The sequence below is a fragment of the Nonomuraea solani genome (genome assembly GCF_900108335.1).
In the GTDB taxonomy this organism is placed as follows: domain Bacteria; phylum Actinomycetota; class Actinomycetes; order Streptosporangiales; family Streptosporangiaceae; genus Nonomuraea; species Nonomuraea solani.
Genome location: NZ_FNVT01000032.1, coordinates 42073 through 97082 on the forward strand (window position 1 = coordinate 42073; position 55010 = coordinate 97082).

Consider the following 55010-nt stretch of genomic DNA (forward strand, 5'->3'; position numbering starts at 1 on the left):
GGGATCGGTGGTTATGACCTGAAGGACGCCGGGGATCAGGTGGTGGCGTTCGATTATGAGCATTCGGGGAAGCTGGATCACCTGCTGCTCTACCGCCCGGGCGGGCATACTGCCTGGGTTCTCGCGCACGGCACGGGCAACACGTTCAGAGCCGTGTTCAGCAGCGCGGCCGGCATCGGTGGCTATGACCTGAGGAGCGCGGCCGACCGCGTCATCACCTTCGATTACACGAGCTCGGGCGGGCAGAACCATCTGCTTCTCTACCGGCCGGGCGACCAGATCGCGTGGATCGTGGGCCGGGCCTATTCGCCTGGGCAGCAGCCGCCCGCCGTCACCGTGACGCCCGCCATCGGCCCGGATTCCATCGTGGAGAACTTCGTCTATCCCCTGGACTTCCGCCACGAGTTCGCGGGGACGTCCGGTCAGGTCGATTGGGGTACGGACGAGGCCCAGGCGAAGAACTTCGAACTGATCTCTGGGAACGGCGGGATCATCTGGGTCTCGTGCACGGCGGCCGTGCAGAACGGGATTGGCGTGATCAAGGTGTTCCCGGGCTTGCTGAATGGCGAACCCGTGGTCGGTGAGCCGCACCTGGGAGTGATGACGGTGTGCTTCAAGGTGCTCGCACCAAAGGGATACGTGAAGCTTCGGATCCCGAACGTGTTCGAGGTGCAGGGTGACAGCCGCTCGCCGGGGGCCGGTCATGACGTGGACGCGACGGTGGTGGACGTGACGTCCGGCACGGAGCGGACCAAGCTCGTCGAGCGGGACGAGAGCGAGCAGTTCGGGCGTACGGACGTCACGTGCGACGTGAGCCATCCGGATTATCCGGACAACTGCAGTGAGACCCTGCTGGAACTGCGGGTCGTCAACTGAGGACGGGGCGGCCGGCCTATGACGGCCGGCCGCCCAGCCCATTCCTTTTCAAGCGTCGACCGAAATGGCGGAGTGACGGCGATGAAGGTGTTGCGCGATAGGGCTTTATGGCGGACGGCGAGTGTCATCGGTGTGGTGCTCTCGTTGGTTGCCGTGGGCAGTCCGATGGGGGAGACGCGGGCCGCGGCGGCTCCGTCCGGCACCCCGGTATGTGAGCGCCAGGTGGTTCTGGACGCATGGGTGACGGGCGGGGTGAACGTGCGTCCGGCCGCGGAGAAGGCGCTGCTCGGCGACAGGGCGGCGGTCTGTGCCTTCCTGGACGCGCTCCCCCGGCTGGTGGCGCAGGATGATCGTGAACAGGTCGGCCGCGTCAAGGCCCACGGAGGACCCGAGGTGGCGGCCGCCGCCAACGCCGCCCTGGTCTCGGACAACGCCGGTGCCGTGACGGCGTTCCTCGACGGCGGTTGGGAGCGGGCTCGGGAGATCGACCTGCGGGCCAGCGTGAACGAGATGAAGGCGGCCGGCGGGCCGGAGGTCAAGGCCGCCGCCAACCTGGTGCTGCGGAACGGGTCGCGGGAGGAGTTGGGGCGGTTCATCGAGTCGGGGTGGCGGGTGCCGTACCGGATGGACCTGCGGGCGGTGGTCAATCGGGCGATGGCCGAGGGCGGGCCGGAGGTGAAGGCCACGGCGAACCGGGCGCTGCAGGACGGCAGCCTGGAGATGCAGGAGCGCTTCGTCCAGATCGACTGGGGGGTGGCCCAGGCGCGGGACAACGAGAACCAGACCTTGAGCGATCTGCGGGCGAGTGCCGCGGAGGCGACGCGCCTCGCGGCCTTGGAGACGGTCGCCGCCATCGCGCAGGCCGATCGCGCCGAGGCCGAGTCGCTGGCGGCCAAGAACGACGCGCTGGAGGCCGAACGCCTCGCCGCGGCGGCCGGGCGGGAGTCGGCGGAGGCCAAGCGCCAGGCGTTACGTGCTGCTGAGGCCGCGGATCGCGCCGCGTCGGCGTCTCGCGTCGCCGTACAAGCCGCTCGGGCGGCGGCCGGCGCCGCGCGCGCCGCCGCCGGGGCCGCCGGACGTGCGGCGACCGCGGCCGCGCGGGCGCACACGATGTCGGACGAGGCGTGGGCGGCAGCGGCGGCGGCGGAGCTGGACGCGGACGCCGCCGCCGCGGCGGAGGAGCACAACCGCATCATGCTGAAGGTCGGGCCGAAGATCTCCGCCTGGATCACGCCCATTGATCAGATCAACGCGGTGACCCAGGAGGCGTACGTCGCGGTCGCCGCCGCCGATTCGGCCAGGGCGAACACCGAGGCGGCCGGGCGCGCGGCCGAGGCGGCCGGCCATTACGCGGGGGACGCCAGCGCCGAGGCGCAGGCCGCGTTCGCCGCTGCCGCGCGGGCGGGAGCGAGCGCGGAACGGGCCAAGCAGGCCACCGCGGAGACGGTACGCCATGCCGACATCGCGCAGGACGCGGCCGGTAAGGCGCGTGACGCCGCGACGCGTGCGGTCTCGTACGCGGAGGCGTCCGCGGCCGCGGCGGCCAGCGCGGCCGAGCACGCGGGCAATGCCGTCAACGCGGCCCAGTTGGCGACGGAGCACGCCAACAACGCATTCCGCGCGGCGGAGGACGCGTTGCGGGCGGCTGAGATGGCTCAGGCCGTCTACAAGGCGGCACGGGAGGCGGACGCCGAACGCCTGCAGGATGAGCTCAAGCTGGAGTTGTCTTTCGCCCGGCATGCCAGTGCGCAAGCCGCCCAGGCCAAGTTGGGGGACGCGCGCGGTTTCGCAGTGCCGATGCGTGACTACCACACTCCACAGGTCGACGCGCTGATCGCCGAGTCTGCCAACGCGAGCACCGATCCGGCACTGGCGGTCGGCAAGGCGCGGCAGGTGGCTCGCTACTTCGCGACCGTGCCCGGTACGTGGACCAGTTCGGCGGCCGTGGCCGCGCTCGGCCGGGATGAAGATCATCTGGTGCTCGAATTCGTCAAGAGCGGGCTGGCGGCCGCCGAGGAACAGGACGACCGCACCACGCTGACCGGTCTGATGGTCACCAGCAGCCCGGCCATGAGAGCCGCCGCCCAGAACGCCCTAGACGGCGGCCGGGCGCGGGTCATCGCGTTCCTCGACGACCCGGACTACCCCGAGCGAGCCGCCGAACAACGCGCGCAGATCGGCCGCATCCTCGCCGAAGCCCGCAGCGCCGGTAAGACAGAGACCGAGCAAGCGGCCAACGCCGCCCTGCGCTCCGACGATCCGGACGCCCTGGAGAAGTTCCTGGACTCCACCTACAACACCGCGCACACGATCGACATCCGGACGAAGGTCGGCGCGATCGCCGGCGATGACTCCAACGGTGTCGAGGTGCGCAACGGCGCCCAGGTCGCGCTGGCCGGCACCACGGCGATGCAGGTCGAGTTTCTGGAGGTGGATCGCCACCGGGCGGCCGAACGCGATTACGCGACCGCGACGCACAACTACATCGCCTCCTCCTTGATGATCGAGACCTCGCAGATCGCGCAGCGCGCAGTGGAGTATGCGCGCACCGCGCAGGCCGCGGCGGCCCGCGCCCGCGGCGCGGCCGAGGCGGCCATCGACTACGCCAACGATGCCGGCAAAGCGGCCGGCCAGGCGGCGAAGTTCGCCGGTGAGGCCGTCGACGCCGCCCGTGACGCCGCCGCCTCCGCCGAACGCGCCGCGGCGGCCGTCCGCACCGCCGCCGCCGCGACCCAGCAGGCCCAGCAGTCCGCCCGCAAGGCGTCGCTGTCGGCGCGTTGGGCCCGCGTCTCGGCGGTCGAGGCGGCCCAGGACGCCGCCAGCGCGTTCGCCGCCTATGACACCGCGTACGCGGCGCAGATCCGGGCCGGCGAGGACGCCTCCGACGCGGCGCTGATCGCCGCCCAGGTGTTCGAAAGCTATCGGATCGAGGCCAAGGCACGCCTGGCCACGCTCAAGGGCGTCTGGTACGGACACTGCAAGTGGGGCCCCGAGGACGGCCTGCCGGGATACAACGACTGCAACGCCTACGCGGAAAAGATGCTCAACGACCCCAACGGCCCGCTGTACGACCCGGACGGCTACGCCCAGGAACGCATCGAGCACTGCCGGAACCAGTTCGTCGGCAAGGCCCAGGACGCCTGTATGTCCGTCGTCATGAGCCCGCTGTTCTACTTCGCGGCGAGAGGGATCGCCGACCGGGAGACCGAAACCCACCGGCTCGCCGAAGAGTACATGACCCGGTTCGGGCTGGACCTGATCAACGCCGCCTCCGAGTACTCGCTGGTAAAAGATTGCAAGAACGCCCCCAGGAAGGTTTTCGCCAAGGCAGGAGCGGCGTTCTCCGAATGCATCGCCGGTGCCCTGGGCCTGAGCGAAGATCCCGACTGGAACGAACACTCGCGCGAGTGGAGCGGCACCTTCGTCGAGTCGCTCATCCCCGAGGAACTCCGGTTCGCCGAGTACAACTCGCTCTGGGGACCGATGTACCTGTCCAAACACCTGTCCGATCGCACCATCATCTCGGCCGTCTACGAGACCGATCTGGCGACCTCCCTCCTGCGCATGCTTCCGATCGAGTGTGTTCGGGGCAACGGGCCGTGCCCCTACGCGGATACCGCACAACAGCTCAGGAACGTGAGCGAGTCGATCAAGCCGGAGAACAACCAGGCCTATCTCGTCGACGAGTCCGGCCGGGCGCTCAACGCGAACGGCCTGCCGATCGCGAACCTTCCCCCGATCGACGATCTCCAGAACTGGGCGAAGTACACGGTCGAAAGCGGCCTGCACGACGACCTGGCGGCCCTCGAAAACCGCCTCGCCCAGCTCTACCGGCAGGAGTTCGGTGTGCCCATGGCACCCCCGGCATGGCACCTGGAGACCCAGCTCGCCTACCGCGTCGCCACCCGGGAAGTGGCGCTGCGCGAGAACACGCTCCGGCTGGTCATGAACAACAGCGGCGGCGTCTGTGACGCGGTGCCGATCAAGGGCACCGGACCTGATCAGCAGCGACAGGCCGTGGCAGGGTGCATCCAAGCCATCAAAATGCTGCTCCCGGCCGGCACCACCATGATCATCTACTACCCCGACCCGGACGATTCGGCAGAACTGCTCGAAGTCACCGTACGTGGCGTCGGCCGCTGGCTGGACTGAGCACGCTCACACCGGTGTCCCCGCGAAGCGGGGGCACCACTCTCGATGCCGGAGGGCGTTCAGTCGGGCCCAATCGATCACGTGAGGACGAATTCAGGCCGCGTGGCAGGCGGGGCGGCGGCCACCCGGCACACCGCGATGTCACGGGGTCCCCACGGGGCCCCGTGACAAGCTGCGCACCTCGCCCCCCTGTCATGCGGCGTCGAGGGCCTCGGTGATCTTGCGGGCCATGTCGGTGACGGTGGGGCTGGGCTGGGTGTGGGCGGCTGCGTCGATGGCGACGATGACGGTGCTGCGGAAGTTGTCCGCCTCTGCCCGGTCCTGCTGCTTGAGCAGGCCCATGGAGGCGGTCAGGGCCGGTAGCACCTGGTCGGCGAGTTCGGCGACGGTCTTGCCGTACTTGATGCCTTTGGGCGCCTTGGCGAGGACGTGTCCGATGGCGCCGGTGGCGGAGGTGAGGGCGATGGAGCCGTGGGTGGCGACCTTGTGGGCCGAGCCGGCGGCGCCGGCGGCGGACATCAGGGAGACGGCGCCCCAGGCGGCGACGCGGAGGGTGAGCTGGTCCTGGTCGTTGAGGGTGATCGACATGGTTTGTGTGCTCCTTCAGAGTCGTTGATGGGTCTACGATCGCCGACCCCTCTGATACCGGGCTGTTGCCGTCCTGACGCGGCCGCTGACACGGGCACCGCATGGTCAGCGCGAGGAGGGTCGGCTGAGCCGGGGCGCAGGCGACCTTGCGGTCCATCTCAAGGTGTACGGGATCGCCATCGCTGTCAGTCACGAGAAACCCTGCGAGGTCGAGCCCCTGACACAGCGCCCGCCCGGCACCCGTGCCCCGTTTCACCCCCGCCGATCCCGCTTCGCGCCCACGTTCCCGCAGGCAGAGCACCTCCCAGGGAGGAAACACATCGCGGGCCGGGAGAAAGAACCACACCCGGCCACACTTCGTGCCCGGACGCTCACTCACCCATGTGCCACTGTGCTCATCGTCAGCTCCCGCGCCACCGCATCCGGCACGGGAATCCCCCTTTCAGCTTGAAAGGCAGGAGCGCGTGAACCTAGAGGCACAGATCCTCGACCTGATGCTGCGCATCCGGATGCTCGAGATGACCACCCGGATGGGTGCCGACATCACCAGGATCGGCATCGCCCTGATGCTGAGTGAGCTCGCCGACAGCCGCACCGAGATGAGACAAGACCTCGCGGCCCTCGGCGATGAACTCGCCGGCCTCCGGCGGCACATGAACGATCACGTCGCCGCCCTCCGCGCCGAGATCCTGCACCGGCTCGGCACAATCCAACAACACGAGAATCAACCAACGACACAGCACCCGGTCCATCGCTAGAGCCTGGTCTGAGCCCTCCACCATGCACGAGGTCCAGCACCAGGCGCCGGCCGGCGTCCAGATAACTACGGAACAGCACGGTTCTTCTGGGGCGACGAGCCGGGCCTCGTCGTGGGCGACGCGGCCCTGATGGACGGCTGGCGGCTGGCGTCGATCGAGCGGGACAACGACATGGGGTCAAGCGCGCGGATCAAGCAGCTGGTCGTCAACGACGTGCCCGGTATGCGCGGCGGACGGGCACACGCTGCCACGGGTCAGGGCAGGTTGAGCGGCGTGGTCACGACCAGGTCCCAGTCGTGCCTGTCCCCGACGTCCATCCAGGCGATCATCGGCCGGCCGTCGCCGTCCAGCGCCATGGCCAGGCCGTCACCACCACCGCGCCGGATCGTCGTCACCGGCGTATGCGTGCAGAATGTTCCCGTGCAGGTGGCGATGACGATCCGTTCGCGATCGAGGTCCTGGTAGGCCACCAGTGCCCGCCCGTCCCGGTCCATCACCATCACCGGCGCCGTGTGGCGACCGGGTTCGGCCAGCGTGGCGGTGGCGGCCTTTGAGCACTCGCGGGTGTGGTGACTCTCTGCCGACATGAGGCGATAAGCGAGTCACCGCATGCGGATCCCCCATCGTTGGCCGGCGCAGAGCCCGCACAGGCATCTCTTCGCCTGGGCCGCCGGGAACTCCTCTGACGGGGGAGACGGTGACCCTGGAGGGATGGGAGGCTTGGACGGTGCGTACCTGGTTCGAGCCCGAAGAGGCCGAGGAGTTCGAGGCCGCCAAGGATTTGTTGATCCGGCGGTGTGTGACCTGGGCGGAGGAGCACGGGCATCCGGTCGATGACCTGCTGCTCTCCGCCGCCGTCGACGCGCGGCACGAGAGCCGTGACGGCCGGCTGGCGTACTGGGACGGTGCGCGCATCAGGTTCTTCCTGCTGCGGTACGTGCCGTACAAGGTGACGGCGCCGCGGGAGGAGCTCGACCTCGCCCCGGAGGTGCTGCGCACGTACCTGCGCTATCTCGACGTCACGGGCCTTCGCGACCCGCGCGGTGCCACGCTCGCGGAGGCGGAGGAGGTCATCGCCGGCGCGCGGGCGGAGTTCGCGGCCGCGCTCGACGATCCCACGCTGCGGGGGGTGGCGACGTTCTGGGCGCACACGGCTCTCGGCCAGGGCGTCGATCTCACCGTGCCGGGGGCGTTCGAGCGGTTCAAGCGCGATCTCGACGCCGGTCGCGTTCCGTACGACGAGCAGGTGCTCGACAAGATCATGCAGAACCGCTTCGTGAACGGCGGCATCGGCGAGGAACGCGCCTTCCCTCAGCCGCCTGTCTCCCTGCCCCCTGCGTCCGAGCTGACGGAGGCCGCCGCGCGCAGCCAGACCGTCCAACGTCTCATCACCCTTGCCGATTGGGTGGGCAAGGACGGCCGCGCCCTCACCGACGCGGGCAACCTCCGCGTCGCCGACGCCCTCGAGGTGTCGGCCCTGCTGGGCACCGGCGAGGACCGGCTGCGCGTTCGCAGCGCCACCGATCTGCCGCAGCTCAACCTGCTGCTCGCCTGGGCCAAGAAGCTGCGCCTGACCCGCACCAGCAAGGGCCGGCTCTTCCGCGTGGCCAAGGCCGCACCCCTGCTGCGTGACCCGCAGGCGCTGTGGCGGCGCGCGTTCGAGGCGCTGCCGGAGCTGGGCCGTGTGGTCACCGTGCCCGTCGCGACGTGGCGGCCCGAGCCCATCCTGGCCGAGATCTTCGACGAGATCCTGCCGGACGTGCTCAACTCCATGTACGGGCTCGACGAGATGCCGGTGGTCCGACTCGAAGAGACGGTTTGGCTGGCCTGTCAGGAATACTTCGTTCTTGACCAGGAGGAAGAGCGCCTGCGTGATCTCTGGCGCCGAGAGGCCGCCCGGGACCTGGGGCGCATGTTCGAGGTCCTGTCAGACCTCGGGGCCGTGGAGCTCACCCGCGGCCCCGCCGACCCTCTCTACGCGAGCGACCTCGACCACGACGACCAGCCCTTGCCACCGGACGCGGTCGAACGCCTGCGCACCGCTCTCGCCGAGCCCGACCTTCCGCTGGTCCGCCTCACCCCGCTCGGTGTGCGCGGCGTCCGTGACCGCCTTCTTGCCGAGGGCCGCGACGCTCCCCTCATCGGCGAACTGGCCACCGCCCCGCCGGCCGAGCTGCTCGGGGTGCTCGCCCAGCACTATCCGCCGGAGGACGCCGTAACGGAGCTCCAGGGGTGGCTGGCCCGGCCCGGGCAGGACATCGAGATGTTGCTGCAGGCCGCGCGGGTTTGCCCGTTCCGTACGCGGGTGGGGGCGATGCTGGGCGTTCTGGCCGACGCCCTGCCCGAAAGGCGGCTTCTGCACGAACTACGTCACGACCCGGTCCTCGGGCCCGCCGCGTGGACGCAGCTCATCGATGCCGGGGAGATGGAGCCCGGGTCGTTGAGTGAGCGGGAGAACCTGCTGATGGGGGCGGAGAACTTCCTGTCGGTGCTGGAGCTCGCTGGGCCCGAGGGGCTTGTCGAGCAGCTCAAGAGGATGGGGGGCGGGGACGCGTACGAGTTCGTGGCGGCGATCCTGGCGTCGGGGCACCCCGATGTCGTGGGATTGCGGGAGCTGCGCGAGCTGGTGGCCGAGCCGCTCCGCAAGACCTCCCGCCACCCCCTCCGCCTCGTCCCCACCCGCCCGCCGGGAGCCCGAGGCCGCCGGAAGAAGCGCAAGCACTGATCTTGGTCTTACGGCCGCATGCGGGAATCGTCGGCGCCTACCAAGGTCGCGAAACAAAAGACCTGCGGCTGAGAAGCTGCAGGTCAAAGGCCGAAAACGCCTATCTGGGCGAGTGCCCCCGGGCGGGGCACGCGCCGGAGGTGGACAGGTCGGCATCGACCGCGTCTACCGCCAGGGCGGACGCTTTGAGGTCGACACGACAAAGGCGCTGGCAGTAGGCGGTCGACGCTCAGCAGCGGGTTGGCTTTCTTGCGCGGGGCGCGGCGGGTCTTCACGCGGTCTCCTTGACGTTGAGGATGGGGGCGAACGGGTCTTCGTATCGGGCCCAGGTGTCCGGACCCGCTGCTTCCTCCTCCGGGGTGAGCAGGCAGGAGTCGAGCAGGGCGTGGAAGCGGGCGGTGTCCAGGTCGGGGCCGGTGAAGACGAGGTGCTGGACGCGGTCGCCCTGCGCGTCGTCCCAGTCCAGAGCAGCGCTCAGGCGGCGGGCCGGGGAGACCAGGTCCCAGGCCGCTTCGGGCAGCGCGGCCAGCCACGGGCCGGCGTCCTCGGCCGAGACGACGCCGGCGACGGCGTCCCAGGCGAGGAGCCGGGTGGGACGGGTGGCCAGCCAGAAACGGCCTCGTGAGCGTACGGACTCGGTGACCAACTCGTCGACGGCCTCGAAGAGGCGAGCGGGGTGCAAGGGGCGGCGGCTGCGCCAGACGGTGGTGGCGATCTCGTCGGTCGTGGCGTCGCAGGGGAGCTGAGCGGTGGCCGGGTCCACGCGTTCGGCCAGCTCCCCGGTGCACACGGCGGCGCCGGTGACGTGGGGGAGGGTGCCCACGGTGTGCACCGGAGTGACGGGAGCCAGATGGGCCAGGATCGCGCGGGACAGCTCCCGATCCTCTTCGTCGCCGCCGTGCAGCACCAGGCCGGTGGGATATTCGAGCTGCCGGGCCAGGACCTCCGCCAGGTAGCGCTGGTCGCCCGCGGCGGCGGGTTTGCCGACCTCGTGGAGACGTTCACCGCGGGTGATGTCGTCCGGCATCGCTGCGGCGTCCAGCGCGGTGAACACGGCGGTGAGCCGCAAGTCCTCGTGTGCCTCGTCACAGTCGATGGCCTCGGCCACCGATCGCGGCTCCACCGAGTCCCACAGGTCCACGATCAGCAGTGCCGACCTCGGCGCCAGCAGAACGAGCTGGGGGATGAGGTCTTCTCGCACCGTGCAGGTGATGCATCCGTGGGCGAGCCGCACGACCGCCGTGTCCAGCATGCGTGAGCCGTCGCGGATGGTGCGCCGGACACGTCCTTGGGCCACGTTGCTCAGATCGTGATGGATGGCGAGCGATCCGGGATGTTCGGCGAGGAGCCGTTCGACGGTGGCGGTACGGGCCGAGCCGTGCAGGCCTGCGACGAGGGCGACGGGGGTGGGCACTCAGCCTCCAAGTGTTGTGATGATAATCGTTTTCGTTATCATGACACAGCTCCCCCAGTGGAAAGGAACCGCTTTGGCCAGAAATGAGGTGCGACCCGTGATCAAGCTCAAGTCCACGGCCGGCACCGGCTACACCTACGTGACCAGGAAGAATCGCCGCAACGATCCCGACCGGCTCACTCTCCGCAAGTACGACCCCACCATTCGCCGGCACGTGCTGTTCAGGGAGGAGCGATGAAGAAGGGCATCCATCCCGGCTACCGCCCGGTCGTCTTCCGCGACCCGGGCGCGGACTTCGCCTTCCTGACCCGCTCGACGATCGCGAGCGACAAGACGATCGAGTGGACCGACGGCAAGACGTACCCGGTGGTGGACGTCGACGTGTCGTCGGCGAGCCACCCCTTCTACACCGGCCGCAACCGCGTCCTGGACACCGCGGGCCGCGTCGAGCGGTTCAACCAGCGTTACGGAAGGACCTGATGTCCGCGTACTGCCAGCTCACCGGCGTCAAGCCGGTCTTCGGCAACAACGTCTCCCACTCCCATCGCCGCACCCGGCGCCGCTGGGACCCCAACATCCAGCAGCGCCGCTACTGGCTGCCGGGCGAGGACCGCTTCGTCCGGCTCACCGTCAGCGCCCGCGCGATCAAGACGATAGACAAGATCGGCGTCGAGGCGGCCGTCGCGCGGATCCGCGCCCGGGGAGAGAAGATCTGATGGCCAAGAAGAGCAAGATCGCCGCCAACGAGCGGCGCAAGGCCGTCGTCGCGCGCCACGCAGGGCGCCGCGCCGAGCTGAAGGAGATCATCCGCACCGGCGGCCCGCAGGAGCGAGCGGATGCCGTACGGGAACTGGCGCGCCAGCCGCGCGACGCCAGCGCCACCCGCGTCCGCAACCGCGACTCCGTGGACGGCCGGCCTCGCGGCCACCTGACCAAGTTCGGGCTCTCCCGGGTGCGCTTTCGCGAGATGGCGCACCGCGGCGAACTGCCCGGCATCACGAAAGCGAGCTGGTAGCCATGGCCGTACCCAAGCGCAAGATCTCACGGAGCAACACCCGGCACCGCCGCAGCCAGTGGAAAGCCGCCGCCCCTGACCTCGTCCCCATCACCGTCAACGGACGCGAGTTGCTCGTACCTCGCCGTCTCATCCGCGCCTACCAGCGCGGACTGATCACGACCTGAGAAGATTTCTCCGGTCACCGGGCCGCTCGCCGCGCGAGAGACAATGCCGGGCGCCCTATGGGCGGGTCGCGCGGACGTAGTACATCAGGTGCGGCAGCCGGTCTTCGATCTCCACCTGGAACCCGGCGTCCGGGATCTTGGCGCCCGGCAGTTCATGGGGTCGTGCCGCATGGCTGGGCCGGAGAGCAGGCCGACGAGGCGCCGGGCGAGGCGGCCGATGGGCGGGCGGAACGCGGCGATGAGTAGCCGCCCACCCGGCCGCAGCACCCGGAACATCTGCCGCAGCGCCTCGGGCCGCGCCTCGCGCGGCATGTGGTGGACGGCCAGGCTGGAGACCACCAGGTCGAAAGAAGCGTCGGGGAAGGGCAGGCTCTGGCCTTCCCCGACGACGTAGGTGCAGTTTGCGGGGGCCACCGCCCCCACCACCGCGACCATGCCGGGCACCGTCGGCTGCGCGATACCCCAGGAAGATCCCTGGACGGCGAACCAGCGCGGCCGCTCGGACTCGGGGGCGGCGTCGGCGACCAACGCCTGCCAGCGGCCCAGCAGAATGCCGCCAACCGCGGTCCAGGCGAGACGGACACCGATGGTGGCCGCGACGTTGTCCAGCCCGGCCATCGCCAGGGCGAACAGGCCGAGCAGCACCGAGCCACCGGCCAGCGCGACCCCCGGCAACCACGCGGGTGCGCCACGCTGCAACAGCACCAGGGGCATGAACATGATCATCGCTAGCTAGCCCACGGCGAACGCGGTGCTCGCGGCGGTCAGGCGGATCAGCCGAGCCGGCGGCCGCCAGCGCCGCCCGTCCCTCCCGAACGCCTCACGCCTGCTCCGCGGCAGGAACGCGAGCGCCACCACCGAGGCCGTCAGGCAGGTGGCGGCGTCGACCACCATCAGCCACCGCACCCCGATCGGCAGCAGCACCGAGGCCATTACCCCGGCGATCGCGCCGGCCGCCACCAGCGCCGCGCCGAGCATGGCGTACAGCCGTCCGCGCTGCTCACCTTCGGCCACCTGCGCCACCAGCTCCTGCGACGCGGGTTCATAGATCTCGAACGCCAGACCCACCAGGGCGACGGTGACCAGGATCTGTTCCGGCGTGCGCGCGGCCGACAAGGCGAGCAGGCACACCCCAGTCGCGCCCAGCCCGGTCGCGACCACCACCCGCGGGGCCGAGCGGATTCTCGCCGCGGTGCCCGGCGTCCGGCGCGTGGGATCCGTACGGCTGCGCTGGATCGGCCACGCTATGTGCGCCGAAGTTGACATCCGCGTGGACCACGGGCTGTCGCTGATCGAGGCGCACGCGGTGGCGGTAGCGGCCGAGCATCGGCTGATCCATGACCTGCCACGGCTGAAGGCCGCCACCGTGCACGCCGACCCCGACGGCCCTGAGGGGATCGACCACCACGCACCCTTGCTGGCGCATCGCTGACATCGTGTCCTGGAGGCGGCACGACCTTTACCTGCCGTATGAGCGCTGTGTTCATACAGTCGAATGAACCCAGGAAAGCGATCGCCGTGGGGGCGGGCATCGCCGGTCCGGCCACGGCACTGCGACTGCGCCAGGCCGGCTGGGAGCCGGTGGTCGTCGAACGTGCTCCCGCCCGCCGTACCGGCGGCTCCGTCCTCCACCTGTCAGGGCGCGGCTATGAGGCCGCCGAGCGCCTGAACGTCTTGGCCGTCCTGAGACGGCAAGGTTGCGCGATGGTAGCGCAGTCCAGACGGAAGCTCCCAGGACTCCCGCTCAGGCGAGAATGGGAGAAGATGACGGAAGGGCCATGCCAGGTCAGCTCACGCCGATGTCCTGGAAAACTAGTGTGATTTGCCGCTCTTCGGCGGATTCGTCCCAGTAAACCGGGAAGGCTCCGGCGAGGTCGATCCGGCCGAGGGTGAGATTCAACGGGCTGGTGACCACCAGTGCGACGTCCCTGGCATCGGTGCCCCAGGGGGCGTTTGCGCTGTTGCCGAGCCAGGAGGCGACCTCGGCGCTCTGTTCCGTGCCGCCGCTGACGATGGTCAGAGAGCCGCCGACCTTCACTCCGGGCAGCTTGCCGATGATCAGCTCGCCGCCGGCGCCCTCCTCGGCGACTCCTTTCTCGGGGTCGAGTACGACGCCGCCGAACTCCTTCAGGGATTCGACGTGTACGCCGTTCAGTTCCAGGCTGAGCCTGTTGTCCATCAGGTCCATGTCAGTCCCCTGTCACGAAACGCGGCGCAGGTCGATCGTGTAGAGCAGGCCACTCAGCGTGCGTTGCTGGTAGAGCCGCTGAGGAACGCCGCTGTCGCCCTGGCAGTCGAGGGCCTGGAGGGCGAAGTTGAGGCGGGGCTGGTAAGAGGTGCCGCCGTACTTGAACTGGAAGGCGTTGCTGGGATTGACGTCGAGCATCCTGATGCCGGAGCCCCCCGTCTTCGCCGCTCCTGTCCACACGGTGAAGCGGATCTCTCGTGGCTCGACCCTCGTCTCCAGGGCGTAGCCGCTGAAGTTCTTGTACACCGGGATGTTCGGCGTAGCGGTCGGCCGTACCTCGGTTTCCACCCAGTAGCCATCGATTCCGCTGGACTTCTTGCCGTACCAGAAGCGCAGGCTGACGTCGAGGTTCAACTGCTCCATCATCTTGGTGGCCATCGCCTGCCCGAAAGCCAAGAGTTGCCGCTGGCCGGATGGCGGCAGCGCGATGTCTCCGCCGGATTTCTCGATCTTGTGTGTGCCCTTGTACGTTCCGAAGTACAGGTCCAGTCCACCACCGCATGTGGTCATGGTGATCCCCTTTCCTAGATCGGGGAGTGCACGGGACGCCACGGGAGAGCTCCCTCATTCGACTCCCGGCCCAAACGCCTGTCAATGCGGCTGCTACAAGACAACTGAGTGAGCTCCGTGAGGATGTTCTTGACGTCTCGGGAGGAGCGATGGAATAGGTCATGGGCCTCTTTCGCGCTCTCCCGAAGCCTCAGGTTCTCGCCGTCGATCGGATACGGAATGGTGATATGCGCCTTCGGGTACGGCGAGGGCATCTCCAGAACATCCTCAGGAAGCGGCAAGTAGGCACGGCTTCTGTTCGTCGTTGACGTTTTCGTAAGGGCAGTGCTCTACTCCCTGCCATGACGACTCTGACGAACCTTCAGCCCACCCCTGTCATTGACGAGACGGTCCGGCTGCTGACCGAGCACTACGTTTTCCCTGAGATAGCCAAGCAGCTCGCCGACCTGCTCCAACAACGCCTCGCCGAGGGCGCCTATGACGTTGACAGTGCCGAGGAACTCGCCCGTTCGGTCACCGCGGACCTGCAGTCCGTCAATGACGACAAACACCTGAGATTGAGGTACCACGCCGACCCGGTGTCCTCCGAAGAGGGCGCGGCAACCCTGGAGTCCATCCGCCGGGACTTCGACACCTCGCTGGGCGGTGCGCCCCGGGTGGAGTTGCTCGACGGAGGGGTCGCCGTGGTGGAGCTGGCGCCGATGCTGTTTCCGCTGGATTGGGCCGCCGAACCGCTGAGTGCCGCGCTCACTTTGGCCTCCCGCGCCCGGGCGCTGATCGTGGACCTTCGCAACAACCGGGGCGGCGACCCGGACACCGTCGCCTTCGTCTGCAGTTACCTCCTGGACGAGCGCACCCACCTCAACACCATGTACTGGCGTAGCGGCGAGCGCAGCGAGCAGTCCTGGAGCCTGCCGCACGTTCCCGGCGCGCGCTTCGGCGGCAGCAAACCGTTGTACGTGTTGTCCAGTGACAGTACCTTCTCCGCTGCTGAGGAACTGGCCTACGACCTGCAGCAGCTCGGTCGCGCCGTTGTCGTCGGCGAGCCCACCCGCGGCGGCGCGCACCCGTGCAAGGGCTGGACCGTGCACCCTCACCTGGAAGCCACCGTCCCCACCGGCCGCGCCATCAACCCCGTCTCAGGTACGAATTGGGAGGGCACCGGTGTGCAGCCGGACGTCCCTTGCGCTGCCGCGAAATCCCTCGACCGGGCACTCGCACTGGCCCTCGTCCGGCTGGCAGGCTGACGCACGCTCTCTCACGACCAGGCTCCGGTGGCGGCCACGCGCGTCACGTAGTCCTCGAACGCGATCGGCTCGCGCCCCAGCACCTGCTGTACCCCATCGGCGGGAACGGACACACGCCCGGATCGACGCAGGGCGAACATGGTGTTCAGCGCGTCCGCGACGGCCTCCGGCCAGCCCTCGGCGAGCAGTTCGTCCTTGTACTGTTCCGGGCTCAGCTCCACGTACTCGATGGAACGGCCGGCTGACCGCGCGATGATCGCGACGGCTTCGGCGAAGGTCAGGGCGCGGGCCCCTGACACGTTGTAGACGCGGCCCGCGTGCCCGTCCTGCGTCAGCGCGCCGACCGACGCCCCCAGCCAGAAACCTTCTGAAGATGTTGCTTGTGTGACGGACAGCAGGAAGGAGAGGGCGGCAGGCGACCGGGGACGGTGAAACCGGGGCTGTGCGGTCGGTCCCCTGCGCCACCCGGGACCAGATAGCTCGAAGGGCGGGAAGGTCTCAGGGCCGGCCGGAACCCACCAGCGTGTCGAGAGCCCGGTGCAGCGTGGTGGTGTCGGTGCCCGCCCAGCCCACATACCCGTCGGGGCGGACGAGCGTCGCGGGACCGCCGGGGGCGGCGGGCGTCACGACCTTGATCCGATCCTCCCGGCCGGTAATGCCGGCGTCGCCGAGAAGGACGAAGCGCCGCTCGCGGAGCGCCTCGTACAGGCGGCCCCCACCGGCGAGCGGGACGTCGGCGGCACGGGAACCGGTGAGCTCGTGCGCGCCGTGGGGCGCCGGGTAGTGGTAACCGATGCCGCTGAGCTGCCCCGTGACCTTCTCGCGCACCTTGGGGATGGACAGCGCCCGGCTGGCGGCGAAGCCGCGGAGGGCTTGCCCGGCGGCCGACTCGATCATGGCGGCCCGGATGATGGCGCCACTGCTGCGCAGCACCGAGCGGCCGACCGGGTGACGCTCGGCATGGTAGGTGTCGAGCAGGGCGTCGGGAGCGCCGCCCAGCACGGCGGCGAGTTTCCAGCCGAGGTTGGCGGCGTCCTGGAGCCCGGTGTTCATGCCCTGGCCGCCCGCGGGCGAGTGCACGTGGGCGGCGTCCCCGGCCAGGAAGACCCGGCCGATCCGGTAGTGCGGCACCTGCCGCTCGTCGCTGTGGAAGCGCGACAGCCAGCGGGCGTCGTGCATGCCGAAGTCGGTGCCCAGGGCACGCCTGGCGACGTCACGGACCTCCTCCAGGTCGAGGGGCGCGCCGTCGGGTACGGAATGACGGCGGTCCCAGGCGAAGATCCGGTAGTAGCCGTCGCCGAAGGGCGCGACGAAGGCGAAGGCGTCACCGACCCCGTTGACGGTCAGCAGTTCGGCGGGCTGCTCGGCGACCTTCACATCGGCCAGCATGATGGACTTCAGCACCGACTTGCCGGGGAAGGGCTGGCCGAGCGCGCTGCGTACCGCGCTGTGGTAGCCGTCGGCGCCCACCACGTAGGCGGCGCGATGGACGCCCTGCGCGGTCGTGACCGTGACCCCGCCGGCGTCCTGGCCCACCTCCAGCACCTCGGCGTCGTACACGATCTCGGCGCCCGCCTTGAGCGCCCGCTCCAGCAGCAGGTGCTCCACGTTGTACTGCGGGGTGATCAACAGGTACGGGAAACGGCTGGGCAGGGTGCTCAGATCGATCTTCACCCGCTCGAACAGCCGCACGTGGCTCAGCACGGCGCCCATGGGCACGAGCTGGTCGGCCAGGCCACGCGCGTCCAGTTGCTCCAGGGTGCGGGCGTGCACGCCGAAGGCCCTGGAGAGGTTGGAGATCGTGCCGTCCCGGCGCTCCAGCACGGTCACCGCGATCCCGGCCTCGGCCAGGTCACCCGCGAGCAGCAAGCCGGTCGGCCCCGCTCCCACGACGATCACTTCGGACATGTCCTGTGCTCCTTAGTAGTAGGCACGCATGAGTTCGGTCGCCCACGCCGGCTGCACCGTCTCGCCCTGCGGGCCGAATTCCGCCATGTACGGCTTGACGTCCAGGACGGGGCTGCCGTCGATGGCGTCCAGCCCGCGTACGTGCAGATCGAGCCCGTCCACGGCGAGCAGCCGGCAGCGGGAGACGCCCAGCCGGTTCGGGCGGTTCTTGCCGCGCTGGGCGAAGATGCCGACCTCCGGCCAGTCCGGGTTCCCCCTGGGGCGGCGGGCGGAGGTGTGCACCGACGCGGGGTCCACGCGGTGGAACTGGAACACCACTTCCACGTGCGAGAACGTGTCCAGCCCGGCGACGCTGCCGGGCTCATAGCGGGTGGCGTCGAGACGGATCACCGCCTGCTCGGTGTTCCAGTCGTCGTCGAACGCCTCGGTCCGCCCGCCGATGACCGTTCCTACGGCCTCGACGATGATCGGCTCCATGATGATCCTCCCGGGTGTGCTGGGCTGCGGTTCCCGACAGTACGGTGCGGCGGTCCCGGCCGGATCAGTCACGGTGACCTGAGCCCTGTGGGGCCCCGACCGGTGGGTTAGGTAGGGTCGGCGCATCATGATCGGGCGAAATGCGGAGATTGCCGAGCTCAGCCGGTTGATCGCGGAGTCACGGGCCGGGCAGGGCAACGCCGTCGCGGTGTACGGCGAAGCCGGGATCGGCAAGTCGGCGCTGCTGGCCGAGGCCGCGAACGGAGGATCCTCTCTCGTCCTGCGCGCCGCCGGCGTGGAGGCCGAGTCCGAGTTGCCGTACGCCGCGCTGCACCTGCTGCTGCGCCCGGCACGCCACCTGATCGCCGGGCTGCCCCCGGGACAGCGAGCGGCACTGCACGGCGCGTTCGGCGAAGGCCCCGGCCAGGCTTCCGGGCATGACGGCGCTCCCGGTCGCACGGGAGAGTACGGCGCGCCCGACCGCTTCCTCGTCGGGCTCGCGGTGCTGACCCTGCTCGCCGACCTCGCCGAGGAACGCCCACTGCTGTGCCTGATCGACGACGTGCACTGGCTGGACCGCGCGTCCCTGGACGCGCTCACGTTCGCCGCCCGCCGTCTGGCCGCCGAACCGATCACCATGATCTTCGCCGGCCGCGACGGCGCGGAACCGGCGATCAACGGCGTCCCGGAGCTGCGGCTGTCCGGCCTGGCCAGGACCGACTGCGAGCGGCTGCTCGCCGGGCGCGCGGCCGGTCTCACCCCCGAGGCCCGCGACCGGGTGATCGAGGAGGCCGAGGGCAATCCGCTGGCGCTGCTGCACTTCGCCGAGATCCTGACCCCCGAGCAGCGGGCCGGCCACCTGGCCCCGCTGCCCCTGCGGCCGCCGGGGCCGTCCATGGCCGGGCGGCTCGAACATTCGCTGCGCGCCACGGTCCGGCAGTTGCCAGAACGTACCCGGCTGCTGCTCCTGGTCGCCGCCGCCGACGGCTCGGGCAGCCTGCACCTGGTGCTGCGGGCGGCACAGGCATTCGGCGCGGGGCCCGAGGACCTGGAGCCCGCCGAGCAGGCCGCCCTCGTCGACGTCTCCGGCGACCGGGTACGTTTCCGCCATCCACTCGTCAAGGCCGCGGCCTACCACGAGGCGCCGCTCACCCGGCGCACGGCGGCCCACCGGGCGCTGGCCGGCGTCCTCGACGGCCATGAGCACGCCGACCGCCGGGCCTGGCACCTGTCGGCGGCCGCGCTCGAACCCGATGAGGAGATCTCGGCCGTCCTGGCGGCGGCCGGTGAGCGTGCGGGTGAGCGGGGCAGCAACGCCTCGGCCGCCACCGCGTACGAGCGGGCGGCACAGCTCACCGTCGACAGGGAGCGGCGCGCCGGCTGGCTGGCCGCCGCCGCGGAGTCGGCGCTCGGCGCCGGGCAGCTTCCCCGTGCCGCGGCCACCGCCGACCGGGGCCGCCGCCTGACCGCGGATCCGCTGCTGCTGGCCCGGCTGGCCAGCGTGCGCGCCGCGGTCGAAGCCGAGGGGGATGACCCGGCTCCGGCCGCGTACACCCTGATCGCCGCTGCCGCCGACATCGTACGGGCCGCCCCGGCGGACGCCGCGTCCCTGCTGGCCACGGCCGCGTCCGAGGCCTGGTTCGCCGGCGACCGGGGCGCGCTCGGGCGGGCCGCCGACCTTCTGGAGTCTTTCGCCCCGCAGGTGGACGCACGTCTGACCGGCGTCGTCGCCGCCGTGCGCGGCATGGAACGCGTGGCCGCTGGCGACCCCGCCGCAGGGCTCCCCCTTCTCCGCGCCGCCCTTCACAGCACAGAAACCGGCCTCGGACACGCCACCCCCTTGATGACCGGCCCGGGCGGCGGCGCGATCGATCGGGTCGCCGGGACGTACGCCGTGTTCGGGGCTCTCATGACCGGGGACGACGACGCGGCGTGCGAGCTGGCCGCCGCCCGGGTGGCCGCCTGCCGCCGCCACGGGCTCGTCGGAGCGTTGCCGCACGCCCTGCAACTCCTCACTCAGGCGCAGATCCTGCGCGGCCGCCACGCCGAAGCGGCCGCGTCAGGGGCGGAGGCCTGGCAGATCGCACGCGACACCGGGCAGGAGGGACGGCTGCGCCACCTGCACGGCGTCCTCGCCCGCCTGGCCGCCATCCGCGGCGAGGACGACGAATGCCGGCGCCTCGCGGCCCAGGCCGAGGGGTCTTCCCGGGAGCGCAACGGATCCGGCTGGGGAGGGTGCGCGCTGACGCTGCTCGACCTCGTACGGGCCCGTTACGACGCCGCGGCCGAGCGGATGGCGGGAATTCTGGACGGCCCGCTCGGTCACACGGTGATCGTCACCTTCGCCCTCGCCGACCACGTCGAAGCCTGCGCCCGCCTCAACCAGGTCGACAGGGCCACCGCCGCGCTCGCCCGGTTCGACGCCTGGGCCGAGGCCGGCGGCCGGCCCTGGGCGGCGGCGGTCGCCCACCGTTGCCGGGCGCTGCTCGCGCCGCGCGAGGAGGCCGAGGCGCACTACGTGGCGGCTCTCGCCGTGGATCCCCAGGCCGGGCGTCCCTTCGAGCAGGCGAGGACCCGCCTGCTGTACGGCGAATGGCTCCGGCGCGCTCGGCGGCGAGCCGACGCCGGCACCCAGTTGCGTGCCGCGCTGGAGAGCTTCGTCGAGCTGGGAGCCGTGCCCTGGGCCGAACGTGCCCGCACCGAACTCGCCGCGGCCGGTGTCCACGCCGCCGAACCCGGGCCACCGGCGGCGGGCGCCGCCCTCAGCACGCTGACCCCGCAGGAGCTCCAGGTGGTCCGGCTGGCCGCCACGGGAGCCACGAACCGGCAGATCGGCGCCCAGCTCTTCCTCAGCCCGCGCACCGTGGGCTTCCACCTGTACAAGGCCTATCCCAAGCTGGGCATCTCCTCGCGGGCCGAGCTGACAGACCTTGAACTGGGCCCGCCGGTGTGAGCCGCCGATCGGGATTTCGGCATCTCAGGATGGGTCGGTGACGTATTCGGTGGTGCTGGTGTGATGTGCGTTGAACGGAGTTTCGAGCCCGACCGCCGTCGTATGTGACTGGGCGGTCGGCAGCTTTCCGCCGTGCGGGGCTGAGTGCTTCTTGGCTTTGCAGAGCGGTTCAGCGGATGGATTTGACGCGCAGAATGAGCAGGCCGCCCCGTGTCGGGAGCGTCTTCCAGCACTGCCACAGGGAGACCGGCGGCGATCACAGGCCTGATCATGAGCATGAATCAGGCTCAGGCACCTATGTGGAGGCCGTCAGAGCAACGCGGCGAGATCCGCCGGTCGCGAGAACATCGGCCAGTGCCCGGTCGGCAGCTCGACAAAGGTCCATTCGGGTGTGCCGAGCGGGGCGAACGCCGGGTTTCCCGAAGCGATCAGCTCGCGGATCATCGCCACCGGCATCGTCGAGGCGACCATGGTCTTCGGCGTCGCCGGGATCTGCTGCGGCCGCCGAACCGACTGGGTGACCGCGCCCCACGGCTGCGGCGTCGCCTTCGCGAGGATCTGCGCCCAATGCTCCTCGGTCAGTCCCGCGAACTTCCCCTCCCCCTGCTCGAAGGAGGGCGTGTCGAGCGCATAACCGTCCCCTACCTGAGCGCGCCACGCCTTCTGAGTGTCCTCGTCATTGAAGTCGATCACCGCCATACCGGACGGCAGCGGCGCGGTGTCGACGTAGACGACCCGGCTGAGCCGTTCAGGATGCCGGTCGGCGACCGCGGTCACCGGGACACTCGCCCCGCTGTGCCCGACCAGGACAACCTCCTCCAATCCGTCCATCGCCGCGAGAATGTCGACGACATGGGCCTCCACGCCGACCTCTGGCGACAGCTCCCCAGCCCTCTCCGCCAGCCCCGTCAGGGTGACCGCCCGCACCTGGTGTCCGGCGGCGCGCAACTTCTGCGCCACCTGGTCCCAAGCCCAGGCACCGAGCCAGAAGCCGGGAACCAGCACGTAGTTCGCCATCTCATCGTCCTTTCAGTGAGCCGACGTCGCTACGCTAAAGCCGATAGCGGACAGAATCCGCCCGGATTAAGTGGGTGACCTGTGTCATATCCGGCGACCCGGATGCTGGCGATGCTCGAACTGCTCCAAGCACACCACGGGCTGGGGGGCCGTGACCTGGCGCAGCGGCTCGGTGTGGACGAGCGGACCGTCCGGCGCTACGCCGCCCGACTCGCCGAGCTGGGCATCCCGGTCGCCGCCGAGCGCGGCCGCTACGGCGGCTACCAGCTGACGCCCGGCTACAAGCTGCCACCGCTGATGCTGACCGACGACGAGGCCACCGCCGTGGTTCTCGGCCTGCTCGCCGGACGCCGCCTGGGCCTTGCCGCCGACGCCACCGAAGCGACCCTGGCCAAAATCCGGCGGGTGCTGCCGGCCACGCTGCGAGAACAGGTCGGCGCACTAGAGGAGACCTTGGACTTCACTCTGGCCGAACGTGCGATGCCAACGCCCGCGAGCCGGGCCGTGCTGACCCTGGCCACCGCGATCCGCGACCGCCGCCGGGTCACACTGCGCTACCGCTCCTGGAAAGGCGCCCAGACCGAACGCGAACTGGACGGCCACGGCCTGGTCTTCCACTCCGGCCGCTGGTACGTGACCGGCCACGACCACCGGTCCGGCGAGCTCCGCACCTTCCGCGTCGACCGGATCTCCTCCGTCGCCCCAGGGACGGCCTCCTATGAGATCCCCGAGGAGTCCGACCCGGTGCGGCAGGTCACGGCGTCGCTGGCCCAGGTACCGTATGCGCACATTGTCGAGGTCATTCTGCACGTTCCCCTCGCTGAGGCGTCCCGCCGCATCCCGCCGTCGGTGGCCACACTCACCGAAACACCGGACGGAGTCCACCTGCGGACGCGTGCCGAGTCCCTGGACGGCATGGCCGCCATGCTCGCCGGGCTCGGCTTCCCGTTCACGATCTTGTCACCGCAGGAATTGCGCACTGCCGTCCGGCGCCTGGCCCAGCGCCTGCTGGAACGGACATCGGAATGAACATCCCCTGCGACCGGGCTTCTATTGATCATCCGACCCTTGCGCTATCCCCACTACCTGACCATCCTCGGTGATATGTAGCGGCATTACTCCTGCCGGGAGTACTTTCGCCTGAATGCATGTCCCTCACGAGCGCCAGCTTTCCCCAAGGTCCCTGATTCGCAGCCATTCCCGCCGGCTACGTCGTTCTGGCGCACGGCTTAGCCGCATCACCGCACGTACCAGCGCCTCGGTGTCTCGAATCAGCGTCCGCGCCGCGTTCCCGGCATCGATGAGCAGCGCCTGTCTGTGCATCTCGCCCCGTGCCAGCGGCTACGGCCCACGCGGTGAGGGCAGCCACGACGCCGCTGATGCCTGCACTAAGCCCGCCCTGCAGAGGGTTTGCCCACCAACCCATGGAACGTTGACCTTAGCTGGTTGAAGAGATCGGGAGGCGAGTTCATCTCGATCAACGAGAGAAGTCTGATGCGACGTGCACGCCGATTGCGTTGAGCACGCGATCCAGCCCGTCCTGGAAGCGCTCGGCGAGGGGGAGGTGCGCGGTGCGGGATTGCAGCAGGGAGCGGTTGAACAGCGGATAGGCGCCCGATTCGACGATCTGCCGTACGTACGGGCCGATGTAGTCCCGCTTCCATCGTTCCGGATCCAGGCCGGTACGGCGGGCCTCCTCCAGCCAGCCGATCTCGCGGCGGATCGCGCTGTGAACGTAGTCGTTCAGCATGTCGACGAAGCCGGTGATGTCGTCGATGTCGAGGCCGCGCCGGTCGAGTGCGCTGAGCGCGAACTCGCGCACGCGCAACAGGTGGGGGCCCAGGATCGGACGACCGGTGAGCAGCGTGATCAGCCAGGAATGGCGTAGGCCGACGGCGCGGACCTGGTGGGCGAGCAGCGAGAGATCGGAGCGCCAGTCTCCGGACGGGCCGTCCGGGAGCTCGATCTCGCCCATCGCCATGTCGATCATGAGGTCGAACAGGTCATCCCGTTTCGGTACGTACCGGTAGAGCGACATGGCGCCGGTGCCCAGTTCGTGCGCGATCCGGCGCATGGTGGTGGCCTCCACGCCTTCGGCGTCGGCGATCTGGACCGCCGTTCGGGTGATCTGCTCGCGGCTGTAGCCGGGTCGCCGTCCGGGCCCGGAACGCTCCTGGCGCTCCGGGAGCATCCAGATGCTGATCGGTTCCTCGTCTGGCATCTGCCCCCCTCCATTTGCGTACATCGTATCTGAATGGCTATGGTTCATTTCGAGTACGAGGTACGCGAAATGGGGACGTGTGGACCGATCTCTCGACGCCGATCTGGGAAAAGGCCGGCGACCTGCACGGGCGCAAGCCGGTCTCCATGGCCGCGATCGTGCTGTTCCTGCTGGGGCCGGGGATGCCGCAAGACATGATCACCATCAGCAGCGCCGAAACCGGCAACCGGATCGCCTCCGGCCGGCGTACCCGTCTTCCTGATCGAGCGGCTGCCTCCGCTGATCGGACCCCAGAGCGAGAACACCCTGTTCGCAGCCCTGCAAGAGGCCGCACAGCTGGAAGGAGAACACCATGTCCGATAGCCGGCTCAGGCTGACCGTCATCGTCGGCAGCGTCCGCGACGGCCGCATCGGCTCGACCGTCGCCACCTGGTTCGCAGGCCAGGCGGCCCAACGCGCCGACATCGAGGTCGACTGGCACAACACGCAGTTCCACGCCAAGCCGGTGGCGTTGTGTCCTACGGCGGCCTGCCGGGAGGCCTGAGGGCGGTGGAACACCTGCGCGCGGTCTTCGCCGAGCTGTACGCCGTCACCACGCGGGACACGATCAGCTTCCACGGCGTGTGGGAGTGCTTCGGCGGCGATGGACGACCCACCGACCCGGACGGGCCCGCCACAGCCGCCAAGACCCTGCTGGACCAGGTGACCTGGTGGGCGCGCGTGCTGCGCGATGCCAAGGCCACCACCCCCTCTACCGTTTAACGGAAAGGCCTGATCAGCATGACGACATTGACCGGTAAGACAGCGCTGGTGACCGGCGCGAGCAGGGGAATCGGCCGGGCCATCGCCACCCGGCTGGCCCGGCAGGGCGCCCGCGTCGCCGTGCACTACGGCAGTAACCACACGGCCGCCAAGGACACGGTCTCGGCCATCGAAGCGGCGGATGGGCAGGCCTTCGCCATCCAGGCAGAGCTGGGCGCGCCCGGAGATGCCGAAGCGCTGTGGGCCGCGTTCGACGCGCACGCCGACGGCCTGGACATCCTGGTCAACAACGCGGGAATCCTCGGCGACCAGGCCGAGATCGATGGCGTGACCCGGGAAGGCTTCGAGCGGCTGTTCGCGGTCAACAGCACAGCCCCGTTCTTCATCACCCAGCTCGCTCTGCCGCGGCTGAGAGACGGCGGGCGGATCATCACGATCGGTACGATGCTGACCCGCGGCATGGCCATGCCCAGGGCGATCGACTACGCCATGTCCAAGGCGGCACTCGACGTGCTCACCTCGACACTCGCCAAGCAACTGGGACCGCGCGGCATCACCGTCAACACCGTGGCGCCGGGCGTCATCGACACCGACATGCACCAGGGCCGCCTGGTCGGCGAGGCCTTGGCCTGGCTGTCATCCCAGTCGCCGCTGGGCCGGTTGGGCACCCCGCAGGACGTCGCCGACACGGTGGCCTTCTTGGCCTCGGACGACAGCCGCTACGTGACCGGGCACCACCTGGACGTCTCCGGCGGGACGCTCGTGTAGCCAGCGGCAGCAACGCCGGAGGTTCCCCACCGATGCGGCCGGGGTCGTAACCGGCCACACCACTGAAGAACGCGATCGTCAATGGCTTGCCGAGCTGCAGGTAGTTACCTTGCGCGACACGGTCCCCGAGTTCCGCCTGATCCACCAATGAAACGGCCAAGGAGAGAAATGATCGTCAGCCATGATCTGTCGCTCGATATCACCCGTCCCGATGCTGGAACCGTCCTGGTCACCGAATCATCCGCACACCACCTCACAGCGGAGGAGATCGTGGCCGCGATGGAGCACGGGTCCTGGCCTCAAGGGCTCATCTCGTTCAGTACGTTGGTGAGTACCGACGGCGAGCTGGTGCTGACCTACACCCAGTGGGCCAACGGTGAAGCCGGCCATGAGTTCGTGGCCGCACGCACTGGCATCGAGCCGGTCGAGTATCGGCTGTACCGCAGCAGTGGGCGGGAAAATCCACCGGTCCCCGGCTGCATCGTCGTCGTGGGTGTCGAGTTCGACGGACCCGACAGCCAGCGGCAACAGCACTGGATCGACACCGTGTTCGAAGCGATGGCGGGCGAAACCCAACCACATCCTGGCGGAATCTCGGGCCATTTCCACATGAGCACCGACGGCACCCGGGTACTCAATTACGCGGAGTGGACCGACGAACAGGCACACCGCGACGCCCTCAGCAAATCCGGCCAGGCAACGGTGGGGTCGTCGCGCGGGTGGCGGCGGGTCGTGGACTTCCCCGGCGTGAAAAGCGGCGGATTCCGGCGCTACCACCTGCGACACAGCCTTTCCACGACTCCGTCGACCGAGCAGTCCGAACGGGACGCCGCATTGGACGGCCCCAAGGGCTGAGTGGCGAAGCACGTCCGCCCCTACGTCGAAACCCACGGCACAGAGCGGCCACCTTCACCAGCTCGCTCACCCCGAGGTAGCCGTTCAGATCGGCGCGGAGGACGTTCACCACGCGCGCGCCCACGCCGCCACCACCGAGGAGAAACAACAGTTGTGGCCGAAGACGACAGCGATCTTTCCGCTCAACGCCACCTACCGGAATCGAAACGGCCAGGACATCCCGCTGGTCATCGTCGAACGTCTTCCAGGTAAGGCAGGTCCGAGCAGCCCATGATTCTGGTGACAGGCGCGACCGGCAACATCGGCCGGCAGGTGACGGCCCAACTCCTGGATGCAGGAGTGCCGGTGCGAGCCGTGACCCGCGATCCCGACTCCGCCCGGCTCCCAGAGGGCGCTCAGGTCGTACGCGGCGACCTTCTCGCAACGAACACGATGGCGGCCGCCCTACGCGGAGTGGAAGCCGTGTTCCTGATGTGGCCCTTTCCGACGGCCGATCCCGCGCCCGCGCTGCTGGATGTTCTCAAAAGGCACACCCGGCGGATCGTCTTCCTCTCCTCCGGGGCCATCCGCGACGACCTGGACGAGCAGGCCGACCCGATCGGCAGACTCCATGCCGAAGTGGAGCGGGAGATCGAACGGTCCGGGATGGAATGGACGTTCCTCCGTCCGCACGGATTCGCACGGAACACTCTTTCGTGGGCACCACAGATCCGCGCCGGCGACACCGTGCGGGGCGCCTATGGGACGGCGGCCATGACGCTGCTGCACGAGCACGACGTCGCCTCCGCGGCGGCGCGAACACTGATCGACAATGAGCATGCCGGCCGCAGATACGTTCTCACCGGCCCACAGATCCTGACGCAGGAAGAGCAGGTCCACATTCTGGGTGACGCGATCGGTCGCCCACTGCGCTGGGAAGAGATCTCGCCAGGACTCGCGCGGCAACAGATGCTCACCTGGCTACCCGCCTCGGTCGCCGACGTCGTGCTCGACGGGTACGCCCACATGGTGACGAGACCAGGCCCCCTGACGTCGACTGTGGAAGAGATCACCGGAGTGCCGGCACGTACCTTCCAGGAGTGGGCCACCGACCACGCCCACGAGTTCAGTCGAGCACCTGTCACCTGACGATGCAGCCGCCCTGTGAACAGGAGCCCGACCCCTTCATACGCCGCCGATGGGCCAGGCCTGACTCTCACATTGTGAGACCGAGTGCGATCGGTGAGTTGAGCAAGTCGTTCAGGTTCTGCACGATTGCCTCCGGCCACAACAGCATCGGGCGCCGGGCAGTGATCTGCCGATCCGGTCGCGGGGGCGCTGCACGCCCTTATCGATCAACCTGCCGCTGAGGCGGGTTGATCGGCGAACACGAGCTGGGACCGCCGCGCTCCGGCGCGTTCGTGGTCAACCCCGAAGTGTACGAGTGGATCGGGCTCATGGCCGCCATGCCGCATTCCGCGCCGTGGCGTCAATGGGCGACGGAGACCGCTCGCTGACGTACCACGAGCAGCGCCGCCACGACCAACGACCCGGCCGCCGCCACCATGGTCACCATGCCCGGCTCCCCCCTTACGAGGGCGGAGAAGGCGGCGGCGGTGAACACGCCGGCTGCCATGCCGTACGCGAGGATCATGCCTCGCACCACGTGGGCAGGTGGCAGGAACGCGGACATGATCAGCAGCCCGGAGATGATCAGATCAGGCACCAGGAAGGCGTTGTCCGCCCTGGCCATCCCGGTGAGGAACAGGTACGCGACCGTTCCCAGCCCGAGCGCGACGGCGTAGTACCGGGCAACCGTGATCAGCTTTATGACGAGTCCTCCTCAGATGTCAGCAGAACCTTTCCCGCCACGCGGGCGCCCGCGATGAGCTCGTGCGCCTCAGCGGCGCGCTCGAGCGGGAGCGTGGCGGCGATGAGCGGCTTGCGCTGGTGCGCCGCCAGCAGGCGCACCAGCGCAGCGAGATCTTTCCGCACCCACGCGGGACGCCGCTTGGCAACCGACTTGAGCCGGTAGAACATCAGGAGCGGGGTTTCGGCTGTCTTGTGGATTTGCCGATGATGAGTAGCAGCGTTTGACGGTGAGTTCGAACAGTGTCGCGGTGCGCTGAGGACCGGAAGTGCCGGTGAGACGTAGCCGGCGCTGGGTGGGCCGAATCCGAATCTGGCCGATCCCCGGTACTTCGGCTACGTGTCCGGCTGCCAGCCACCGCGCGCCAAGTCCGCGGCGGCCGCGGCCTGGGCGTGACCTGCGCGGGCAGCAGGTGCGCGGCGGGAGGGGTCCAGCAGGCCGGTGCCGATCGCTTTTCTGGTGGCCTCGTCCGGTGTGATGACCACCACCTGGGCGGCGCCGAGCCTGGAGCGCTGCTGCTCGACAGTCTCCACCGGGCCGCCGGCGCGCGTCACCGGGGCCAGAGCCACCACATGGCTGCAGCCCTTGGCCAGGTCCAGGTTCAGTGGTGAGCGGATCCCGCCGTCCATGTAGCGGCGCTCACCGATGGTGATCGGCGGGCGCACGCCGGGGCTGGAGCAGCTGGCCGCGACCGCCCTGACCAGGTCGGCTCCCGAAGCGGCGTCGAACACGGCAAACTCACCGGAAGCGGTGTCCATGGCGGTGATCAGCAGCTCGCGAGCGGGCCACTCCCTCGCCTCCCCGAGCCATCGCGCCACGGTGCGCAGCCGTTCCTCCTCCGATGGGGTCTTGGCATTCAGCGCCGTCCGGCCCATGCGTTCTCGGAACGCCTGCGCGTCCGTGCCCGCGCGCATCGACGCCCAGATGAGCTTGAGCACGGCTTTCCTGGCGCCTGAGGGAGCTGTTTCGCCCGCGATGGGCGCGAGCTGGGCCTCGTAGCGTTGCCGTAACTCGAGCCCGCACGCCAGCTGCGCACCGACGACCGCGCCCGCCGAGGTGCCGATCACTACGTCGGCGCAGGAGAGATCGACGCCGTGCTCGGCCAGGCCGGCCAGCATGCCTAGTTCCCAGGCGATCCCCGTGACACCGCCTCCGCCGAGTACCAATGCCCGCCGCATGCCTCCATTCTTCACGACCATCGCCGTGCCGATCACCTCTGCACGTCTACTTGTACGTGGCTCCACAGTTGAGCCCGTACGCCGACAACTTGGGACGCTACTGCGTTCGGTAACGATCATGCTGCTGATTTCGCGGGCGATCTTGATGACCTGGGGATCGGTGATCGCGTGGCGGCAATCAGGAAGGTCTTGATCGCTGCGGCCGAGGAGGCCGACTATCTGGATAGCTCCGAGGGAGTCCCCGCTGTGGCGGCTGTCGCGATCGTTGCGGCGCAATGCCCTGGCGGCTCTCCCGCCGACCCGATTTATGGGCCCGAGCAGCCGATCCCCGATTTGCCGGATGACTTGCGAGCGCTGGCCTTACGAGCCCTCGAGCGGGTTCTCGCCGACGATTCGGAGTTGAAGGATCTGTGGGATGAAAGCGGCAGCTCGGCTGAGTGGCTTTCGGAGATCGAGAAGCTTCGAGCGGTGCTTCAGGGTCGGTGACGTTAGTCCTGGCTGAAGAGGTACTCGCCGTCGTTGCCGCCGAGCAGAAAGAGGAAGCGGTCGGCGTCTGCGCAGAGGTCGGCGGCGTCATAACCGGGGCACCCGACGAACTGTGCGAATCTGGCCTTGGCTTGGTCGTCGGTGGTGAGCCAGTCCTTGATGAACTCGAGCATCTCGCTGAGTTCGCGCCCAGCGGGGCATGGCCGTCGACGCGGTCCTCACGCTGGCCGCGTACGGGGAGTTGTCCGCGGCTGACCTCGGCCGGGCCGGTGGGCCACATGGTCCGTGGCGAGCAGGTCAAGCTCAAGCGGATCACCGGCGTCCTCGACGAGGTCACGGCGGCCGGGGCGCACGCCGACGTGTGGACGGCCCTGGCTCAGGCGGTGCCGCTGCTGTTGCCCGGACCCGATGAGAAGGCCAGGCCGGGGCTGGGCGAACTGCTCAAGGTCGCCGTGCGGGTGGCGGTGCGCGCTGGGGCGAGCGACAACATACGGGGGCTGGCGGAGCTGGCGGCACGCAAGGGCTCGAGCTTGTTGATCCATGAGGCGCGGCGTTTGCACGAGGCACTCTCCGACTGAGGCATCATCTCGAACCCCTTGCTCGCGATCCATCACAGGAGGGCAGGGCTTGTGGGGCGGGATGACGCTGGGGGCGTACGCACGCATTTGGCACGATCAACGGTTGCGTCTGTACGGTTGGCCGGGCGGACGTGGCCGGTTGCCGACGGGCTGACAAGTCCAAATCGGGGGATTTACCTGGGAAAACATCGCCAAGATCATCCCGTGTACATCCCCTGATCATGGTCTCACGGCTGCATGCGGGCACCGCCCGCTGCCTATCCAAGGTCCACAAAACAAAAACCTGCGACTGAGAAACCGCAGGTCAGGGGCCTGAAATGCCGATCTATGTGCGTGCCCCCGGCAGGATTCGAACCTGCGGCACCCGCTTTAGGAGACCAGGAGTCTTTTCGAGTCCAATATATCTACTGATGGGCGATATGTGGTTGCTGCTCACCGTGCATCGGCGCCTCGGCAAGGACCTCCTATCATCTCTCGCTTGACGGGTGTTTGGCCTGGTCAAAACGATACTCGCGGCCGAAGCCTTGCAAGACGTTCCCGCTCTTCAGATGCGGGTGTCTTCACAGGAGTAGAGCTGTTGCAGTCAGCTGTACCGCGTCGGTCTCGCCCCGTACGGAGCACAGCGCCCGGCGGGTGAGTGCGCCCAGATGCCGGGCCAGGGTCTCGTGGGAGTCAGCGAGGTCCCACGACCGCCGGTCGATCAGCTCGCGATCGGACACCGTAGGCAGCAGGCCGTCCAGCTCGCGCTGATCAAATGCTGGTAAACGCCTGGCTGAAGATCATTAACCCGGCGACTCTAGGTGTAGCCGGCCACCGCGAAATACCGTGTGCCGAGGTCGAAAGATCGTCCAAACCTGGCCGACCGGGAACTGGATCGAGCGGGTCGCCGAGACGCGGCGCTGGACCAGAGGCGGCGAGCGCGCACCGCAAAAGCCGCTCTTCTTCCTGTACGCCGTAGGCCATTTCGACATGGCGTTCAGGGAGGGTTGGGATCAGCGCCGGTGCCCGAGCCGTCCGGCTAACGCCGCCCATTCGGAGGCGCTGGATGATGTAAACACGTGACGATTACTTCAACGCCTGGTAGTCGATCTTTCCGGCCGCGCTATAGGGCAGGTTGTCCACCTGTCTGATCCGCAGGTAAGCGGGGGAGATGCCAAGGTCGGCACAGATTTCGCGGCCCAGTTCGCGAGCCGCGTCCACCTCCGCCATGCAGAAGACCATGACCACGCCTTCCGACTCGACCACGGCGGTCGTGTCCAGGGCGCGAAAGGCGCTTTCGACCTCATCGAGGCTGATCCTCTTCCCGGCGACCTTGGCGATGCGCTTGACCCTGCCGCGCAGGAAAAGATTGCCGTCGCGGAGGGAACCGAGGTCGCCGGTTCGCAGGACACCGTCCATGCGGTCGCCTGCCGTCAGATCCGCCCGCCTGTCGGCGTATCCGAGCATGACGTTCGGGCCCCGGTAAACGATCTCGTCGGAGTCGAGGAGTTCGAATTTGCCACCCGGCACCGCTCTTCCCACCGATCCGATGGCCTCGGGGTGTGCTGCGGTGTCCAGTACGGCCATTCTCGCCGTTGCCTCGGTTTGCCCGTACATCACGAAAAAGCGGCTGTTCCGCTCCACGGCCAGCCGGGCGTAGGCGCTGACGTTGTTGAGGACCCCGCCGGACTGGGTGAGCGTGCGCAGCGTGGATGGCCATTGCCTGCTCAGGATCGGCCACAGAGCCTGATAAGTGAGCGGAACCCCGGCCAGTGCCGTCGCGCCCGTTTCTGCCAGTTGTCGCAAGAACCCCCGGCTGCTCGGAGATTGGTGGGTCAGGACGACGCTCGCGCCACGAGCGAGGTGGCTGTTGAGCACCGACAGGCCGTAGCAGTAATGGAGGGGCAGGGACGTGATCGCACGATCGGTCTCGGTAATGCCGAGGGCCCGCACGATGCTGTCGGCGTTGCTGAACAGGTTGTCCCGCGAAAGGCACACCACGCGCGGGGCACCGGTGCTGCCCGATGTCATCAGCAGCAGGGCGGGCTCGTCGTGAACGGGGCTCGTGTCGATCCGCGAACGTCGCCAGATCGCTTCATCGGCGGGCAGATAACCGTCCGGAAGTCGTAGCGTGCGCGGTGGCCGCACCACCAGTTCGGGCTGGAATGCGGACAGGGCGCGGGAGACGGCGCGCTCGTTCAGCGCGGGGTCGGCGAGCATGATCGTGTGCCTGGATTCCAGACAGGCCAGGTAGCACAAAGCGGTGGAGAGGGAGTTGTCGGCGAACAGCAGCACCAGCCCTTTGTCCCTCAGCGCCGCGGTGGCCTTTTGCCATGGACTCATCGCACGCCTGAGGTCGCCGTAACGCAGGCATGTGCCGTCAGGGACCATGAGAGCAGGAGCGCTCGCCGTACCCTGCGGGAAAGACACGGGTCAGCTCCGCTGCCGCACGATCCCGGCTAGGTTCCGGACCGTAGCCGCCTCGAAAACAATCTCCAGCGACAGGTCCACGCCAAAACGTTCCATAATGAGGGTGCTCAGCTGAACCATGTCCATGGAGTTTCCACCCAGGTCCATGAAGTCGTCGAGGACGCCGACCCGCTCGATTTCCAAAATCTCCCCGAGTAACCCGGCCAGTTGGCTTTCCAGGTCTCCCGACGCCGCAACGTAGCGTGATTTCTGAGATGCGGTGAGAGCGGCTACCTCCTCGCCCAATTTCGTGAGGTCCACGGCTCCGTCGGTCATGGCGGGCAGCTCGTCCACCACGACCACGAGGACCTGCAAGGCGTGCCGTTTCCAGAGGTGTTCCCTGATGCCCGTCGCGCTCGCGTACGATTTGGGGACCACGGCGACGATGAGCTCGCCATTTTCCTCGTAGACGGCGGCTGCCCGTACATCGGGGTGGTCGATCGTAATCGCGTGCTCATGACGTGCAGCAGACGATGCGCTCATGCGTGCTTTTACCTCTCAAGTTCGCAGGTTTTCCAGGCGCCAGCTTTGCAACTTGCCTGTCTCGGTTCTGGGAAGGTCGTCCACAAATTCGATACGACGAGGCCGTTTGTACGGAGACAACAATCCGCGGCAGTGCCGAGCGATCTCCTTGACCGTAAGTCCGCTGCCGGCACGCCTGACCACGAGGGCGACGGGAATCTGGCCGAGGCCGGGATCGGGCATCGGGACGACGGCGACGTCCGCCACGTCCGCGAGCCGCAGGACCACCTCTTCTATTTCGGATGAATTCACGTTCGAGCCACCGACGATGATGAGGCCTTGGCGACGTCCCGTGAGATAGAGATAGCCGTCCTCGTCGAGATGGCCGAGGTCGCCGAGGCTGAGGTAACCGTCCACGGTGTGCTCGATTGCCGCGGAGACAGGCCGGCCGTTGCGCATGAAGACGCGGCCCACCGCCCCGGGCGGAAGCGGGCGCCGGTCTTCGTCGAGGATCCGGATGCGCGTCATGAAGCCCTTGCCCACGGTGCCGGGTCGTGCCAGCCACTCGTCGCCACGCGCGACGGTCATCCCGATCTGCTCGGTGGCGCCGTAGAACTCGAAGATCCGATCGGCACCGAGCAGGTCGATCCAGGCCCGTTTGGTCTCGTCGTCGCAGGGGCCTGCCGTGTGGACGAGCGACCTGAGCGAGGTCAGCCGGTCCGGGGACAGACCCGGCTCGGCGAGCAGTTTGCGCATGTGCGACGGTGTGACCTGCATCCATTCGATGGCCTGGCGGTGCAGCACGTCAATGGTCTTGCCCGCCTCGAACACGCCCTGGACCACGATGGTGTGCCCGTCCAGGATGCCCGCGACCAGGTGCATGAAAGGTGCGGTGTGATAGAGGGGGCCGACGATCAGCTGGCGCTGCCCCTTCTTCCAGCCCGTTCGGCGCAGGAGCGTCGGGAAGCCGCCCAAGGCGAGGCTGCCCTCGATGGGGACGGGCCGTCCCGTGGAGCCGCCCGTGAGCAGGAGGTAATCGCCCCGGCATGACCTCTCGTGACCAGTTCCGGCCGCTACGAGCCGGTCGTGCTCGTACACCGGGCCGTAGGTGGCGGCCAATCGGTCCATGAGCTCGGCGCGCTCCCGCGGTGGAGTCATGGGATTGAGCGGGAGAACGGGCAGCCCCGTTCGTAGGGAGGCGAGCAACGTCGTCACGCCGTCGAGCGTGTTGGGCAGGTCGACGCACAGGATCGGCCTGTGCCCCTGCCCCAGCGGGCTCGCCGCGGGCGCGGTCATGCGGTCCAACTGGGACCAGGTGATGCTCCGGACGGTCCCGCGGTTGCTCTCGATGATCGCAGGTCGATCGGGATGCTGATCCGCGGCCCGTCGGAGCCGCCCATCAAGTGCCATGAATCGATCTCTCGGTTGCTCTTCGTGATCAGCGCGTGAAGGACGGCAGTTCCTCCTGGCCGGCCAATGCCGAGCGGAACCACTCGATGGTCTTGTGCAGTCCTTGCTCGCGCGAAGTCGTGGCTTTCCAGCCCAGCAAGGTCTCGGCCAGCGTGGTGTCGGGCCTTCGCACGCTGGGGTCGTCCACCGGCCGGTTGATGAGCCGTATCGGGGCCTGGGCATCGACCATGTCCCGTATCGTCTCGGCCAGGTGGAGGATGGTGATCTCATCGGGACTGCCGATGTTCACCGGACCCGGGTGGCCGCTCGCGGCGAGCGCGAGAATGCCCTGCACGGTATCGTCGACGTAACAGACAGAGCGGGTCTGGCTGCCGTCCCCGGCCACCGTGATCGGTTCCCCGGCGAGAGCTTGCCGGATGAAGGTGGGAATGGCCCGGCCATCGTCCGGACGCATGCGTGGGCCGTAGGTGTTGAAGATCCGTACGATGACGGCGTCCACGCCGCAGTTCGCCCGGTACGCGGTCGTCAGCGCCTCCGCGTAGCGTTTGGCCTCGTCATAGACTCCGCGCGGCCCCAAAGGATTGACGTTGCCCCAATACACTTCGCGCTGCGGGTGCTCAAGGGGGTCGCCATAGACCTCCGATGTCGAGGCGAGTAAGAATCTGGCCTTCTTCTCCCGGGCGAGTCCGAGGGAATGCAAGGTGCCCGTGCTGCCGACTTTCAGGGTCTGGATCGGCAGCCGGAGATAGTCCGTGGGGGAGGCGGGCGAGGCGAAATGCAGGACAAGATCCACCTCTCCGGAAACGTGGATGAAATCCGTGATGTCGCAGCGAGCGAGCCGGAATCCGGGATCGTCCGTCAGGTGTGCGACATTGGCTGGGATCCCGGTGAGGAAGTTGTCCAGGCACACGACCTGTGTGCCCAGGGACAACAGCCACTCACACAGATGTGACCCGAGAAAGCCCGCACCACCCGTCACAACCGCCCGGCGGAAATTCCAACTCGTGGCATGAGTCGTCATAAGTTATCTCCCCACGATGGGGTGCCCCGTTAAGAAAGAATGACTTGGGACACCTTATTAGCCGGTGGCGGCCGCCGGTAGCACGCGGCCCTGAGTCGGCGGCATCATTTGTACCGGCCGGATCGGGCGAAGTGGTGCTGTAGGGAACACGCGGTGAGAGCCTATCAATTGAGATGCCCTTCATGGCGGTGTCCCGCCGGCGGGACACCGCCGGCGGGACGACCGTGCTGGAAATGTGTTGCACCCGCAAATGACAAGGAGAACTCGATGGCGCGTCCATGCCGAAATGCCTTCGGTAGCGGCATTCCCGCACAAGGGCAGGCGTCATGACCCCGCGCTGGGAGCGCAAGCGGCTGCTGCGCCTCGACTGGCCCGCGTTCGGCGATGCCGCGGAAGAACTCGCAAGACAGGTGATGGACAGCGGCTTCCAGCCGAACGTCATCATGGGAATCGCGCGGGGCGGCCTCCCGTTGGCGACCGTGCTCGGGCACCTGCTCTCCGGCCGCGTCGGAGCGATCGGGGTGACCCGTAACTCCTCGGACGATCGCTACGCCGAACGGGACGAGGTCGAGATCTCCTGGCTGGTTCCGGAGTCTCTGGAGGGTGCCCGGGTCTTGCTTGTCGATGATATCGCGGGAGATGGTGGCACACTGCGAGGGGTCCGGGAGCGCGCAGGCCGGGCAGGGGCGACGGAGGTGCGCGCGGCCGTCATCGTGGTGAATGACGGCTGTACGGAGCGACCGGATTACTCGGTGTTCTCGGCCGACGACTGGGTGGTCTTTCCCTGGGAACGGCCGCCTGTCGACCATCACGGCGTCGTCGAGCCCTTGCTTCTCGGGCAGGGACATGGATGAGGCCAAGGCCTTCTATCGCAGGCGGTTCCTATCCAGATATGCGCAGTCGAGATTGCGGCCGCGCTCCCGCTGGTGGCGACGGGACCTGGCGCTCGGCATACGCGATGGCCCCTTTCCCAGCCTGCGGGAACGGCTGCTCATCTTCGAGAGACATGTGCTCGTATCGGCGTCGGGACGAGCGTTCGACGACACCCTCCGGCGATTCGGCGCCGCCGACACCGTCCGCGCGCTGGGGCTTTCCTGTGAACACCCGATCGCGCCGGGAGGCAACCTCATCCTGACGGCCAGGACCGGCATGCTGGGCGCCATCGCCGCGATGCTCGCGGTGCGCGGCCACAACGTGGCCTTCAGCAGTGCTCATCCTGAGCACAGCCGGCGGTTGGTCCTGCCGAAGGTCGGACACCGTCAACGCGGCCTCATCACTCCGCTGGCCTTTCCTTCGTGGCAGGCGATGTTCAGCGCGCGCCGAGGGCTGAACAACGGCTGGGATTTCATCCTGCCCATCGATTCGATCGGCGAGCCGGGAACACCGGCTTTCCGTGCCGAATATGCCCGGCTTCCGGACGGGACGGAGCGCATATTCCGAATTCTCGGCGACGACGCGGCGCTCGTCAGTTTCATGTGCGCGGAAGTGGTGAACGGCTGGCGCCCGGAGCTGAACATTGTCTGTCATCGCTATTCAGGGGATGCGCGGGCATTTCTGTGTCAGGTCGAGACGTCGCTCAGTCGTCTGCCGCATCAGTGGCATGTCTGGACGGCTCTCGGCGCACGGTCGGAGACGCGTGCGGATGCGCCGGGTTGACCGTGGGCGTTCCCGCGTCCGAGCATACTCAGCGCGCTCTCAATCGCGAGGAATCGCCGAAAAGCATTGCATGACCCCATTCTCGACAGATCAAATCGGCTTCACCTGAACGTCAAAAGTCACAGATTTGGGGAATCGAGTGATCGAGATTTTTCGTGAGTTCACCTTTGAAGCGGCCCACAGATTGCCGAACGTACCGGAGAACCACAAGTGCGGCAGGCTGCATGGCCACAGTTATCGCGTGGAGGTGCACGTCAGCGGTGAGGTCGATCCCTCCGCAGGGTGGTTAATCGATTTCGGGGAGATCAAGAAGGTGGTCAAGCCCCTGGTGGAGCGGCTCGACCACTACTACCTCAATGAGGTCGAGGGGCTCGAGAATCCCACCAGCGAAAACCTGGCCAAGTGGATCTGGGACCGCCTGGTCGGCTCCCTGCCGATCTCGGCCATTCACGTTCGAGAGACGTGCACTTCTGGATGTGTCTATCGGGGGGAGAGCTGATGCTCACCGATGTGCAGGCGGCGCATGACAGCCGGGGGGTGCCGTTGGACGAGGTCGGGATCGAAGGTCTGCGGTATCCCGTTCTCGTGGCCGACGGACAGGGCGCGAAGCGAGAGACCGTCGCCACGGCCACCATGGCGGTTGACCTCGGGCCGGAGGCCAAGGGCGCGCACCTGAGCCGCTTCATCGAAGTACTCCATGGTTCGAGGGAGCAGTTGACGCCCGCCACTGCGGCGGGTTTGGCGGACGAACTGCGGCTGCACATGGGAAGCGACAGAGCACGGGTCCACCTGACCTTTCCGTACTTCCTGGAACGGGAAGCGCCTGTGACGCGGGCCCGCGCCTTCGTTGAGTACACCTGTTCCATCACGGCACGCAGCAGTGTGGCCGGTACGCAGTTGGCGTGGAGCGTCGAAGTGCCGGTGACGAGCGTGTGCCCCTGCAGCAAAGCCATCAGCGATCGCGGTGCGCACAACCAGCGCGGCCACATCACGATCGAGGTCAAGGACGCCGACCACACGAGCGGCCCGTGGTTCGACGAGTTGATCGACATCGCTGAGGCGGCGGCCTCGTCTCCGGTCTACGCTCTGCTCAAGCGGCCGGACGAGCGTCACGTGACCATGGCCGGCTACGACAATCCGGTCTTCGTCGAGGACATGGTGCGTAATGTGTGCCAGGTTCTGTCTGATTGCGACCGCATCGCCGCCTATCGCGTACGAGCTGTGAACGACGAGAGCATTCACAACCACGCGGCATACGCCGCGATCACCTGGAGCTCTCCTCGCGGCGTATAGCCCGTTGTGCGGTCCGGGTCAGAGGCTGGCTCGGCTCCGGCGGATCAGCTCAGGTACGTCGCCGAGGCTCGCCACGATGTGATCGGGCCTGACCATGCCGGCGTGGGCGAAGTCCCGGGCGCCGTTGCCCGTCAGCACGGCGACCGTGGTGGCGCCGACCTGTTTGCCGGCCTCGATGTCGCTGGCCGAGTCGCCTACCATCCACCTTGGCAGACCGGGGTCTAGTTCACGCAGCGCCAGTTCGAGGAGCAGTCGCTTGCGCTCGACGGCACTGAGCGGGCTCGTGACCGCCAGGTCGTCGGAGGTCAGCACCAGGGTGAAGGCGTCGCCGATGCCCCAGGTATCGACCAGCGCACGTGTGGCCTCCGTGCCGGTCCAGGAACTCACCAGGGCTGTCACCACACCGGTCGAGGCCAGTTCGGCCATGGTGGGTACGGCGCCGGGAATCGGACGTCCGTACGCGCTCAGATAACGACGGGGGATCGCATCGGAGTCGACAGTGATGCGGCAGCCCTCCACCACGAGCCGGTCGGCGAGCAACTGTTCCCAGAATTCGTACGCCAGCACCACTTCCGGCGCCGGGGCCGCCACCCCCGCCTGGCGGCAGGCGTCGGCCACACAGGCGATGAACATCTCGTCCCAGGACACAAGGGTGCCGTCCCGGTCGAGCAGCAACACTGCGGAAGCGGTCATTTCACACCATTCCTTTCGTGTGGGATGAGGCGATGTCCGCCACGGCTCGTGCCCGAGCGGCGTACCAGCCGGCGCCGAGATCCGTCTCGACCACCGCCGCCAGGTCATCGCGCGAGACAACGGCCGCCACCATGCCGTGCGCGAGCAGCTCATCGACCAGTCGCTCGCCACGCTGACCGGAGCGCACGCACTCCTGCACCACGCGGTACGACTCCGCGCGGGCGAGCCCGTTGCCGACCAGCAGACGCAGCAGCGCGCCGCTCATCCAGACAGTGGCGGCCCGGTCGAGGTTGCGGGCGATCGCGGCCGTGTCGACCTCGAGACCGGCCAGCACGGTCGTCATCTTCCGCACCACCTCCTCCAGCAGGACGCACGCCTGCGGGATGACAAACCGCTCGTTGGCCGAGTTGGCAAGGTCGCGCTCGTGCCAGGACACCACGTTCTCCAGCGCGGGGTGGATCAGCGAGCGCAGCAGGCGGGCCAGGCTGCACACGTTCTCGCAGAGGACGGGATTGCGCTTATGCGGCATGGCGGAGCTGCCGATCTGCCGGGTGGCCATCGGCTCGCGCAGCTCGGCGATCTCGGTCCGCTGCAGATTGCGGATCTCGGTGGCGATGTTCTCGACCACCGCTCCGGACAGGGCCGCCCAGCCGACGAACTCGGCGATGCGGTCGCGGGCGACCGCTTGGGAGTTCAGCCGCGCCACTCCCAGGCCCAGCCGATCGAGCACCCGGCGTTCCAGCTCCGTGCCGAGGTGGCCGAAGGCGGCGCCGGTGCCCACCGCTCCGCCCACCTTGCCGACCAGGACCCTGGGCGAGAGTTCGGCGAGCCGGTCCGAGGTGCGCAGCAGGGCGTCGAGGTAGACGGCGAACTTGCCGCCGAGCGTAATCGGCTCCGCGTACTGGCCGTGTGTTCGGCCGGTCATGGTGAGGTCGGCGTACTTCGTGGTGTGGCGCCGGCACGAGTCGGTGAGCGTCCGCAGCTCTTGGCCGAGGAGGGCGATGGCCTGCGCTAGCTGTAGCGCCACCCCAGTGTCGATGACGTCACTGCTGGTGAGACCGAAATGAACCCACCGACCGTGCGCTCCCGCCGACACCGACAGCACGTGGACGAACGCCGCCAGTTCGTGGCCTGTCCACGTCTCGGCCGCACTGATCGCCGCCGGATCGATACCGTCACGCCCCATGGCGTCGATGGCGGCGGCGGCATCCCGGGGGATCACACCGAGTTCGCCCTGAACCCGGGCGACTTCACGCTCCACTGTCAGCCATAGTCGATAGCGATTCACTTTTGAGAAGATTTCCCGCATCCGGGGACTGCCATAACGCCCCTCATCGAGAGGCAGGACCACATCGGGTCCGACGGAGAATTCCTTGTCCATGGTGTGACGTACTCCAATTCGATGCCGGAGACCGGCCACCGAGTTTAAAAGGATGAAAGCGAAGGGAGCGACTGATGCCGAGCACCATCGTCGTCGGCGGACAATGGGGTGACGAAGCCAAGGGCAAGGTGTGCAGTTATCTTGCCACCCGTGATCAATTCAGCTTGAGTATTAGAGCAGGGCTCGGTCCAGGGGCCGGCCACACAGTGGTGCGGGACGGGCACGAATTCCGTCTCCGGCAGACGCCCGCCGCGTTTGTGCACCCCGACTGCCGGCTGGCACTGGGCGCCGGCACCCTGATCTCACCTGACGTCTTCCTGGACGAGATCGAGCGTCTGGGCCTGGCTGGGCGGATCAAGATCGACGGCAGGGCGACGGTCATCGAGGAACGTCACCGGCAGGCCGATGTGAGCAATCGGTTCCTCAGTACGGTGGTGGGGAGCACCGGTAGCGGGCACGGCCCGAGCCTCGCCGATCGGGCCATGCGCACGGCCACGTTGGTGCGGGACACTCCGCAACTCGCCCCCTTCACGGCCGACGTGGCCGCGCTGGCGAACGAGGCGCTCGACCGGGGTGAACGCGTCCTCGTGGAAGGCACGAACGGCTTCGGGCTGTCGGTGCTCTACGGCACGTATCCGCACACCGTCTCCAAGGACAGCACCGCCGCCACGGCCGCAGCGGACGTCGGTCTGGCGCCGACGCGGGTCACTGAGGTGGTGCTGGTGTTCAAGGCGTACGCCACCAGGGTCGGGCCGGGTGACCTGCCGCGCGAGCTGTCGCCCGGGGAGATCCGGGAGCGGGGATGGCAGGAGGAAGCCACCGTGACCGGTCGTCCCCGGCGGGTGGGGGCGTTCGACATGCAGTCGGCGAAGGCGGCGGTCATGCTCAACGATCCCGCCTACATCGCGCTCACCTGTCTCGACCGCCTCGATCCAGCTGCAGCAGGGGTGCCGTTTCAGCGACTGCCCTCGGCTGTGCGGCGTTTCGTGGACGAGGTCGAAGACGTCCTGCAACGCCCCGCCGGCCTGCTGAGCACCGGCCCGGACGTGCGCGCCACGATCGACCGGAGGAGCACCGTGGCCATCCCTGCGGCTTCGGCATGAGATGGCCCATCGCATCCACGTAGTGGGAGCCGCCGGGAGCGGCAAGACGTACCTCGCGACGGCGATCGCCGCGGCGTTGACCGCTGACCATCATGAACTGGACCGGGTGGCGATACGCAGGAGCGGAGATGGGCGGCAGGTGGCTCCGGTACCGTGGCCAGAGCGCCGAGCCGCGGCAGCCGAGATCGCCGAACGGCCCCGATGGGTGACGGAAGGCATCTATCTGGGCTGGACCGAGCCGTTGTTCGCGGCGGCCGACCTCATCGTGTGGCTGGACATTCCCTGGTGGCAGGCGACCTGGCGCATCACCGGCAGGCACCTGCGGAAGTCGCTCCGCGGCGAAAACGAGTGGAAGGGCATTCGCCTGCTCCTTCGCTTTCTCTGGAGCACGCGAAGGTATTATCTGGGACTCGGTGGCGATCCGAATCGAGAGCATGACGACGAGGCCACCGACCGCCGTATGACCGCGGCCGCCTTGGCGCCGCACGCCGTCAAGGTAATGCGGATCCGCCACGGGCGGGATATTGCATCGAGCATCGACTGGCGCGCCGCCTAATAGTCGTCCCGTCGGGTGCGGTGCCAGTCGGATAATTGACGCGGGTCGGGCCAGTGGCAAAACTGAAATGGCTGCCCGCGCCGCCGTGCAGGCAACTTTCCATTGAATTTCCCGGAGGGTGACATGGCCAATGAGCCTGCGGTAGTGCTGCTGAGCGGAGGACTCGATTCGGCGACCGTTCTCGCCATCGCCAAGCACGAGGGATACCGCCTCCATGCGCTGAGCTTCCGCTACGGTCAGCGTCACGGCGTCGAACTGGCCGCCGCCCGCCGCGTCGCCGAACAGTTCGGCGTGGAGCGGCATGTCGTGGCAGACATCGATCTACGTCTGTTCGGGGGCTCGGCCCTCACCGCGGACATCGCCGTGCCGCGGCACGGCCACGTCGACGAGCTGGACGACTCCATCCCGGTGACCTATGTGCCGGCCCGTAACACGATCTTCCTGTCGTTCGCGCTCGCCTGGGCCGAGTCACTGGGCGGGAACGACGTGTTCATCGGGGTGAACGCCCTCGACTATTCGGGCTACCCCGACTGCCGCCCGGAGTACATCGCGGCCTTCGAACGCATGGCCGCGCTGGCCACCAAAGCAGGCGTCGAGGGCACCCAGCGGCTGCGGATCCACACGCCGCTGATCGAGCTGACCAAGGCGCAGATCATCGAGCGCGGGCTGGCCCTGGGGGTGGACTACTCCCTCACTCACAGTTGTTACGATCCCGACTCCGAGGGCCGCCCCTGCGGGAGCTGCGACTCCTGCCTTCTGCGTGGCCGCGGCTTCGCGGAGGCCGGGTTGCCGGACCCGGCCCTCACCGGCAGGGCCTGAGCCATGTACCGAGTGAAGGAGATCTTCTACACCCTGCAAGGGGAAGGCGCCCATGCCGGCCGACCGGCCGTGTTCTGCCGTTTCACCGGCTGCAATCTGTGGACCGGCCACGAAGAGCACCGTGTAAGGGCGATATGTAAGTTCTGCGATACCGACTTCGTGGGGACCGACGGTAGCGGCGGCGGCCGATTCAGGACAGCGGCCGATCTCGCCGCCGCGGTCGCCGCCTTCTGGCCGGCGGACGTGGCCGGCGGTGAGCGGTACGTGGTCTGCACCGGAGGTGAGCCCCTACTTCAGCTCGATCACGCCGCCGTGGAAGCACTGCACGAGTCGGGCTTCACGGTGGCCGTGGAAACCAACGGAACGCGTGCGGCACCGCCCGGGATCGACTGGATATGCGTCAGTCCGAAGAGCAGCGCGGAACTCGTGCTCACCTCCGGTGACGAGCTCAAGCTGGTCTTCCCACAGCACGACGCCCGGCCGGAGCGCTACGAGGAGCTCGACTTCGCCCGGTTCTCGCTGCAGCCGATGGATGGCCCGGACGCGGTGGCCAACACCCGCCTGGCACTCGAATACTGCCTGACCAATCCGCGATGGCGGCTCAGCCTGCAGACGCACAAGATCGTCGGAATCCGATAGGGAATCGCGTTGGCCGGCACGATTCCGGCGGTGGTTTCCCGCTCATTGCCTTATGCAAGGAAAGACAGGTCGCACCGAGATGAATTCACCGGAAACGCATCGCCTGGCATTGCTGGGCGGCGACCCGACCGTTCGCACCCCGCTTCCGACCTGGCCCGTACTGAGTGATGACGAGGTCGCGGCACTCGGCGAACACCTCCGCCGTGCCAGAACCGATTCCACCTATTTGACCTCGATCTTCGGCAGCGGGCCGGTCGTGGAATTCGAGCGCGCCGTCGCCGATTACTTCGGCGCCCCCTATGCCGTCTCGACCAACTCCGGGTGGGCTGCCCTGCACACCGCCTTGGTGGCGGTCGGCGTGCGTCCTGGGGACGAGGTCATCGTACCCGCGTACACCTGGCCCCAGTCGGTGTCCTGCGTACTGCAACAAGGCGCCATACCTGTTTTCGCCGACATCGACCCCGAGACGTACACGCTGACCGCAGAAACGGCGGAAAAGTGTCTGAGCCCAGCCACCAAGGCGATCGTGGTGGTGCACTTGTACGGCCAGCCGGCGGACATGACCCGTATGATGGCTTTTGCCGAGGCCCATGGACTGGCCGTGATCGAGGACTGCGCGCAGGCCACCGGGGCGATGCACCGCGATCGACATGTCGGCACGATCGGTACCGTGGGCTGCTTCTCGATCGGCAGCGGCAAACAGATCGTCGGTGGCGAGGGCGGCTTCCTTCTGACCTCGTCGGAAGAGGTCAGACATCGGGCCATCGCGATGTCACAACATCCGCAGCGCCATCGTGTCGACCTCCCGGGCGGATACGCCGTGCCGGACGGTTTCCTGCCCACGTACCGGATGCACCCCGTCGCCGCCTCCATCTGCGCCGCGCAGTTGCCGAAGCTGCGTAGGTGGAACGACGAGCGAATCGTGAATCTGCGGGCTCTCAGCCTCGCACTGGAGGGCTGTCCCGGTATCCGTCCGGCGGCCGAATCCACGTTCGGCAGGCACGTCTATCATCTGTACTGCCCGACCTTCGTCCCCGAGGAACTGCCCGGCCTCTCCCGCGACAGGTACGTCGAGGCATTGATCGCCGAGGGAGCGCCGGTCCGCATCGGATATGTGCGTACTCCGTTGCACCTCCGGAAGGAGATGCGCGAACGCAAATACCTCGCGCCCGGCTTCCCGTGGAACCTCGGATCCCGTGACGTGCACTACGCCGCCGGCGACTGCCCGGTGACGGAGGACCGGTGCGCTCGCACCGACATCAGCGTCTTCCTCGGCGCCAACGCCATCGGCGATCAGTCCGCCCTGGTCGGCGAGATCGCCGCCGCCTTCTGGAAGGTGGCGCGGCACCATCGCGAGCTGCTTGAGCCGGCCCATTCGCAGCGCTGAACGCGCGATCGACACCTGTCGCAAAGTCGGGATGGTCATATGAGAGTTCTGGGGATAAACGCCATCGGGCACCACGACGCGTCCGTTTGCCTCATCGAGGACGGCCGCGTGGTGGCTTTCGCTGAAGAGGAGCGCTTCATACGGGACAAGCACGCACGCGGCCGGCAGCCGGTCAACGCCGTCCGCTGGTGCCTGGACTCCCGCAGCCTCACCTGGGCGGACATCGACGCGCTCGCCACCCCCTGGGTGGAAGAGGAGTTCGGATCGGTGGCCCCGCCGGGATATCACGAGGACATCAGCTTCGGCGAGCGTGAACTCGGCGCCGACTGGGCTCGATGGCCGGTCAATATACGCGAGTTCGCCGCAATGGCGGGGTGTCGTAGTGGGGTGGTGCCGCTTTTTCAGGTGTCTCATCACCTGGCACACGCGGCGAGCGCGTACTGGTGCTCCGGCTTCGACGAGACGGCGATTCTCGTGGTCGACGGGGAGGGGGACAGGGTCGCCACCACCTTGGCCCACGGTGATGGCGGGCGGATATCCGTGCTGCGGCAATTCTCGACGGTGGACTCGCTGGGGCAATTCTACGCCTGCCTGACACGCTTTCTCGGTCTCGGCAGTTTCGGAGAGGGCAAGTTGATGGGGCTCGCGCCCTATGGCCGCCCCGTCCTCGAGTTCCCGGAAATAGAGCTGGACCCTGACGGCTACCGTCTCCGCCTCGATCCCGGCCTGACCCGGTGGGACCCGGTGGGGACCACGTACCGATCCGTGATCGAGGCCTGGATACGGCGGCTCTCCGAGCGGTTCGGAGAGCCGCGGGAGGCGCGCGAACGCGGGCTCCCCACTGCGCTCGCGGACTGGACACAGCAGGATCGGGACATGGCGGCCTCTGGGCAGTTCGCCCTGGAAGAGGCGCTGGTCCATCTCGCGGAGCTCGCGTTGCGGCTCTCTGGCAGCCGGCGGCTGGTGATAGCCGGTGGTGTCGCCCTGAACTGCTCGGCCAACGGCCGTCTCGCCCACCTCCCCGGCCTTGAAGGGTTCTTCGCGCAGCCGGCGGCTGGTGACGACGGCGCGCCGATCGGAGCCGCGTTGCACGCCAGCGTCATGTGCGGCGTCCCCCCGGTCAACGAGCGCCTGACCTCGATTTCGTTGGGGCCCTCGTTCGGTGCGGACACCTGCGCTAAGGCGCTGTCGGACGCCGGGCTGGCCTATCGGGAACCTGGCGACATCACGGAGGCAGCGGGGGAGCACCTCAGCCGGAACGAGGTCGTGTGCTGGTTCGAGGGACGTATGGAGGGCGGTCCGCGGGCACTGGGCCAGCGCAGCATCGTCGCCTCACCCGCGTTGGCCGCGACCAGGGACAGGGTCAACGACATCAAACGGCGGGCCCGATGGAGGCCACTGGCCCCAAGCCTCCGGCGGGAGGATGCGGGCGCGCTGCTGGAACGCGGCGGTGACACACCGTTCATGATCGTGGCCGACCGCATCGCGGCCGACTGGCGAGAGCGGGTTCCCGGCGTGGTGCATGCGGATGGGAGCGCACGGCCGCACACTGTGGATCGTGCAGTGCAACCCGCGTACTGGTCGATGATTGATCATTTCCAGCGGCGTACGGGGCTGCCCGCGGTGATCAACACCTCGTTCAACGACGAACGCGAGCCCATCGTCTGTTCACCGGAGGACGCCGTCCGTACTTTTCTGCGCAGTGGCGCCGACGTCCTGTGCCTCGGACCCTATTTGGTCCACAGCCCTTCTCCCGAGACCGGGAAAACTGACGAAAGGCACTGATCTCCATGCCGCAGGCTTTGGACGAAATGACCTGGAACGAATCCTACGAGAGCGCGATTCCCGTACTCGATGACGCCGAGGCCGCGCGACTGGCGATGGCGCGGGAACTCCTGACCGATTGTCCCGATGATGACGACGGGGCGGCCGCGGCGCTGAAGTCGCTGGTCGGCGAGGGATTCTTGATGGACACCGTGCCGGCGGAACATGGTGGCCGCGACGCCTCCGTCAGTTATGCGGCGCGCTTCCTGGAAATGCTGGCTGCTAAGAACGGATCGCTCGGCTGGCTCTTCACCATCCAACAGGGGCTGCATTTCTTATTGCCCACCGCCACCCATGGCAGATGCGGGGAGTACTTCACCGACGTGGTGCGGCAGGGGGCCCTCTTCGCCGGGTCGCACAGCAGGTCCGGCCTGGCCATCAGAGAGGCAGCAGACGGCGTCGAGCTGGATGGCATCCTCCAGTACTGCTCAGGAGCTCCCCTCGCGACCTGGCTGACCTGCACAGCCAAGATCCCGGTGTCGGGCGAGGCCAGGGGCTGCACGATGATGATCGACGCGCGGCAGCCGGGCATCTCCTGCGAACCGGCCTCCTACCTTCACTCCATGCGCGGCTCTCTCACCGGAATCGTGCGGTTGACGAATGTCCGCGTTCCCTGGGAACGCGTGTACTGGTTCTCTGACCTCGGTGATCCGGCGAATCGGCCTCAGTCCTGCCGGTACTACGGCGCATGGCAATCCATACTCATGCAGGGCGCGGTCTTCCTCGGTATAGCTCGCTGCGCGCTCTCTTACGCCCACGACCAACTGACCCGCAGGCGCTCGGCCGCCGACCCCGCCAAGCGATTTTCCGGCGATCTGGCGATCGGGCTGTCCACGGCGGAGTTTCTGCAGGCCCGGAGCCTTTTCTACAATCGCGTACAAGGACTGGAGCAGGCCGCGCTGGCAGGCACGGAGCAGCGGGAAGCCTCCCGCCCCTGGCACGCGGCCATCCTGAGCACGGTGGCGTCTCTGGCCTATTCGTGCGTCTCCCGGCTGGTCGAACTGCTCGGCGGGTCGGTGCTCGTGACAGGCAATCCGCTGGAGCGGTGCTGGCGCGACCTCCAACTTGCCCGCGTCGCAGAGGGCACAAGGCAGCCCGCCGTGAACCTGGCCCTGGGCACGTTCATCATGGAGCAGAAGCAGTAGCGACAAGACTGCGAAGATCATCACGAGCCATGCCGTCTTCGAAACGCCTCAGCCCAGCGGACGTGAGCTCCAAACCGTAGGTCCACTCGCGCACTCCATCCGAGATGATGGCGAGACGCGATCGTCCCTGTGAACGGTGAATTATCCTCGCCGAATTGCTGACCTTTCAAGGCGAGGAAAGGCAGAGCGGACGCCCGGTCCGGGGCGGTTACACGCCCGTCTGAGCATGGAGCACCTCGCCCTGTCTGCGACAAACCACAGAACGAGAGATAGGTGAAAGTCGGTGGATCTGCCAGAGCAGATGGGCTCACTGTCGCTTGAGTTCTCGGCCCGCCGTGTCGACAGCGGCCCGCTCGCCTGGGCGCAGAAGGGCATGTGGAACAACATTCGCGCCATCGCCCCTGATGATCGGCATCTCAACGTGACGCTGACTTTGGACGTGCCTGATGGCGGCTCCTCGATCGACCGGGTGCTGACGGCGCTCCGTACCCTGGTCGCCAGGCACGACGCACTGCGTACCACATTCCGTACCGGCGACGATGACCAGCCGCTCCAGATGATCGGAGGGCAGGGCGCGATACCAGTCACCCTGGCCGGAGGACCCGAGGCAGCGCACCGGCTGTGCGATGCGCAGTCGGGTCTCGGTGCCAGACGCTTCGACCTGGCGGTGGACCTGCCGTTACGCGTGGGCCTGGTGATGGTAGGTGACAGGGTGCGGACCGTAGTCCTGTGCCTCTCGCATCTGGTCGTCGACGGCTGGGCAAACCAACTGCTACTGGACGAGCTCGCGGCACTGCTGGCCGGCGCGCGTGAGTTGCCGCCGGTGACCAGGCAACCCATCGAGCAGGCCCGCTACGAGCGGGAAGTGCTCGCACCTCGTTTGGGCGATCGTGTGGCGGCCTACTGGCACAAGGTGCTGAGCGCATGTCCACCGTCGGCTGACGCCTTCGCCCCAAGGGTTGAGCCGATGGCGCCACGGTTCTGGCAAGGCGACTACTTGTCCAAGGCGTCCCTACACGCGTCCCAGATGCTGGCCGCCCGGCACGGGGTGAGCCAGGCGTCGGTGTTCCTGGCTGCGGCAGCACGTGTCCTGACCGTGTACGCGGGCCGTGACACGCTTCCGGTTCTGCTCCGGGTGAGCAACCGGTTCGCTCCCGAGGTCAAACGGTCTGTCCTCTACCTGTGCCAGAACACCCCAGTACTGTTGGAAAACGGGGGAGCTCCGTTTCCGAAGCTGGTCCGCTCAGTGCACCTGGCGGCGTTGAGGGCCTATCAATGCAGCCAGTACGACCCGGACCATGTCAAAGCCGTACTGGATGAGATGCACCAGCCGAGCGTCATTCCGGATCTGATCACCCTGAACGTGGTCTCCCAGGGCGCGGCCATTGACGGCGACCCGCGATGCCCAGATGGAGCAGGGCCGCGGGACCTCCTCCAGGACAGCTCGTTCACGTGGCGACGCCGGTTCGAGAACGAGAGGATCCGATTGTTCCTGAGCGTGTTCGGCGGGCTCTCATACCAAGTGATCGGGGACACCAGTTACTTTCCGCCTGAGCAGATAAAAGCCACGGTCCAGCTCATCGAAGCTACTTTGGTGGACGAAGCCGAAAGGGACGGGCGATAGGTCGGCAGCGCCGATCCGCCATCACGTGAATCTTGGTGGTCATGCTGCCTCGCGGCATGTCGATGGACACACGCTCGTCGTCTACTCCGCGCCCTCGACTCCCACGCCCATCCCCTGATCGGCGGGATGGCGTCCATGGACGGTCTCCCATGACCCGAAACGCGAAGGTAGGTCTTGCCATGGCACTCTCGCACGAGTGCGCCACAGGATTTGGTGGGTTCTAACGGGAAGGGTGGTCGCCTGGCGGTCGCTGCCTCATGAGCAGCCCTTCCGCCTCCCAGCGGGTCAGCTTGTCCGGTGCTATGCCCTGTTTGGCCGACAGATTTCCGTCAGGCGTGGCCGACAGCAGCGACAACAATTCCCGGTCTTCGGCGTAGGCGTGCAGGTAGTCGCTGTAGTAACCGTGCGCCGTCAGTGCGCACCAAGGCGGGATGCCATAACCGCTGCCCCCGTGCGTCAAAGGCGTCCCGGTACGCCGTCCAGCCGCCGAGTCGGCGAACACCTCGTGGTACCCGGCGACCGTGGCCCGCTCGCTGTAGGTGGCGTCGACGAACTCGCGAAAGCGCTGGGTATCGAAGGACTTCTCGTCGAGCAGCAGGGCCGCCAGCAGCCCCGCGCATCCGCTGATGTCGCCGTAGTCGACCTTGGCGACCAGTTCGTCCGGGAGGACGGTCCGCTGGGCGCCGACGCGGCTGACGATGGTTGGTGTCCCGCACAGCTGGGATTCCACCGAGACGTTGCCGAACGCCTCGACGAAGTTACCGATGCACAACGTCAATCGCCCGAGCGAGAAGTACTCCGGCATGCGGTCCGCCGATATCCACGGATGTACGTGGAGAAGCCGCCCGAGGTCGTTCTCGATCGCGTACTTCTCCGCCTCCCGGTAGAGAGTTTGATATTCGTGGCCGGATTCCTCTCCTACGAGCTCCGAGTCCATCCAGCGCGGCACGAGCAGGCGTAGCCGGGCGAAGATCTGGGGTGGCAGGTGCTCACGGGCGGCGGCGATCACGGAGATGGCCTGGAACAGGCCCTTGCGCGGGTCCGGGCGATGCGGAAAGAGAATTGGCACCCAGTCGGGACGTATGCCCAGTTCGGATGCCATGCGAGAGGAGTCGACCGGACGAAACACCGACAGATCGAAGCCGTTTGGGACGACTTGGACGGAGGTCGAGTGCTTGTCCGAGAGCCGGGAGAGCGTGGCGGACATGCATTGCTTGACATATTCGGAAATGGCGATGAACTGTCGCCCGCGGAAGGAGAAGACGCCTTCCAACGTCGTCGGGTAGACGAAATCCTGAACCCCCGAAACCACCGGCACGTCGTCGTATATCTGGCTGAACACCAGCTCCGAGTCATGGATGTAGAAGACGTCCGAGTCGCTCGCCGCCGTACGCAGCGTCTCCGCGATGGAGGCGAGGTGATAGGGCGCGGTGTAGTACGGCTCAGGGAAGGTCTGCTTGAAACGGAGCGACGGGCGCACCCGCGCGCCGGGGGCCAGTTCGAAGGACTGCGCGTTGTCGTCCCGCAGGGTGCAGTAAATGTCGCAGTCATGCCCCTGGTCGGCCAGATGACGGACGACGGAGATCAACGTTCGCTGCGAGCCGCCGTGAACATGCTGGGGGAACACCGGGCCAAGTGAGAAAACGGCCACTTTCATGACGCACCGAACCTGCCGATGAGGCGGCCGTCGCCCTCCCCCGCATGGGGCCGGCTCTCCTGCATCCCGCCCGGCGTGACCCTGACGAACCGGGCCACCGCCTGCAACGTCGGTACGTCGGGAGCGCCGCAGTAGCTGAGCCCTGATTGCACCCCGCCGGTGAGTTGCCGCAAGACGTTACGCAGCGGGCCGGTCGCCGGGAAGGCCACCTCCACGCCTTCGGGTACGTAGTCATCGAAGTCCTCGCGGGACACCGCCAGCCCCTCCGCCCGGCGGAGCGTGAGACGCATACCGAGCGAGACATAACCGGTGGACGACCGGACACTGTGGCCATCGTCCTCGCCCGGCACGGCCGCGCTCTCCTCCGTACCCGCGAGCGCTGAGCCGAGCATCACCGACGCCGCTCCGGCGGCGAGCACCTTGGTAATGTCCCCAGCCTTGCGGATGCCACCGTCCGCCACGATAGGCACGCCGAGCTCCCGGCCGGCCGCGGCGCACTCCAGCACCGCCGTGAACTGGGGCACGCCAACCCCGGCGACGGCTCGGGTCGTGCAAACCCCGCCGGGGCCGATGCCGACCTTCACCGCTCCCGCACCGGCCGCGACGAGGTCTTCCACCCCCTCGGCGGTGGCGACGTTGCCAGCCATGATCGGCAGGTCGGGGTAGCGCTCGCGCAACAGGTGGACCGCGTTGAGCGAAAGCTCCAGGTGTCCATGCGCGGCGTCCACGAGCAGCACGTCCGTCTCGGCGTCCACCAGTGCCTCCGCCCGCTTGACGAAATCGTCGGCCACCCCTACCGCGGCGGCGACGAGTAGCCTGCCATCACCGTCGACAGACGGCGGTACGCCGAGCGAGCCGCTCCCATCAGTGGAAGCCCGCTTCACTTGCCGGACCTGATCCGCCTGATCGTCGATGGTCTGCATCCGGTGAACGCAGCCCATCCCACCCAGCCGGGCCATGGCCACGGCCATCGCCGTCTCCGTGCACCAGGGCACGTTCGAGGAGAGGATCGGGATCGACAGGCGCAGGTCGCCGATAACCGTCGAGCTCAAATCGACGTCGCGCCTGCTTCGCACGGGGCTGCGCCGCGGCACGAGCAGGACGTCCTCGATCGCCAGGGCCGTCGGAATGGCCTTGGTGCTCCTCAGAGCCGAACGGGACCGGTCACTCATGAGACATGTCTCCTCACTGTCAGGCCGACCTCGGCCGGATCGGCTGTGATACCGCTCATTTGCGCGATCTCAGGTAGGAACCGCCAGAACGCCGGATGTTCCGGGTACGTCGCGTGCAGCATGACGAGACCGGTCACATCTCGCACCGGTGGTCGATTGAGCGGGCAGACGATTCGGTAACGGGCTGGGTCGAGGACCGTCACCTCGCCTTCCGCCGCCAGCGCCTGCATGACCACCGCGACCGCCCCCTGCTCATCGTGATACTTCACCTCGTCAGGGGCGATCGACTCTTCCCACCAATCGAATTCGGCATCGAGCAGGGGCGTGAGATCGCAACCCGGAGCCTGGCCCACCAGGCCGGCGTTGATGGGCAGAAAGCGGGACGGCAGTTTCCCGCCGAAGTTCCCGTACGGCCACAATGCCACGAACTCTTCACTTGACACCAGATAGGAAGGGCCACCACGGGCCAGGAAACGCCGCAGTTCGACCGGCTCGGCCAGCAGAAATATGTCAGAGTCAATACGCAATTCGGCCCTGCCGGCATCGATCCGGGGCATGGGCGCCCATTTACGCCACGTCGCCTCCGGCCGGAGGTAGCGGGATCGCGGCGAACCGTCCAGCTGCCGCACCTCGGCCTCGACCAGTAGATGCGCTGCGACGAACTCGGGATCGTCCGCGTAAACGACATATTCCGCGGTCGAACCAAGGAATCGCTGAAACGACCCGATGCTGTGGCTGAGCATGTAGCAGCCCTCGATGGTCGGATTCCAGCTCGCCCACCGGCAGATGACGTCGGGCTTCATTCGTGTACCCCCGAGCTTGATGCCTGACATTGAAAAGAGCGGATCGATCTTGATTCGCGGTGATCGTACATGGTCCCCGGTGCTCGACTGGATAGTGGCGTGTGTGCCATGACTGTGGTTTCTACCGCAGAAATGTGTTGGCCCATGCCAGCAGCGAATAGATGCTCCAGATATCGGACGGAAACGCGCCGGGCGCCAGGAGGTCTTCCGGGGTGATCAGTTTTGGCAGCCATCGGCCGGGCCGAAGCCCGAGTTGATCCTTGTCCGCCAGCCGTCGCAGATCAGCCACGACGACCTGGAGCGGCCCCGCCAGCCACGCGGCCATGGGTAGTGAGAACGGGCTCTTCGCGGCCCGGGCGGCGGCGGGGATCCCGAGGTCCAGAGCCAGGGAACGCAATGCCACTTTGTCTGCCCCCGCCGAGAACTTGCGGTTGGCATGCATGGACAGCCCATGCTCGACGACGCGGTGATCGAGGTACGGATATCTGCCTTCCACCGAGTTGGCCATGCATATCTTGTCGCTCCGGGCCAGCAACGTACTGGGGACGAAGCCCCGCAGGTCATCCCGGCCGTAGCGGTAGAGCAGTTCCGTCTCCGAACCCTTGGGCTCGACGTTGACCGCCGCAGCGTGCAGCACCTCGATCGTCTCGGCGTCGCTGCGTCCCAGCACTCGCGTCAGCGGCAGTTCGGCCGGGCCGTCGCCGGGTAGTCGCAATTCCGGCCACAGGCCGCCGTCATCGAGCGACTTCAGCAGCCGGCGGCCGCCGATCCACGGCCGTTCCCCGGCCATCGAGCGGCGGTACTGCGCGTAGCCGCCGTACAGTTCGTCCGCTCCCTCACCGGACAGGAGCACCCGAATCCCGCGACCTGCCGCCTCCGCCGAAATGCGGTCGAGCAGCGCCGCCGTCGGGTCACAGACCGGCTCCTCCAGAGCCTCCACCGCCCGCGTGGCCGTCTCCAGATAGCTGCCGGCGGACAGGCGCACGACGACATGCTCGATACCGAGTCGGCCGGCCAGCGCGGCGGCGTCGCTGGCCTCGGAACGGGTGCCGTCCCCCGCAGTAGGAAAGTCGATGGTGAAGGCGGTCAACGGCCGGTCGGCCCACGTGCGGTGCAGGGCGGCGATGACGGCGGAGTCCAGCCCACCGCTCAGGCACAGGCCCAC

At 67.8% G+C, this 55010-nt stretch carries 59 protein-coding genes and 2 pseudogenes (1 of these 61 running past the window's edge); 32 read left to right on the plus strand and 29 right to left on the minus strand.

Going from position 1 to position 55010, the window contains the following annotated elements; genetic code table 11:
• Both C4V41_RS54925 and C4V41_RS54930 read left to right on the plus strand, forming a co-directional pair.
• On the plus strand, nt 1-876 hold an 876-nt coding region (locus tag C4V41_RS54925; protein WP_103964045.1), incomplete at its 5' end, for a hypothetical protein.
• A gap of 135 nt (nt 877-1011) precedes the next feature.
• Entirely contained in the window at nt 1012-5028 is a 4017-nt protein-coding gene (locus C4V41_RS54930) for a DddA-like double-stranded DNA deaminase toxin (protein WP_146104189.1), read from the plus strand.
• Between the two features lie 192 nt (nt 5029-5220).
• Here C4V41_RS54930 and C4V41_RS54935 read toward each other — a convergent pair whose 3' ends face one another.
• The 3 genes from C4V41_RS54935 to C4V41_RS54945 form a co-directional block, all read right to left on the minus strand.
• The gene (locus C4V41_RS54935; protein WP_103964047.1) at nt 5221-5616 is read right to left on the minus strand and encodes a hypothetical protein; all 396 of its coding nucleotides are present in this window, start codon (nt 5614-5616) and stop codon (nt 5221-5223) included.
• Between the two features lie 470 nt (nt 5617-6086).
• Complete coding sequence (locus C4V41_RS61375; RefSeq protein ID WP_146104190.1) at nt 6087-6368, minus strand: hypothetical protein; 282 nt, start codon at nt 6366-6368, stop codon at nt 6087-6089.
• A 260-nt stretch (nt 6369-6628) separates the two neighbouring features.
• Nucleotides 6629-6961 carry a hypothetical protein gene (locus tag C4V41_RS54945; RefSeq protein ID WP_103964049.1) on the minus strand — a complete coding sequence of 111 codons (333 nt, stop codon included), beginning with the start codon at nt 6959-6961 and terminating at the stop codon, nt 6629-6631.
• 140 nt (nt 6962-7101) lie between these two features.
• Between C4V41_RS54945 and C4V41_RS54950 the strand changes: the two genes are divergently transcribed.
• Nucleotides 7102-9099: a hypothetical protein gene (locus tag C4V41_RS54950; RefSeq protein WP_103964050.1), complete on the plus strand. Its 1998-nt coding sequence runs from the start codon at nt 7102-7104 to the stop codon at nt 9097-9099.
• A 271-nt stretch (nt 9100-9370) separates the two neighbouring features.
• Here the strand turns inward: C4V41_RS54950 and C4V41_RS54955 are convergent, their stop codons facing one another.
• A complete protein-coding gene (locus C4V41_RS54955) occupies nt 9371-10513 on the minus strand; it encodes a CobW family GTP-binding protein (protein WP_103964051.1) in 1143 nt (380 codons plus the stop codon).
• 73 nt (nt 10514-10586) lie between these two features.
• Between C4V41_RS54955 and rpmG the strand changes: the two genes are divergently transcribed.
• The 5 genes from rpmG to rpmF are packed head-to-tail and all read left to right on the plus strand — an operon-like array spanning nt 10587 to nt 11695.
• Nucleotides 10587-10751 carry a 50S ribosomal protein L33 gene (rpmG, locus tag C4V41_RS54960; RefSeq protein WP_103964052.1) on the plus strand — a complete coding sequence of 55 codons (165 nt, stop codon included), beginning with the start codon at nt 10587-10589 and terminating at the stop codon, nt 10749-10751.
• On the plus strand, nt 10748-10993 hold the full coding sequence (locus C4V41_RS54965; protein ID WP_103964053.1) for a type B 50S ribosomal protein L31: 246 nt from the start codon (nt 10748-10750) through the stop codon (nt 10991-10993). The genes rpmG and C4V41_RS54965 overlap by 4 nt, the downstream gene beginning before the upstream one ends.
• On the plus strand, nt 10993-11229 hold the full coding sequence (rpmB, locus tag C4V41_RS54970; RefSeq protein ID WP_103964054.1) for a 50S ribosomal protein L28: 237 nt from the start codon (nt 10993-10995) through the stop codon (nt 11227-11229). The genes C4V41_RS54965 and rpmB overlap by 1 nt, the downstream gene beginning before the upstream one ends.
• The gene (rpsN, locus tag C4V41_RS54975; protein WP_103964055.1) at nt 11229-11528 is read left to right on the plus strand and encodes a 30S ribosomal protein S14; all 300 of its coding nucleotides are present in this window, start codon (nt 11229-11231) and stop codon (nt 11526-11528) included. Before rpmB ends, rpsN begins: the two co-directional genes overlap by 1 nt.
• 2 nt (nt 11529-11530) lie before the next feature.
• On the plus strand, nt 11531-11695 hold the full coding sequence (gene rpmF / locus C4V41_RS54980) for a 50S ribosomal protein L32 (RefSeq protein WP_103964056.1): 165 nt from the start codon (nt 11531-11533) through the stop codon (nt 11693-11695).
• Between the two features lie 84 nt (nt 11696-11779).
• On the opposite strand, the gene C4V41_RS65990 is transcribed toward rpmF, so the two are convergent.
• Together C4V41_RS65990 and C4V41_RS54990 are read right to left on the minus strand one after the other, a co-directional pair.
• Nucleotides 11780-12409, minus strand: coding sequence for a class I SAM-dependent methyltransferase (locus C4V41_RS65990; RefSeq protein ID WP_327537520.1), 630 nt, complete (start codon nt 12407-12409; stop codon nt 11780-11782).
• Nucleotides 12410-12427: 18 nt separating this feature from the next.
• Entirely contained in the window at nt 12428-12859 is a 432-nt protein-coding gene (locus tag C4V41_RS54990) for an MFS transporter (protein WP_103964058.1), read from the minus strand.
• Here C4V41_RS54990 and C4V41_RS54995 point away from each other — a divergent pair.
• Nucleotides 12774-13127: a cation transporter dimerization domain-containing protein gene (locus C4V41_RS54995; RefSeq protein WP_200824918.1), complete on the plus strand. Its 354-nt coding sequence runs from the start codon at nt 12774-12776 to the stop codon at nt 13125-13127. The genes C4V41_RS54990 and C4V41_RS54995 overlap by 86 nt on opposite strands.
• A 354-nt stretch (nt 13128-13481) precedes the next feature.
• On the opposite strand, the gene C4V41_RS55000 is transcribed toward C4V41_RS54995, so the two are convergent.
• Together C4V41_RS55000 and C4V41_RS55005 are read right to left on the minus strand one after the other, a co-directional pair.
• The gene (locus tag C4V41_RS55000; protein ID WP_103964059.1) at nt 13482-13883 is read right to left on the minus strand and encodes a hypothetical protein; all 402 of its coding nucleotides are present in this window, start codon (nt 13881-13883) and stop codon (nt 13482-13484) included.
• 12 nt (nt 13884-13895) lie between these two features.
• Entirely contained in the window at nt 13896-14495 is a 600-nt protein-coding gene (locus C4V41_RS55005) for a hypothetical protein (protein WP_146104191.1), read from the minus strand.
• A 299-nt stretch (nt 14496-14794) separates the two neighbouring features.
• Between C4V41_RS55005 and C4V41_RS55015 the strand changes: the two genes are divergently transcribed.
• Nucleotides 14795-15700, plus strand: a complete 906-nt coding sequence (locus tag C4V41_RS55015; RefSeq protein WP_103964062.1) for a S41 family peptidase — start codon at nt 14795-14797, stop codon at nt 15698-15700.
• An 11-nt stretch (nt 15701-15711) separates the two neighbouring features.
• Here C4V41_RS55015 and C4V41_RS55020 read toward each other — a convergent pair whose 3' ends face one another.
• From C4V41_RS55020 to C4V41_RS55030, 3 genes are all read right to left on the minus strand, one after another.
• Entirely contained in the window at nt 15712-15999 is a 288-nt protein-coding gene (locus tag C4V41_RS55020) for a Rossmann-fold NAD(P)-binding domain-containing protein (RefSeq protein WP_103964063.1), read from the minus strand.
• 199 nt (nt 16000-16198) lie between these two features.
• Entirely contained in the window at nt 16199-17608 is a 1410-nt protein-coding gene (locus tag C4V41_RS55025; protein WP_103964064.1) for an FAD-dependent monooxygenase, read from the minus strand.
• Nucleotides 17609-17620: 12 nt separating this feature from the next.
• Nucleotides 17621-18085: an SAM-dependent methyltransferase gene (locus C4V41_RS55030; RefSeq protein WP_103964065.1), complete on the minus strand. Its 465-nt coding sequence runs from the start codon at nt 18083-18085 to the stop codon at nt 17621-17623.
• Between the two features lie 127 nt (nt 18086-18212).
• Here C4V41_RS55030 and C4V41_RS55035 point away from each other — a divergent pair, with 127 nt between their 5' ends.
• Nucleotides 18213-21038: a helix-turn-helix transcriptional regulator gene (locus C4V41_RS55035; RefSeq protein WP_103964066.1), complete on the plus strand. Its 2826-nt coding sequence runs from the start codon at nt 18213-18215 to the stop codon at nt 21036-21038.
• Nucleotides 21039-21347: 309 nt separating this feature from the next.
• On the opposite strand, the gene C4V41_RS55040 is transcribed toward C4V41_RS55035, so the two are convergent.
• Nucleotides 21348-22055, minus strand: a complete 708-nt coding sequence (locus C4V41_RS55040; protein ID WP_103964067.1) for an alpha/beta fold hydrolase — start codon at nt 22053-22055, stop codon at nt 21348-21350.
• 81 nt (nt 22056-22136) lie between these two features.
• Here C4V41_RS55040 and C4V41_RS55045 point away from each other — a divergent pair, with 81 nt between their 5' ends.
• Nucleotides 22137-23084: a helix-turn-helix transcriptional regulator gene (locus C4V41_RS55045; RefSeq protein ID WP_103964068.1), complete on the plus strand. Its 948-nt coding sequence runs from the start codon at nt 22137-22139 to the stop codon at nt 23082-23084.
• 448 nt (nt 23085-23532) lie between these two features.
• Here the strand turns inward: C4V41_RS55045 and C4V41_RS55050 are convergent, their stop codons facing one another.
• Nucleotides 23533-24276 (minus strand): TetR/AcrR family transcriptional regulator, encoded by a 744-nt coding sequence (locus tag C4V41_RS55050; protein ID WP_235030982.1) that lies wholly within the window; start codon nt 24274-24276, stop codon nt 23533-23535.
• A gap of 352 nt (nt 24277-24628) precedes the next feature.
• Here C4V41_RS55050 and C4V41_RS64995 point away from each other — a divergent pair, with 352 nt between their 5' ends.
• The 6 genes and pseudogenes from C4V41_RS64995 to C4V41_RS55075 all read left to right on the plus strand — a co-directional run bounded on the left by C4V41_RS64995 (nt 24629) and on the right by C4V41_RS55075 (nt 27789).
• Nucleotides 24629-24820: an NAD(P)H-dependent oxidoreductase gene (locus C4V41_RS64995; RefSeq protein WP_235030983.1), complete on the plus strand. Its 192-nt coding sequence runs from the start codon at nt 24629-24631 to the stop codon at nt 24818-24820.
• 5 nt (nt 24821-24825) lie between these two features.
• On the plus strand, nt 24826-25038 hold the full coding sequence (locus C4V41_RS65000; protein WP_235030984.1) for a hypothetical protein: 213 nt from the start codon (nt 24826-24828) through the stop codon (nt 25036-25038).
• 18 nt (nt 25039-25056) lie between these two features.
• Nucleotides 25057-25806, plus strand: a complete 750-nt coding sequence (locus tag C4V41_RS55060) for an SDR family oxidoreductase (protein WP_103964070.1) — start codon at nt 25057-25059, stop codon at nt 25804-25806.
• Between the two features lie 168 nt (nt 25807-25974).
• Nucleotides 25975-26661, plus strand: a complete 687-nt coding sequence (locus C4V41_RS55065; protein ID WP_160150731.1) for an antibiotic biosynthesis monooxygenase — start codon at nt 25975-25977, stop codon at nt 26659-26661.
• Nucleotides 26662-26734: 73 nt separating this feature from the next.
• Nucleotides 26735-26935 (plus strand): annotated as a pseudogene (locus C4V41_RS66340) (nitroreductase/quinone reductase family protein); the annotation flags it as partial.
• A complete protein-coding gene (locus tag C4V41_RS55075; RefSeq protein ID WP_103964073.1) occupies nt 26932-27789 on the plus strand; it encodes an NAD(P)H-binding protein in 858 nt (285 codons plus the stop codon). The pseudogene C4V41_RS66340 and the gene C4V41_RS55075, both read left to right, overlap by 4 nt.
• 340 nt (nt 27790-28129) lie before the next feature.
• Here the strand turns inward: C4V41_RS55075 and C4V41_RS55080 are convergent, their stop codons facing one another.
• The 3 genes from C4V41_RS55080 to C4V41_RS55090 all read right to left on the minus strand — a co-directional run bounded on the left by C4V41_RS55080 (nt 28130) and on the right by C4V41_RS55090 (nt 29688).
• Nucleotides 28130-28393: a hypothetical protein gene (locus tag C4V41_RS55080; RefSeq protein ID WP_103964074.1), complete on the minus strand. Its 264-nt coding sequence runs from the start codon at nt 28391-28393 to the stop codon at nt 28130-28132.
• A 74-nt stretch (nt 28394-28467) separates the two neighbouring features.
• The gene (locus C4V41_RS55085; protein WP_103964075.1) at nt 28468-28680 is read right to left on the minus strand and encodes a zinc-binding dehydrogenase; all 213 of its coding nucleotides are present in this window, start codon (nt 28678-28680) and stop codon (nt 28468-28470) included.
• Nucleotides 28681-28845: 165 nt separating this feature from the next.
• Nucleotides 28846-29688: a patatin-like phospholipase family protein gene (locus C4V41_RS55090; RefSeq protein ID WP_103964108.1), complete on the minus strand. Its 843-nt coding sequence runs from the start codon at nt 29686-29688 to the stop codon at nt 28846-28848.
• Between the two features lie 99 nt (nt 29689-29787).
• Here C4V41_RS55090 and C4V41_RS55095 point away from each other — a divergent pair.
• Nucleotides 29788-30174 (plus strand): annotated as a pseudogene (locus C4V41_RS55095) (DUF4259 domain-containing protein); the annotation flags it as partial.
• Nucleotides 30175-30176: 2 nt separating this feature from the next.
• On the opposite strand, the gene C4V41_RS55100 reads toward C4V41_RS55095, so the two are convergent.
• Nucleotides 30177-30347 (minus strand): hypothetical protein, encoded by a 171-nt coding sequence (locus tag C4V41_RS55100; protein ID WP_200824919.1) that lies wholly within the window; start codon nt 30345-30347, stop codon nt 30177-30179.
• Between the two features lie 105 nt (nt 30348-30452).
• On the opposite strand from C4V41_RS55100, the gene C4V41_RS55105 reads away from it, so the two are divergent.
• Nucleotides 30453-30752: a hypothetical protein gene (locus C4V41_RS55105; protein ID WP_146104192.1), complete on the plus strand. Its 300-nt coding sequence runs from the start codon at nt 30453-30455 to the stop codon at nt 30750-30752.
• A 560-nt stretch (nt 30753-31312) separates the two neighbouring features.
• Here the strand turns inward: C4V41_RS55105 and C4V41_RS62515 are convergent.
• The 5 genes from C4V41_RS62515 to C4V41_RS55125 all read right to left on the minus strand — a co-directional run bounded on the left by C4V41_RS62515 (nt 31313) and on the right by C4V41_RS55125 (nt 36093).
• The gene (locus C4V41_RS62515) at nt 31313-31471 is read right to left on the minus strand and encodes a hypothetical protein (protein ID WP_160150732.1); all 159 of its coding nucleotides are present in this window, start codon (nt 31469-31471) and stop codon (nt 31313-31315) included.
• A gap of 346 nt (nt 31472-31817) precedes the next feature.
• The gene (locus C4V41_RS55110) at nt 31818-33026 is read right to left on the minus strand and encodes an AMP-binding protein (RefSeq protein ID WP_160150733.1); all 1209 of its coding nucleotides are present in this window, start codon (nt 33024-33026) and stop codon (nt 31818-31820) included.
• A 138-nt stretch (nt 33027-33164) separates the two neighbouring features.
• A complete protein-coding gene (locus C4V41_RS55115) occupies nt 33165-33683 on the minus strand; it encodes a phosphopantetheine-binding protein (protein ID WP_103964078.1) in 519 nt (172 codons plus the stop codon).
• A 15-nt stretch (nt 33684-33698) separates the two neighbouring features.
• Nucleotides 33699-35072, minus strand: a complete 1374-nt coding sequence (locus C4V41_RS55120; protein WP_103964079.1) for a class I adenylate-forming enzyme family protein — start codon at nt 35070-35072, stop codon at nt 33699-33701.
• 28 nt (nt 35073-35100) lie between these two features.
• On the minus strand, nt 35101-36093 hold the full coding sequence (locus tag C4V41_RS55125; protein WP_103964080.1) for a UDP-glucuronic acid decarboxylase family protein: 993 nt from the start codon (nt 36091-36093) through the stop codon (nt 35101-35103).
• A 326-nt stretch (nt 36094-36419) separates the two neighbouring features.
• On the opposite strand from C4V41_RS55125, the gene C4V41_RS55130 reads away from it, so the two are divergent.
• The 4 genes from C4V41_RS55130 to folE2 all read left to right on the plus strand — a co-directional run bounded on the left by C4V41_RS55130 (nt 36420) and on the right by folE2 (nt 39042).
• A complete protein-coding gene (locus C4V41_RS55130) occupies nt 36420-36947 on the plus strand; it encodes a phosphoribosyltransferase (RefSeq protein WP_103964081.1) in 528 nt (175 codons plus the stop codon).
• On the plus strand, nt 36940-37749 hold the full coding sequence (locus tag C4V41_RS55135) for a hypothetical protein (RefSeq protein WP_103964082.1): 810 nt from the start codon (nt 36940-36942) through the stop codon (nt 37747-37749). Before C4V41_RS55130 ends, C4V41_RS55135 begins: the two co-directional genes overlap by 8 nt.
• 139 nt (nt 37750-37888) lie before the next feature.
• Complete coding sequence (gene queD, locus C4V41_RS55140) at nt 37889-38248, plus strand: 6-carboxytetrahydropterin synthase QueD (protein ID WP_200824920.1); 360 nt, start codon at nt 37889-37891, stop codon at nt 38246-38248.
• Nucleotides 38248-39042, plus strand: a complete 795-nt coding sequence (gene folE2 / locus C4V41_RS55145; RefSeq protein ID WP_103964083.1) for a GTP cyclohydrolase FolE2 — start codon at nt 38248-38250, stop codon at nt 39040-39042. The genes queD and folE2 overlap by 1 nt, the downstream gene beginning before the upstream one ends.
• Before the next feature lie 18 nt (nt 39043-39060).
• On the opposite strand, the gene C4V41_RS55150 is transcribed toward folE2, so the two are convergent.
• A complete protein-coding gene (locus C4V41_RS55150) occupies nt 39061-39735 on the minus strand; it encodes an HAD family hydrolase (protein WP_160150734.1) in 675 nt (224 codons plus the stop codon).
• Between the two features lies 1 nt (nt 39736).
• Nucleotides 39737-41116, minus strand: a complete 1380-nt coding sequence (purB, locus tag C4V41_RS55155; RefSeq protein ID WP_103964085.1) for an adenylosuccinate lyase — start codon at nt 41114-41116, stop codon at nt 39737-39739.
• Between the two features lie 74 nt (nt 41117-41190).
• Here purB and C4V41_RS55160 point away from each other — a divergent pair, with 74 nt between their 5' ends.
• From C4V41_RS55160 to C4V41_RS55195, 8 genes are all read left to right on the plus strand, one after another.
• On the plus strand, nt 41191-42219 hold the full coding sequence (locus tag C4V41_RS55160; protein ID WP_103964086.1) for an adenylosuccinate synthetase: 1029 nt from the start codon (nt 41191-41193) through the stop codon (nt 42217-42219).
• Nucleotide 42220: 1 nt separating this feature from the next.
• Complete coding sequence (locus C4V41_RS55165) at nt 42221-42775, plus strand: P-loop NTPase family protein (RefSeq protein ID WP_103964087.1); 555 nt, start codon at nt 42221-42223, stop codon at nt 42773-42775.
• A 123-nt stretch (nt 42776-42898) separates the two neighbouring features.
• Nucleotides 42899-43594: a 7-cyano-7-deazaguanine synthase QueC gene (gene queC / locus C4V41_RS55170; RefSeq protein ID WP_103964088.1), complete on the plus strand. Its 696-nt coding sequence runs from the start codon at nt 42899-42901 to the stop codon at nt 43592-43594.
• Nucleotides 43595-43597: 3 nt separating this feature from the next.
• Nucleotides 43598-44233, plus strand: a complete 636-nt coding sequence (gene queE / locus C4V41_RS55175; RefSeq protein WP_103964089.1) for a 7-carboxy-7-deazaguanine synthase — start codon at nt 43598-43600, stop codon at nt 44231-44233.
• 79 nt (nt 44234-44312) lie between these two features.
• Nucleotides 44313-45620, plus strand: coding sequence for a DegT/DnrJ/EryC1/StrS family aminotransferase (locus tag C4V41_RS55180; RefSeq protein ID WP_160150735.1), 1308 nt, complete (start codon nt 44313-44315; stop codon nt 45618-45620).
• 39 nt (nt 45621-45659) lie between these two features.
• Nucleotides 45660-47405, plus strand: coding sequence for a carbamoyltransferase family protein (locus tag C4V41_RS55185; protein WP_103964091.1), 1746 nt, complete (start codon nt 45660-45662; stop codon nt 47403-47405).
• A gap of 5 nt (nt 47406-47410) precedes the next feature.
• Entirely contained in the window at nt 47411-48589 is a 1179-nt protein-coding gene (locus C4V41_RS55190) for an acyl-CoA dehydrogenase family protein (protein ID WP_103964092.1), read from the plus strand.
• A gap of 283 nt (nt 48590-48872) precedes the next feature.
• Nucleotides 48873-50213 (plus strand): condensation domain-containing protein, encoded by a 1341-nt coding sequence (locus C4V41_RS55195; protein ID WP_146104194.1) that lies wholly within the window; start codon nt 48873-48875, stop codon nt 50211-50213.
• Between the two features lie 81 nt (nt 50214-50294).
• Here the strand turns inward: C4V41_RS55195 and C4V41_RS66345 are convergent, their stop codons facing one another.
• The 5 genes from C4V41_RS66345 to asnB form a co-directional block, all read right to left on the minus strand.
• The gene (locus C4V41_RS66345; protein WP_103964094.1) at nt 50295-50423 is read right to left on the minus strand and encodes a transposase; all 129 of its coding nucleotides are present in this window, start codon (nt 50421-50423) and stop codon (nt 50295-50297) included.
• A gap of 10 nt (nt 50424-50433) precedes the next feature.
• The gene (locus C4V41_RS55205; protein ID WP_103964095.1) at nt 50434-51870 is read right to left on the minus strand and encodes a glycosyltransferase family 4 protein; all 1437 of its coding nucleotides are present in this window, start codon (nt 51868-51870) and stop codon (nt 50434-50436) included.
• Entirely contained in the window at nt 51867-53042 is a 1176-nt protein-coding gene (gene guaB / locus C4V41_RS55210) for an IMP dehydrogenase (protein ID WP_200824921.1), read from the minus strand. Before guaB ends, C4V41_RS55205 begins: the two co-directional genes overlap by 4 nt.
• Nucleotides 53039-53845, minus strand: a complete 807-nt coding sequence (locus C4V41_RS55215; RefSeq protein ID WP_103964096.1) for a hypothetical protein — start codon at nt 53843-53845, stop codon at nt 53039-53041. The genes guaB and C4V41_RS55215 overlap by 4 nt, the downstream gene beginning before the upstream one ends.
• A gap of 121 nt (nt 53846-53966) precedes the next feature.
• On the minus strand, nt 53967-55010 hold the 3' portion of the coding sequence (gene asnB / locus C4V41_RS55220; protein ID WP_103964097.1) for an asparagine synthase (glutamine-hydrolyzing). Its footprint extends 759 nt past the window's final position; only the last 1044 of its 1803 coding nucleotides appear in the window; the start codon falls outside the window, past its right edge; it ends in the stop codon at nt 53967-53969.

What these genes read in the sequence shown, in the direction of transcription:
- C4V41_RS55185 (WP_103964091.1), top strand. Translation starts at nt 45,660, where the DNA reads ATGAGAGTTCTGGGGATAAACGCCATCGGGCACCACGACGCGTCCGTT.
- C4V41_RS55030 (WP_103964065.1), bottom strand. Translation starts at nt 18,085, where the DNA reads ATGGAGCCGATCATCGTCGAGGCCGTAGGAACGGTCATCGGCGGGCGG.
- C4V41_RS55065 (WP_160150731.1), top strand. Translation starts at nt 25,975, where the DNA reads ATGATCGTCAGCCATGATCTGTCGCTCGATATCACCCGTCCCGATGCT.
- C4V41_RS55025 (WP_103964064.1), bottom strand. Translation starts at nt 17,608, where the DNA reads ATGTCCGAAGTGATCGTCGTGGGAGCGGGGCCGACCGGCTTGCTGCTC.
- C4V41_RS55190 (WP_103964092.1), top strand. Translation starts at nt 47,411, where the DNA reads ATGCCGCAGGCTTTGGACGAAATGACCTGGAACGAATCCTACGAGAGC.
- C4V41_RS54965 (WP_103964053.1), top strand. Translation starts at nt 10,748, where the DNA reads ATGAAGAAGGGCATCCATCCCGGCTACCGCCCGGTCGTCTTCCGCGAC.
- C4V41_RS65990 (WP_327537520.1), bottom strand. Translation starts at nt 12,409, where the DNA reads ATGCCCCTGGTGCTGTTGCAGCGTGGCGCACCCGCGTGGTTGCCGGGG.
- C4V41_RS55165 (WP_103964087.1), top strand. Translation starts at nt 42,221, where the DNA reads ATGGCCCATCGCATCCACGTAGTGGGAGCCGCCGGGAGCGGCAAGACG.
- C4V41_RS54935 (WP_103964047.1), bottom strand. Translation starts at nt 5,616, where the DNA reads ATGTCGATCACCCTCAACGACCAGGACCAGCTCACCCTCCGCGTCGCC.
- queE (WP_103964089.1), top strand. Translation starts at nt 43,598, where the DNA reads ATGTACCGAGTGAAGGAGATCTTCTACACCCTGCAAGGGGAAGGCGCC.
- rpsN (WP_103964055.1), top strand. Translation starts at nt 11,229, where the DNA reads ATGGCCAAGAAGAGCAAGATCGCCGCCAACGAGCGGCGCAAGGCCGTC.
- rpmB (WP_103964054.1), top strand. Translation starts at nt 10,993, where the DNA reads ATGTCCGCGTACTGCCAGCTCACCGGCGTCAAGCCGGTCTTCGGCAAC.
- folE2 (WP_103964083.1), top strand. Translation starts at nt 38,248, where the DNA reads ATGCTCACCGATGTGCAGGCGGCGCATGACAGCCGGGGGGTGCCGTTG.
- C4V41_RS55205 (WP_103964095.1), bottom strand. Translation starts at nt 51,870, where the DNA reads ATGAAAGTGGCCGTTTTCTCACTTGGCCCGGTGTTCCCCCAGCATGTT.
- C4V41_RS55215 (WP_103964096.1), bottom strand. Translation starts at nt 53,845, where the DNA reads ATGAAGCCCGACGTCATCTGCCGGTGGGCGAGCTGGAATCCGACCATC.
- C4V41_RS55035 (WP_103964066.1), top strand. Translation starts at nt 18,213, where the DNA reads ATGATCGGGCGAAATGCGGAGATTGCCGAGCTCAGCCGGTTGATCGCG.
- C4V41_RS55060 (WP_103964070.1), top strand. Translation starts at nt 25,057, where the DNA reads ATGACGACATTGACCGGTAAGACAGCGCTGGTGACCGGCGCGAGCAGG.
- C4V41_RS55130 (WP_103964081.1), top strand. Translation starts at nt 36,420, where the DNA reads ATGACCCCGCGCTGGGAGCGCAAGCGGCTGCTGCGCCTCGACTGGCCC.
- C4V41_RS55100 (WP_200824919.1), bottom strand. Translation starts at nt 30,347, where the DNA reads ATGCTCGAGTTCATCAAGGACTGGCTCACCACCGACGACCAAGCCAAG.
- C4V41_RS64995 (WP_235030983.1), top strand. Translation starts at nt 24,629, where the DNA reads ATGTCCGATAGCCGGCTCAGGCTGACCGTCATCGTCGGCAGCGTCCGC.
- C4V41_RS55080 (WP_103964074.1), bottom strand. Translation starts at nt 28,393, where the DNA reads ATGGCCAGGGCGGACAACGCCTTCCTGGTGCCTGATCTGATCATCTCC.
- C4V41_RS61375 (WP_146104190.1), bottom strand. Translation starts at nt 6,368, where the DNA reads ATGGACCGGGTGCTGTGTCGTTGGTTGATTCTCGTGTTGTTGGATTGT.
- C4V41_RS55115 (WP_103964078.1), bottom strand. Translation starts at nt 33,683, where the DNA reads ATGAGCGCATCGTCTGCTGCACGTCATGAGCACGCGATTACGATCGAC.
- C4V41_RS55125 (WP_103964080.1), bottom strand. Translation starts at nt 36,093, where the DNA reads ATGACGACTCATGCCACGAGTTGGAATTTCCGCCGGGCGGTTGTGACG.
- C4V41_RS55120 (WP_103964079.1), bottom strand. Translation starts at nt 35,072, where the DNA reads ATGGCACTTGATGGGCGGCTCCGACGGGCCGCGGATCAGCATCCCGAT.
- C4V41_RS55085 (WP_103964075.1), bottom strand. Translation starts at nt 28,680, where the DNA reads ATGTTCTACCGGCTCAAGTCGGTTGCCAAGCGGCGTCCCGCGTGGGTG.
- C4V41_RS54945 (WP_103964049.1), bottom strand. Translation starts at nt 6,961, where the DNA reads ATGTCGGCAGAGAGTCACCACACCCGCGAGTGCTCAAAGGCCGCCACC.
- C4V41_RS55105 (WP_146104192.1), top strand. Translation starts at nt 30,453, where the DNA reads ATGGTCCGTGGCGAGCAGGTCAAGCTCAAGCGGATCACCGGCGTCCTC.
- purB (WP_103964085.1), bottom strand. Translation starts at nt 41,116, where the DNA reads ATGGACAAGGAATTCTCCGTCGGACCCGATGTGGTCCTGCCTCTCGAT.
- C4V41_RS55050 (WP_235030982.1), bottom strand. Translation starts at nt 24,276, where the DNA reads ATGCCAGACGAGGAACCGATCAGCATCTGGATGCTCCCGGAGCGCCAG.
- C4V41_RS55180 (WP_160150735.1), top strand. Translation starts at nt 44,313, where the DNA reads ATGAATTCACCGGAAACGCATCGCCTGGCATTGCTGGGCGGCGACCCG.
- queC (WP_103964088.1), top strand. Translation starts at nt 42,899, where the DNA reads ATGGCCAATGAGCCTGCGGTAGTGCTGCTGAGCGGAGGACTCGATTCG.
- guaB (WP_200824921.1), bottom strand. Translation starts at nt 53,042, where the DNA reads ATGAGTGACCGGTCCCGTTCGGCTCTGAGGAGCACCAAGGCCATTCCG.
- C4V41_RS55160 (WP_103964086.1), top strand. Translation starts at nt 41,191, where the DNA reads ATGCCGAGCACCATCGTCGTCGGCGGACAATGGGGTGACGAAGCCAAG.
- C4V41_RS55015 (WP_103964062.1), top strand. Translation starts at nt 14,795, where the DNA reads ATGACGACTCTGACGAACCTTCAGCCCACCCCTGTCATTGACGAGACG.
- C4V41_RS55135 (WP_103964082.1), top strand. Translation starts at nt 36,940, where the DNA reads ATGGATGAGGCCAAGGCCTTCTATCGCAGGCGGTTCCTATCCAGATAT.
- C4V41_RS55150 (WP_160150734.1), bottom strand. Translation starts at nt 39,735, where the DNA reads ATGACCGCTTCCGCAGTGTTGCTGCTCGACCGGGACGGCACCCTTGTG.
- C4V41_RS55075 (WP_103964073.1), top strand. Translation starts at nt 26,932, where the DNA reads ATGATTCTGGTGACAGGCGCGACCGGCAACATCGGCCGGCAGGTGACG.
- C4V41_RS55000 (WP_103964059.1), bottom strand. Translation starts at nt 13,883, where the DNA reads ATGGACCTGATGGACAACAGGCTCAGCCTGGAACTGAACGGCGTACAC.
- rpmF (WP_103964056.1), top strand. Translation starts at nt 11,531, where the DNA reads ATGGCCGTACCCAAGCGCAAGATCTCACGGAGCAACACCCGGCACCGC.
- C4V41_RS55090 (WP_103964108.1), bottom strand. Translation starts at nt 29,688, where the DNA reads ATGCGGCGGGCATTGGTACTCGGCGGAGGCGGTGTCACGGGGATCGCC.
- C4V41_RS55040 (WP_103964067.1), bottom strand. Translation starts at nt 22,055, where the DNA reads ATGGCGAACTACGTGCTGGTTCCCGGCTTCTGGCTCGGTGCCTGGGCT.